This window comes from Nocardioides alcanivorans, from assembly GCF_021555175.1.
Lineage (GTDB): Bacteria > Actinomycetota > Actinomycetes > Propionibacteriales > Nocardioidaceae > Nocardioides > Nocardioides alcanivorans.
The window spans coordinates 1-44,667 of record NZ_JAKGRW010000018.1 but is presented as its reverse complement, the minus strand read 5'-3'; the positions used below and the strand labels follow the sequence as shown (position 1 = coordinate 44,667).

The window sequence follows — 44,667 nt, the reverse complement described above, 5'->3', positions numbered from 1 at the left end:
GCTCGACCAACGAACCGGGCTCGACCTCCGGGGTCAGTCCAGGAGCGAGGCGCCCTCCATGACGCCGAGCGGCTCGGCAGCGATGTCGCTGCGCCGCTGCATGCGGTCGAACGAGATCAGGTCGGCAGCCGAATAGGCCCGGGCCCGGGCGTCGGCCACGTCGTAGCCCACTGCTCGGACGGCGAGAACGCGTCCTCCCGCGGTGACCAACCCGTCCGGGCCCAGCGCCGTACCGGCGTGGATCACGTCGACGTCGTTGACCCCGTTGGCCGCGCCGACGCCTGTGATCAGGTCGCCCTTGGTCGACGACTCCGGATAGCCGGCGGAGGCCAGCACGACAGTGACCGAGGCGCCGTCTCGGAAGCGCGGAGGTTCGACCTTCTCGAGCGTGCCGGTCGCGGCGGCGTGCAGGAGCCCGCCGAGGCCGGAGTCGAGGAGCGCCAGCACTGGCTGGATGTCGGGATCGCCGAAGCGGCAGTTGAACTCGATGACCCGCGGGCCGGTCTTGGTGAGGGCGAGACCGACGTAGAGGCAGCCGACGTACGGTGCTCCCCGTTCGCCCATCTCGGCGAGGGTCGGGTTGACGACCTCCTCGATCACCTGCGCTGCGAGCCCGGGGTCGGCCCACGGCAGCGGCGAGTAGGACCCCATGCCCCCGGTGTTGGGCCCCTTGCCACCGTCGAAGATGCGCTTGAAGTCCTGCGCCGGCTGCAACGGGTACGCCGCGGCGCCGTCGCAGATGGCGAAGAGTGAGACCTCGGGGCCATCGAGGAACTCCTCGATCACGACGCGGCCGCAGGCCTCGGCGTGCGCGAGCGCCTCCGCTCGGTCGAGCGTCACCACGACGCCCTTGCCGGCGGCCAGCGCGTCGTCCTTCACGACGTGCGGTGCCCCGAACTCGTCGAGCGCCGCCTCGTACTCGGCGGTGGTGGTGCAGGTGCGCGATCCGGCGGTCGGCACCCCGGCCGCGGCCATGACCTCCTTGGAGAAGGCCTTCGAGCCCTCGAGCTGCGCAGCGGCTCGGCCCGGGCCGAAGACCGCGACGCCCGTCCTCTCCGCGATCACGTCGGCGATCCCGTTGACGAGCGGCGCCTCCGGTCCGACGACCACCAGGTCAACAGCGAGATCGGCAACCAGCGCCGCCACCGCGTCGGAGTCCATCGGATCGACGTCGTGCAGGGTGGCGAACGCACCGATACCGGGGTTGCCGGGGGCGACGTGCACCTCCGTCACGGTCTCGTCGCGGGACAAGGACAGGGCGAGGGCGTGTTCGCGGCCACCGGTGCCGATCACGAGAGTCTTCACGGGCGGTGAGTCTATCGGCGGCCATCCGTGGAGACGTGGCCCGAGTACTCGCCGTCGCTGACGAGGAGTGCGCTGCACCCACCCCGAGCGACTGGACGAGGCGCTCACGAACTCCGGGGGATCAGGCCGGATGGACGACGATGGTCTCCTCGCGACCGGGACCGACCCCGACGCCCCAGAACTTCGCGCCGCTCATCTCCTCGAGTGCCTTGACGTAGGCCTGGGCGTTGGCAGGCAGTTCATCGAACGAACGGCAGCCGGAGATGTCGCTCTTCCAACCGTCGAAGTATTCGTAGATCGGCGTGGCACGCTCGAACTCGGGCTGGGTCATCGGCATCTCGTCGTGGCGCACGCCGTCGACCTCGTAGGCCACGCACACCGGGATCCGCTCCCAGCTGTCGAGCACGTCGAGCTTGGTCAAGAAGAACTCGGTGAGGCCGTTGATGCGGGCCGCGTAGCGCGCGATCACGGCGTCGTACCAACCGCAACGACGGGTGCGCCCGGTGGAGACGCCGATCTCGCCGCCGATGCGCTGCAGGTCCTCGCCGTCCTGGTCGAAGAGCTCGGTCGGGAAGGGCCCCGACCCGACCCGGGTGGTGTAGGCCTTGATCACGCCGATCACCCGGTCGATGCGCGTGGGACCGACACCGGCTCCGGTGCAGACGCCGCCGGCGATGGGGCTGGAGGAGGTCACGAACGGGTAGGTGCCGTGGTCGACATCGAGCATCGTGGCCTGCGCACCCTCGAAGAGCACTGTCTTGCCCTCGTCGAGTGCGCGGTTGAGCAGCAGCGAGGTGTCGGCGACCATCGGACGCAGGCGCTCGGTGTAGGCCGTCAGCTCCTCGACCACCGCGTCGACCTCGATCGCCCGCCGGTTGTAGACCTTCGTGAGCACGTGGTTGCGGATGTCGAGGGCGGCCTCGATCTTGGAGCGCAGCACCTCTTCGTCGAAGAGGTCGGCGATGCGGACCCCGACCCGGTTGACCTTGTCGCCGTAGGCGGGGCCGATGCCTCGGCCGGTGGTGCCGATCTGGTTCTTGCCCAGGAACCGCTCGGAGACCTTGTCGATCGTCGAGTGGTAGGAGGCGATCACGTGCGCGTTGGCGCTGACCTTCAGGTCGGCCACCTCGACGCCGCGCTCGAGGAGACCGTCGAGCTCACGGAAGAGCGCCTCGGGCGAGACCACGACACCATTGGCGATGACACTGGTCGCACCGGGTGTGAGGATGCCGCTCGGCAACAGGTGCGTGGCGTACTTCTCGCCGTTGACCACGATCGTGTGGCCGGCGTTGTGGCCGCCGCTGGTGCGCACCACGTAGTCGATCGGACTGGACGTGGCGAGCTGGTCCGTCGCCTTGCCCTTGCCTTCATCGCCCCACTGGGCTCCAAGAACAACAACTGCGGGCATTTTTGCGGGTCACCCCTCAAGAAAACGAAACAGCCCCGGCGCAATACGCATCAGGGCTCTTGCGCGCCGACGTTACCACCTTGCCTCCCCTCCGCCCCGATCCTCGCTACCCGTGGCAGGCTCTGGTTGTGCAACCACTCCTCGTGATCACCAACCCCGACGCCGGCGGTCCGCCCGAAGAACTCGAGCGTGCGCTGGCAGTGCTCGAGGCCCGGGCCTCCGTCGAGGTCGCGGAGACCAGCAACCCGGGAGAGCTCGACAGCGTGCTCCACCGGGCCGGCAGCCGCACGATCGTCATCGCCGGTGGCGACGGCAGTCTCCACGCAGTGGTCGCCGCCCTGCACAAGCGCCGCGAGCTCGACCAGCAGGTCCTCGGCCTGGTGCCGTTGGGCACCGGCAACGACTTCGCCCGTGGCACCGGCATTCCGCTCGATCCGGCCGACGCCGCCGCGGTCGTGCTCTCCGGCGTCCCCACCCCGACCGACCTGCTGGTCGACGAGGTCGGCAACGTCGTGGTCAACCACGTGCACGTCGGCGCATCGGCGCAGGCCGGACACAACGGCGCCAAGGTGAAGTCGCTGCTGGGCAAGGTCGGCCTGGGCAAGCTGGGCTACCCCATCGGCGCACTCATCTCGGCCGTCAACCCCCAGGTCAGCCGACTGCGGGTCGAGGTCGACGGTGAGGTGATCAACGGGGTCGACCAACCCGTGCTGATGGTCTCGGTGGGCATCGGTCCCGACGTCGGTGGCGGCACCACCCTCACCCCCGATGCCGATCCGAGCGACGGCAAGGCCGACGTCATGGTCTCGCGCGCCGTCAGCCGGTTGGCGCAGCTCGGGTACGTCGCCCGGCTCGGTCGCGGGGAACACACCGAGCGCAACGACGTGGTCACGATCCGTGGACACCAGGTCACGGTGTCCGGCGAGAAGTTCTGGACCAGTGCCGACGGCGAGCTCGACGGGCCGGAGCGTCGGCGCACCTGGCGGGTCGAGCCGGGTGCCTACCAACTCCTCCGGCCGCGGCAGGGGCAGTAACCTTGGGGCCGATCGGGCGCTGGAAGCGGAGCGCCAGCACCACGACCTCCAGGAGTTCCCACCCATGGCCCGAAATCGCTCGCAGGTACCCACCGACTGGGTGACCCGGGCCGCCGACGAGGCGATCCGGCACGCCGGTGAGGGCAAGCCGGTGACCTGCGCGTCCGGGGCCTCGCCGAGTGGACCGGTGCACCTGGGCAACCTGCGCGAGTTCCTGACCGTGCACTTCGTGGCCGACGAGCTCCGCCGCCGCGGGGTGGAGGTGCGGCACCTGCACAGCTGGGACGACTACGACCGCTTCCGCAAGGTGCCGGCCGGCGTACCCGCGGAGTGGTCCGAGCACATCGGTCGCCCGCTCTCCTCCGTGCCCGACCCGTGGGAGTGCCACGCCTCGTGGGCCGAACACTTCAAGGCGCCGCTGCGTGAGGCCCTCGCGGAGATGGGCGTGGAGATGCAGGAGGTCTCCCAGACCGAGATGTACCGGGCCGGCACCTACCGTGAGCAGGTGTTGCTGGCGATCCGTGAGCGCGCGCAGGTCGAGACGATCCTGAGCCGTTACCGGACCAAGAAGGCCGAGGACGAGGCCGAAGCGGACCCCGCCGAGGACCTCTCCCGCTTCCCCTACAAGCCCTACTGCCGCAGCTGTGGTCGCGACACGGTCACGGTGACCTCCTACGACGACGCCACCACTGACCTCGCCTACACCTGCAACGCCTGTGGCGACTCCTACGTGACCAACGTGGCCACGCAGGACGAGGGCAAGCTGGTCTGGAAGGTCGACTGGCCGATGCGCTGGTCCTTCGAGGGTGTCGACTTCGAGCCGGGTGGCGCCGACCATGCCACCCCGGGCTCCTCCTACACCGTCGGCAAGGACGTCGTGAAGATCTTCGGCGCCACTGCACCGTCGTTCGTCGCCTACGGCTTCGTCGGCTTCGCGGGGATGCAGAAGATGTCGTCGTCCTCCGGTGGCGTGCCCACCGCTGCGGACGCGCTGCGCATCCTCGAACCAGCCATCCTGCGCTGGCTCTACGTGCGCCGGGCACCCAAGCAGACCTTCGACATCGACTTCGGCCCCGAGGTCGTGCGGCTCTACGACGAGTGGGACGCGCTGACCAAGAAGGCCGGCAACCCCGAGAAGCGCGACGTCGCCGTCCTCGCCTGGGAGCGCGCCTCGGCCACCGCCGCCGTACAGCTGCCGATCGCGAAGGTTCGGGTGCCGTTCCGGACCCTGTCGTCGGTCGCCGACGTGACCGCCGGCTCCGCGGCACTCATCTCACAGGTGGTCTCCCACGTCGGCTTCCCGCACGACGACGTCGCCGATCTCGAACCGCGGCTGGCCAAGGCGATGCAGTGGACCCACGAGTTCGTGCCCGCCGAGGACCGTACGACGGTCCGCGACTCCCCGGCCACCGAGCGGATCGCCGCGCTCACCGAGCAGGAGTCCGGCTGGATCCGACTGCTGCTCGACGGGCTCGCCGACCTCGGAGCGGAGCTCGACCAGGACGCCGTGACGACGCTGGTCTACGGCGTGCCCAAGCTTGCCCACGGCTTGAGCGTCGAGGACGCGCCCACCGACGAGGTGAAGGCCGACCAGAAGAGCTTCTTCAAACTGCTCTACAACCTGTTGGTCGATGCCGACCGTGGGCCCAGGCTGCCCACGCTGGTGGTGGCCCTGGGCACCGAGAAGGTCCGCAGCCTGCTCACCAACTGAGCCCGATCGCCAGGGGCCGGCGAGGCGCATGTGCCGGATTGCCGCCTCGTAGGAGGCGACCGCTGAACACTCGACGTACGGGTGCTCGATCTGGTAGGTGACCGCCGGCCGCCAACGTGGTCCGCAGGGGCGTCGACCGCAGGGGCTGCCCGCCCTCGTCGTCCCACACTTCGTGGTCCAGGTCCGGGGACGGCGTGGCCCCGGCGATGGTGAGCGTGCGCGTGGCCATGAGCCACCGCCCAGCGGTCGCTGCCTGCCCAGCGTCGAGACTGACCTGGGCAGTTGCAGCCTTCCCTCAACCGCACGTCGAGCAGCAAGCGGTCAGAGCAAGGTTTCTGCAGCCGTGGCGCTCGAGTCGCGCAGGAAGTCGGCGCAGCGCTCGGCCTCGTCGGTCTCGCCGATGGCCTTCGCAGCTGTCGCCAGCAGCGCCAGGCAGCGCAGGAAGCCGCGGTTGGGCTCGTGCTCCCACGGCACCGGGCCGTGGCCCTTCCAGCCGTTGCGCCGAAGGGCGTCGAGACTGCGGTGGTAGCCGACCCGGGCATAGGCATAGACGGTGACGTCGTCGGCATCCGCGTCGACGGCCTGCTGGGCCAGAGCGGCCCAGGCCGCTGGGGAGGCCGGGTGATCACGCACGACGTCGACCGGCGCCACCCCCGACTGCAGTTCCGTCGTCGCAACGTCGGCGGGCAGGTGGGTGGGCGGCGGTCCCGCCATCAGGTCAGGGAAGTTCATGGCCCCATTGTGCCCCGGCACCCACACGCCGGTGGTGGGGGTCAGCCGATGCTGGTCCCCGCCGAGCGGAGGTTCTCGCACGCCTCGACGATGCGCGCTGCCATACCGGCCTCGGCAGCCTTGCCCCACGCCCGCGGGTCGTAGGCCTTCTTGTCGCCGACCTCACCGTCGATCTTCAGCACGCCGTCGTAGTTGGCGAACATGTGTGCGGCGGCCGGACGAGTGAAGGCGTACTGCGTGTCGGTGTCGACATTCATCTTCACCACGCCGAAGTCGACTGCCGCCGCGATGTCCTCGGGCGAGGAACCCGAGCCGCCGTGGAAGACCAGGTCAAAGGGCTTGCTACCAGCCGCGAGGCCGAGTTCCTTGACGACCGCCTCCTGCGCCTGCTCGAGGATCTCGGGGCGCAGCTTGACATTGCCCGGCTTGTAGACGCCGTGCACGTTGCCGAAGGTCAGCGCGGTCATGTAGCGACCGCGCTCCCCCACACCGAGCGCGCGCACGGTGGCCAACGCGTCCTCGGGGGTGGTGTAGAGCTTCTCGTCGATCTCGGCGACGACGCCGTCCTCCTCACCACCGACCACGCCCACCTCGATCTCAAGCACGATGTTGGCGGCAGCGCAGGCGGCGAGCAGTTCTTCGGCGATCTGCAGGTTCTCCTCCAGCGGCACCGCGGATCCGTCCCACATGTGCGACTGGAAGAGCGGCGCCTCACCGCGCGCCACCCGCTCGGCGGAGATCGCCAGCAGCGGCCGCACGAAGGTGTCGAGCTTCTCCTTCGGGCAGTGGTCGGTGTGCAGCGCGATGTTGACCGGATAGTTCTTCGCAACCTCGGCTGCATAGGCGGCGAACGCCACCGAGCCGCTGATCATGTCCTTCACGGAGGGGCCGGAGAGATACTCAGCGCCGCCGGTCGAGACCTGGATGATGCCGTCCGAGCCCGCATCCGCGAAGCCGCGGAGCGCAGCGTTGAGCGTCTGCGACGAGGAGACATTGATGGCCGGGTAGGCAAACGACTTTGCCTTCGCCGCGTCCAGCATCTCTGCGTACTTCTCGGGCGTTGCGATGGGCATTTCTTCTCCTCAGGCAGGGCAGACAGCAGCCCCCACCCTAGATGAGTTGTCCCGACGGGAGGTGCTGGGCTCAGCCGCGCCAGGCAGCGTCACCGGAGAGATCGGCGTACTGCCGGACCCAGGAGTGCATCGCGATCGCACCAGCGGCAGAGGCGTTGATCGACCGGGTGGAGCCGAACTGTGCGATCGAGAAGGTGCCGTCGACCACCGACCGCGCTCGCTCCGAGAGGCCCGGACCCTCCTGGCCGAAGAGGAAGCAGACCTTCCGCGGCATCTCCATCGTCTCCAGGTGGGCCGAACCGGGCAGGTTGTCGATGCCGAGCAGGTGCACGTCACGCTCACGCAAATAGGTCGCGAGCTCCTCCGGCGTCGCGTGGTGCCGCAGGTGTTGGTACCGGTCGGTGACCATGGCGCCGCGCTTGTTCCAGCGACGGTTGCCGACGATGTGCACCTCCGCGGCCAGGAAGGCGTTGGCGGTGCGCACGATCGTGCCGATGTTGAAGTCGTGCTGCCAGTTCTCGATGGCCACGTGGAAGTCGTGCCGGCGGGTGTCGAGGTCGGCGATGATCGCCTCCATCGACCAGTAGCGGTAGCGGTCGACGACATTGCGGCGATCACCCGCGCTGAGCAGTTCCGGATCGAGCCGAGGATCGTCGGGCCAGGCCTCCGGGCCACCTGGCCAGGGACCGACCCCCACCTCGGCCGGCCCGTGCGGCATGGGGTCATAGGGCGCGCGCTGCTCCTCCACGGCCGGTCACGCTACCCGGCGCCCGGCACACGGCTACGCTCTGCCCGTGATCCCGGACCTCGCATACCCCATGCTGCTCGGCCTGAAATGGATGGACCCCGAGTGGCTCCTGGACCAGTTCGGTCAGGAGATGTTCTGGATCAGCCTCGCCATCATCTTCATCGAGTGCGGGCTGCTCTTCCCGATCCTTCCGGGTGATTCGCTCCTCTTCAGCGTGGGCCTCTTCATCCACCGCGCCGGGGCGGGCGAGGCAGGCATCGACGTCAACATCGCGCTGGCGTGCGTCCTCCTGGCCACGGCTGCGTTCCTGGGCAACGTGACCGGCTATGAGATCGGCCGTTTCCTCGGGCCGAAGATCTATCAACGCCGGGGGCGGTTCCTGAAGCAGGAGTACTTCACGAAGACGGAGCAGTTCTTCGACAAGCACGGCGCGAAGGCGCTGGTGCTGGGTCGCTTCGTGCCGATCGTGCGCACCTTCATCACCTTGGTGGCTGGCGTCGGCAAGATGAACCGCCGACACTTCTTCCTCTGGTCGCTCGTCGGCGCCGTGCTGTGGGCCGTGGGGATCACCCTGTTGGGCTACTTCCTCGGCGGTATCGAGTTCCTGCAGGACAACATCGAGGCGGCATTGCTGCTGATCGTGGCCATCTCGGTGCTACCGATGGTCATCGAGTGGTGGCGTCACCGCCGGGCCGCAGCAGCTGCGCCCGCCGAGGAGACCGACGCAGCCTGACCGGCCGCGGAGTCAGCGCTTCTCGGTGGCTACGAGTTGCCCGAAGGCGATGAGCCGGTTGTCGGTGTGGAAGAGCTCCGCGCATGTCGTGAGCGTGATCAGCCGCTGCCCCGGTTCCTGACGCGGTTGCACGCCACCTGCCTTCGGATTCGTCGGGAGCTTGTCGATGACCCAGGTGTCCTCGAACGTGACCTCGAGATCCTTCCCGCCGGTCGTCAGTTCATAGGTGAAGATCTTGTCGCGGGTCTCGACGACCACCTCGTCGCCGACCTTGAGCGACGGCATGCCTCGCAGGGGCTCACCGTTGGTCACCCGGTGCGCGGCCAGGGCGTAGTTGCCCTTCTTGCCCGGTTCAGCGCTCCCGTCGAAATGGCCGTAGCCCTTCGTGAGGACGGCCTCCGAGGTACCGCGGAGCACCGGGACGGCGTAGTCGTCGCCGAAGCGAGGAATCCGGATGATCGCCTCCACGTCGCCCTCGGGGAAGCTCACGGCGCCCTTGGCCCCAGGCTGCTCGCGCCACTCCTTCTCGACCTCTTCGATCAGTCGCTCGTGGGTGCGCTTGGCGACCCAGTTGGTGCCCCAGAACTGCCAGGCGAACCAACCGAGCATGCCGACCCCCGCCAGCACCAGCCCGACGCCCAGCCACCAGGTCCACGGTCGTCGCCGCCCCTTCTTCTCATCACCCACGGCCCCATAGTCTCAGGAGCATGGTTGGTCACGCGAAGCGTCTGGACGGCATCCCACCGACGATCTTCTCGGAGATGTCAGCGCTTGCCCTGCGCACCGGCTCGGTCAATCTCGGCCAAGGATTTCCCGACGTCGACGGGCCGCCGGGCGTGGTCGAGCAGGCCGTGGCCGCGCTGCGCGGCGGTCGCAACCAGTACGCGCCGGGACCCGGGGTGCCGGAGTTGCGCGCCGCGATCGCGCGTCACCAGGGCAGGCACTACGACCTCGACCTCGACCCCGACTCCGAGGTGGTGGTCACGACCGGTGCCACCGAGGGAGTCGCTGCTGCGGTCCTCGGGCTGGTCGACCCAGGTGACGAGGTCGTCCTGCTGGAGCCCTACTACGACTCCTACCCGGCGATGATCGCCTTCGCCGGCGGGGTACGCCGTCCCATCACCCTGCGTGCCCCCGACTTCCGCCTCGACGTGACCGCGCTGCAGGCCACGGTCACCGACCGCACCCGGGTGATCCTGCTCAACACGCCCCACAACCCGACCGGCACGGTGTTGACCCGCGAGGAGCTGCAAGCGGTCGCCGACCTGGCGATCGAGCGCGACCTGGTCGTGGTCACCGACGAGGTCTATGAACATCTCACCTTCGACGGCCACCGTCACGTGCCGTTGTGCACGCTGCCGGGCATGTGGGAGCGGACCGTCACGCTGTCGAGTGCCGGCAAGTCGTTCTCCCTCACCGGCTGGAAGGTCGGTTGGGCGACCGGCCCGGCTCAGCTGATGGAGGCGGTGCTGGGTGCGAAGCAGTGGCTCTCGTTCACCAGTGGGAGCCCCCTCCAGCCAGCGATCGCCCATGCCCTCGATGAGGAGTGGCACTTCTATGACGAGTTGGCGGCGTCGTTGCAGCAACGGCGTGACCAGCTGTGCGCCGGGCTGGGCGCCCTCGACGTCGACCTGCGTGTCCCCGAAGGCACCTACTTCGCCCTCACCGACGTGAGCCGGTTGGGGTGGCGCGACGGTCGCGATTTCTGCCTCGCGCTCCCGGAGCGGGCCGGAGTCGTCGCGATCCCGGCCCAGGGATTCTGCGACGACAGGGAAGCCGGTCAGCACCTGGTGCGGTGGGCCTTCTGCAAGGAAACCGACGTGATCGCCGAGGGGCTCCGCAGGCTCCACGCTGCCGATCTCCGCGCTTGAGGCTCCCGCTCTGCGCGAGCGGGCCTTCCCGACGGACCGGGGCGCGGCGTACGTTGCCAGCATGACCCGCATCGCGCGCACCGTCCTCGCCCAGTGGGCACCCACCATGGTTCAGCCCTGGGACGACCTCGTCGCCCAAGCCGGCGAGGGTGGCGTCACCGACCTCGTCAGGCTGCTCCGGCCCGTGTGCGCGGCAGCCAACGGGCTCACGCCTCTCCCGGTACCACCCGGCGAGGCGGTCGTGGCTGCCTCACACAGCGCGGTCGTGGAGTTCGCCGAGCAGTTCTGCGTCGACGTCTCCAGCATCGACGACGCCCAGCGTGCGCGGCTGCACGCAGCTGTCGGTGACGCGATGGGCGACGTGGTGGCGGCGACCTGGGTGGCCGACATGGTGCCCCGCGTCGCACACACGCTGGCGCGTCTCTTCCCGGACACGGAGGCACCTGCGGATGCCCCCGCCGGGAGTGAGGAGATCACCTGGCGCACCCGCGGCAACCTCGTTGGCGATGTCGTCAAACGGGTGACTCCCACCGTCGGCGCCCTGAAGGAGGTCGACCCGGTGACCACCGAGGTGGTCCGGCTCCGGGGCGCGGCGGCCCACAACTGTCGCCTCTGCAAGTCGCTGCGTGACACCACCGCGCTGGAGGCCGGTGCCGACAGCAGCGTGCTGGAACAACTGGCCACCGACCCGCGCGCCGCAGCAGCCCTCGACGCGCCGCACCGAGCCGCTGTCGCCCTCGTCGACGCAATCGTCTGGGCGCCGGCGCACCTGAGCGACGAGGTGATCGCAGACCTACGCCGCCACTACACCGCCGCGGAGCAGGTCGAGATGGTGCTCGATGTGGCCCGCAACGGGGTCAACAAGATCATGGTCGCGCTGGGGCGTGACGAGGCTCGGGTGGACGAAGGCGTGGAGTTCTATCACGTCGGTGACGACGGCATCCCCGTCTTCGCCGACGCCTGAGCGGTGATCTGCCGGTCGAGCCAGCCCCCGTTGGTCGAGCCTGTCGCCGTTGGCCGAACTGGTCTCCGTTGGTCGAGCTTGTCGAGACCAGCCACCGCGATCGCCCGCAACCGCAACACCGCCGCCTTCTCCCCAAGTCGACAAGAAACCCCGGATTCACACCTGCCACCTCGACCAACGGCAGGTCTCGACAGGCTCGACCAACGGGTGGGTCTCGACAGGCTCGACCAACGAGCGGCGGGGTCGGTGACCTCAGGCGCTGCCGAAACTCACTTCCGGGCGTACCATGCAGCGACGTGGGGCCGGGTCAGCAGGACCGCCGTGTAGACCGCTGCTCCGGTGAGCACCAGCATCATCGGGGCGCCGATCACCAGCGCAAGGGAGAAGACCGCGGTGGCGATGGCCGAGCCGAAGAGGGTCCAACGCGCCCAGTTGTGACGACGGTAGGCGAGGACGGCGAGCAGCATCGCCGAGAAGGCCCACACTGCGAGGAAGGCACTGACGCCGATCACCGTGCTCTTCAGCATCGACAGGCTGACGCCACTGTCCGAGAACCGCGCGTCCTCCTCGTAGAGCTCACGGAGGAGTGAGTCGTCGCTGGGGATCACCAGCAGCGCGGTGAGCGTGCTGACGAGCGCGAACCCGGTGAAGACCCAGACCATGATGCAAGCGGACAGCACCTCTCGCGGTCGGCGGGAGGGGTTGGTGGGGGCAGGCGTCGGCTCGGTGCCGTAGCCCGACCACGGTCGCGGACCGTCGGCCCCCTCGGCGCCAGCGCCGGCCTGCGGGTCGACCGTGGGCGTGGGCAGGGAACCCTGGCCACTGGATTCGTGACGCGGCGGCGCGACCGGACGCTCGGGCCACTGCGGGGCCGACGCCGATGCGCGAGCGGCCCGCTCCGGCGTACGACCGGCGAACCAGTCACGAGCTGGGCGGGTCCACAGCAGCACACCGCTGCGACGGCGACCATGGAGGCGGCGAAACCGCCGACGAGCAGGCCGCACAGGAAGAGCGGCACCGCCAGCACGCTGACCGCGATCCGCGCTTCCTTGTGCCGACGGAGCACGAAGGCGCCGAGCACCGCCATCGCGGCGGCGCAGGCGCCTGCGACCAGAGACGCACCGTGCATCACGTCGAGCAGCCGCTCGAAGGACATGCCCGTGCCGCTCAGCGGGGGCTCCGAGAGCATCCGCTGGAGTTCGTCGCGGGTGTCGATCGACCGCAGGTTGGCGACCGTGTCGTAGACCGACACCAGCACGATCACCGAGCCGACGAGGATCGCCCAGCCGGAGAGCGTGACCTGGGGCGGACGCGGCGCGGTGCGTTCACTCATGCCGGACAGTCTCTCAGCCCTCCTGAAACACCGAGGAGCCGGTGACGGAAACTGCGCCGAGCGTCTGGGACCGTTCGGGAGCGGGTGATTCCCGACGTACCACCCACCCGCCCATCAAATGGGGGACATTCGGCCCTCCCCAACCTGCGCCGGACAGGGAGACTGGAGCCCGGCGCTCCGTATGCAGCGCCCGGAGACAGGGACTCCCATGGAAGTAGAGAGAATCGGTGTCTACACCGTCCTCGGCATAGTGGGTCACGGCCGTTTCGGCCCGGTCTACAAGGCCGTGGATCCCGTCACGGGCGACGAGGTCGCCGTCAAGGTGCTCGACTGGCCGGAGGATTCCCGGCGGCGGGCACTCTTTCGCGACGAGGTCGTCAGGATGCCGGAGGTCGAGCACCCCAACGTCGTCAGGGTGCGGGACTTCATCGACACGCCTGAGCTCGCCATGCTCGTCACGGACTTCGTCCCGGCCGTCTCGCTGCGCCAGGTGATCGCGCAGACGGGGCCACTCGACATGCGCCAGGCCTTGGCCGTTCTGCACGGCACCCTCCAAGGTCTCGCTGCCGTCCACGCCGTCGGCATGGTGCACGGCGAGCTCACTCCCGACACCATCATCGTCGACGAGAGCGGCACCGGGCGCCTGATCGACTTCGGTCTCGCCGGACCAGCGAGGAAGCTCACCCGCCGCGACCTCTGGACCGGCTCCCTCGACTATCTCTCCCTGAGCAGGTCGCCGGCGACCACATCGACCAGCGCAGCGACATCCATGCGGCTGGCGCCGTGCTCTTCGAGTTGCTCACCGCGCAGACCCCTTCGCCAGACGGAGCCGACGCCGCCGTCGCCTCAGTGGACCCGCTCCGCGCGGCCCCAGCGCTGCCCACCGACTTCGCGGCCCTGTGCCACACCACCCTCGCCCCCGAGCCCGACGCCCGCCCTCCGGATGCCATCAGCTTGTTGGCGGCGGTCGAGCACAATGCGCTCGTGCGTTTCGGCCCCTCCTGGCTGACGCACACCGGGCTCCCGGAGCTGGTCACCGCCACGATGTCGACCCTCCCCTGGGGTTCTGGCCTCGTGGGCGGCGACGGGCCCGCCGGCAAGGAGCAGGACGGAGGCTCACCCGAGCGCGCTGCGTCCAGCAACAGCCCCCGCCGGCCGCGGAGCACTGCCGGACGACGGCGCACCCCAGGCAGCCTCCTCGCCTTCTTCACGTCCCGCCACGGCATGGCCGCCTCGGCGATTGCCGGCGTCACCTCCGTGGCAGCCGTCAGCGTCGGCATCCTCCTGCTCGCCGGGCGAGTGGACACCACCGCCATCCTCCGCCCGGTCAGCCCGACCTCTCCCCCAAGCACCCCGGACGCCACAGTGCAGTCCTTCGACCCGCCGATCACCCTCGACGGCAAGGGCCGAGGCACTGCCGTGGACCAGTTGGACGGCGACCTTCGGGAGTACCTCGCTGCCGAGGCCAGCTCCACCTACAGGGAGTGGCTGGGGGTGCACTGCGGCCTCGACGTGCACGACTCGTGGATCACCGTCGACAAGTGGGACCCAGCCGGCTTCGCCCACGGCAGCTACAACGGTTGCTCGACAGCGTCGGCCGTCTGGTGGAAGGACTCCAACGGCTGGCACGCCATGCCCTACCGCGCTCCCCTGCCCTGCGACGATCTCGAGGCGGCCCAGATCCCGGCAGACGTCCTGCCCGACGACTCAGCGGTGTGCCGGGAGCGGCGAGAGGTCTTCACCTACACCTTCGCAACGGGCTGAGCCCGCGCACGAAACGGCCCGGCACGATCGCTCGTGCCGGGCCGCTCATGACCATCTCGACCGCAGACCTCAGGCAGCGTGCAAACGCAACCCGTCACCGGCGTCGTTGACCTCGATGCTCACCGAGCCACCGTCGGTCACCTCGCCGCCGATCAACAGCTTCGCCAGCGGGTCTCCGATCGAGGTCTGGATCAGGCGCCGCAACGGGCGGGCGCCGTACGCCGGGTCGTAGCCCTTCTCGGCCAACCAGTCCTTGGCGTCCTCGGTGACCGTGATCGCGATCCGCCGCACCGCGAGCCGGTTCTCCAGCTGCGCCAGTTGCAGGTCGACGATGTGGGTCAACGCATCCTTGGAGAGCGCCTCGAACATGACGATCTCATCGAGACGGTTGAGGAACTCCGGCTTGAAGTGACCGCGCACGACACCCATCACGGACTCGTGCTTGAGCTCCGGCGCCATGGTCGGGTCGACCAGGAAGTGGGAGCCCAGGTTGCTGGTGAGGATCAGCAGCGTGTTGCGGAAGTCGACCGTGCGCCCCTGACCGTCGGTCAGTCGGCCGTCATCGAGCACCTGCAGCAGGATGTCGAAGACCTCCGGGTGCGCCTTCTCCACCTCGTCGAGCAGGACCACGCTGTAAGGACGACGGCGTACGGCCTCCGTCAGCTGACCACCCTCGTCGTAGCCGACGTAGCCGGGAGGGGCACCGACGAGCCGTGACACCGAGTGCTTCTCGCTGTATTCGCTCATGTCGATGCGCACCATCGCGCGCTCGTCGTCGAAGAGGAAGTCGGCCAGCGACTTCGCCAGCTCCGTCTTGCCGGTGCCGGTGGGACCGAGGAAGAGGAACGACCCGGTGGGGCGGTTCGGATCGGCCACACCCGCCCGGGAACGGCGTACGGCGTCGCTCACCGCGTTGACAGCAGCTTCCTGGCCGATCAGCCGCCGGCCGAGCTCGCCCTCCATCTCCAGCAACCGAGCGGTCTCGCCCTGGAGCATCCGGCCGGTGGGGATGCCGGTCCAGGCCTCGACGACGTCGGCGATCTGCTCCGCGCCGACCTGTTCGCCCACCAGGGGCTCGACCTCGGCCTTCTCGGCCTCGGCCACGGCCGCGATCTGCTTCTCGAGCTCGGGGATGCGGGCGTAGTTGATCTCGGAGGCCTCCTGCAGCTTGCCCTCACGGAGCAGCCGGTCGGCCTCGACGCGCAGCTGGTCGAGCTGCTTGCGCAGCTCACCCTCGCCCTCGAGGGTGCTCTTCTCCGCCTCCCAGCGGGCCTCGAGCGCGCGCAGTTCCTCCGCCTGGTCGGCCAGGTCGGCACGCAGTCGTTCGAGCCGTTCCCTGCTCGCCTCGTCGCTCTCCTTCTGGAGCGCGAACTCCTCCATCTTGAGGCGGTCGACCGAACGCCGGAGCTGGTCGATCTCCTCCGGGGACGACTCCCGCTCCATCCGCAACCGCGATGCCGCCTCGTCGATCAGGTCGATCGCCTTGTCGGGCAGCTGGCGGCCGGTGATGTAGCGGTCGCTGAGGGTGGCCGCGGCGACGAGTGCAGCATCGGTGATGCGCACGCCGTGGTGGGCCTCGTACTTCTCCTGGATGCCTCGCAGGATCTGGATCGTGTCCTCGACACTCGGCTCGCCGACGTACACCTGCTGGAAGCGGCGCTCCAGTGCCGGGTCCTTCTCGATGTTCTCGCGGTACTCGTCGAGCGTCGTGGCACCGATCATGTGCAGTTCGCCGCGAGCCAACATCGGCTTGAGCATGTTGCCGGCATCCATCGCGCCCTCGCTGCCGCCACCAGCGCCAACCACGGTGTGGAGCTCGTCGATGAACGTGATGACCTCGCCACCGGCGTCCTTGATCTCCTCGAGCACCGCCTTGAGCCGCTCCTCGAACTCGCCGCGGTACTTCGCACCAGCCACCATGGCGGCCAGGTCGAGGCTGAGTACGCGACGTCCCTTGAGGGAGTCGGGTACGTCGCCGGTCACCACGCGCTGGGCCAGGCCCTCGACGACGGCGGTCTTGCCGACGCCGGGCTCGCCGATGAGGACAGGGTTGTTCTTGGTGCGTCGCGACAGCACCTGGATGACACGGCGGATCTCGGCGTCACGGCCGATCACCGGGTCGAGGCGACCGTCCTCCGCAGCCTTCGTGAGGTCGATGGAGTACTTCTCGAGGCTCTCGTACGTCGACTCCGCGTCCTGGCTCGTGACCCTGCGGTTGCCGCGCACGGCGGTGAGTCCTTCGCGCAGGCCGGACTCGCTGAGCCCGACGTCGGTGAGCACCTTGCTGGCATTGCTCTCGACGCCCGCGAGCGCGATGAGCAGGTGCTCGGAGGCGACGTAGTCGTCCTTCATCGATGAGGCGAGTTCGAGGGCCGCGGCGAGCACCCGGGTGAGCGCCGCCGACGCGGCGGGGTGCTGGACCGTGGCACCGGTGGCACTCGGCAGGGCAGCGCGGGCCTTCTCCGCGCTCGCCAACACGGCCATGGGGTCGATGCCGGACTTCGCGATGAGATTGCGCGCCGTGCCTTCGGCGTCCTCGAGCAGGGCCACCAGTAGGTGGATCGGCTCCGTCTGGGTGTTGCCGCTGCGGGTAGCAGCCAGCTGCGCAGCCTCGATCGCCTCGCGGCTGCGGGTGGTGAACTTGTCGGCTCCGAACTGACTCACGTCCTCGGTCCCTCCTGACGCTGGGTGGACAAGCCAACCGGACATCCGGCGGGCTTGTCGAGACCCGACGGGCCTCACTGATCACAACATCAATAAAGTTGAGTCCATTCCACTCAACCCCAACTTTTCTCCCGAACCTTCACTCAGAACCGCCGAACCTTCACATCGGCCCCGGTCCGCAGACCCTGAGTGAAGGTTCGAGCCTTCTGAGTGAAGGTTCGCGGTCAGTCGAGGTCCTGCGGCGCCTGATGCTCGGGCAGGTCGGCGACATCGACGTCCTCCGGCATGAGGCAGGTGCGGCAGAAGTCCTCCCCGAACGGGGTGAGGTGGACACTGCGGCGCACCACCTTGGCCGACCGAACCGAGTGCATCGCCTCCAGCACATCGGGTTGCGCCTCCACCACCTGGTACTCCAGCGGGTCCTTGAGCTGCTCGCGGGAGAACCAGATCAGGCCCAGACGGAACAGGTTGTTGAGATACGCCGGCACCTGCTCGACGTAGCGCACCCCCGCCTGCGAACCGATCATGTTGAGCCCCGGCGCGATCAACGTGGAGCTGACCATGCCGATCGCGCCGCCGGTACGGATGTCGACGCTCGGCTGCGGCCCCCGGTTGAGCAGGAGCATCAGGATGCGGCCCTCGTCCGGCGCCATCTCGTCAAGGATCCGGGCGTACGCCGGATGGCCCTGCTCGTTGTTCCACACGTCGCGGGAGCGGGCCAGGAGGGCCTCTCCCTGCTCGCGCAGTGACTGCCTCTGGCGCTCCTGACGGAGCACGATCTGCTTGCCCTTCTGCTCCTCACGCTGATCGGCATTGCTGAGCGTGTGGCTCACCTGGATGACGGCCTCGGGCACCGGCACGCCATTGCTCACCGCCTTGGCCAGGTCGGCGATGACGCCGGACGCCGTGGCGAAACCCTGCGCGACCTCAACCGCGGTCTGGGGACTCGTGGCGGCCTTGAGCAGACGGCGGCTGGCCTTCACCCCGGCGACCGCGCCCCACTCCGCCGTACGCAACCAGGAGGTCGCGGCCAGGCGGACCAGGCCGGGAATGGCCTCCACTGCGGGATTGGGCTGGACAGGCTGCCGTTCGGGCAGCTGCTCGTCACTGGCGCTCACGGATTCCTCCTCATCATGCGCCTCCGACACGGAAGATCAGCTCGTGCAGGAAACCGCCGGCTGCACCCATGATGGCGCCGTGGGCGTAGAGCATCCACTCATCCTCCCTGATGGCCGAGCGCATCATCTCCACGAAGTCGCGGGGAGGCAGCTCCTTGGTACGCGCCGCGATCAGCACCCGGATCCGCTCCGACTGCTGCCGGCCGAACTCGACGTCCTTGAAGGGCGAGAGCGTGCGGCCGACCGCCTCGGTGGCGAACTCGTCCTTGATCCGATCGTAGGTGGCGACCCCGAGCGCGATCCGGGCTGCCCCGCGAGCCCGCCCTGCGGCCTTGTCGATCGCCGGCCCGAGCGCCGCCGCGAGCATCTGCCGAGTCCGGTCGCCGCGCGGACCGTCCATCAGGAAGTCGCCGATGCGCTCGAGGGTGATCACGTCGTCGGCGATGATCTGGGCATAGACCTCGGCTGCCTCGTCCTGGCGGCGCAGGAAGAGCCCGTGGAAGCGGATCCCCAGGATGCGCCGGGGCTCGGTGGGCTCGAAGATCAGCCACATGCCGACGGCGTTGGTGATCCAACCGATGATGACGCCGAGCACCGGCAGCACCCACCACATGTGGATCCAGTGGAAGAGCAGAGCAGCTGGGATGCCGAGCAGGAACCCGAAGATGAACCCGAGGTTCACCATCATGTTGAGTTCCTTCTGACCGATGTCCTTGAAGACCCGCACCACGAGCGACGGGTTCTTCCGGAAGTGGTCGATCACCATGATCTTGGGGTCGAGCAGCTGGTCGATGTGTACGCCGATCTCCGTCGTGACCGTGCCGACGACCGAAGGCAGCTGTGCTCGGACCCGCGCCACGATCGCCCGCTTGCCGGCCTCCGGCAGGTCCCGCCAGAAGGCGGGGTTGCTGCGCCGCATGACCTCGTCGACCAACTGAGGAATCTCCGGCTCGAACATCTTCACGATGTGCTCGCCGATCTTGTCCGGTTCGAGCTGCTGGTAGAACTCCGCGGGCGTGCCGAGCTTCGCGATCGCCTTGTCGACGGCGATGCTGCCCATCTTGGCTGCTCGAGCCGGCACGATGCCCTGCCAACCGATGCCGCCGATCATCACGCCGGGGATCTCCTGGACCTTGCGCGGCGCCAGTCGCGCCAGCTCGGCCATGCCCGGCACCCGGAAACCATGGAAGTTGATCGGATAGAAGAGCATGATCAGGCCGGTCCAGTTGATCAACCAACCGATGACCCCGGTGAAGAGCGGGATGGTGAGGATGGCGAACCATTCCCAGGTGCCATTGAGGTCCTGAAGGAACCAGTCGACGTCGGACAACCAATCGACGATCCGGTCGTACGTCGCACTCACCACCTCGATGCGGACGCCGCTGCCGACGCCGTGGGCCCCTCCCCCGCTGCGGTGAGGCTACCCAAGTAACTGGGTGTCCGAACAGCGTTTCACGCAGTGGCGGGTCACGGGGCACCCTCAGGCCGTGATTCCCCGGGTGATCACCTCGGCCGTGAACGTGATGAGCTCGGCAGGGTCGATGTGGCGAGCCCAGTTGTTGACCAGCGTGTCGGAGACGCCCATCAACCCCGAGAGCACGAAAGGGATCATCGCCGGGCCGTCGACGAGCTTGCGCCCCTCGATGCGCGCGGCCTCCACCACCGCACGCTCCAACTCTCGGTTGTACTGCTCGGCCGTCACCAGCACTTCACTCAACGAGGCGCGTTGGAACTGTTGATTGCCGACGGCCTCCCGCCAGACCGCGGTCATCCGTCCGACGCGCGACCACTGCCGAGCCGCCTCAGGGATCACGGCCTCGATCAGGGCCGCGACACCGTCGGTCCGCGGCAACTGCGCAACGAAATGGGCCGACTCGATCTGACTCTCGTTGAGCAGCGCCACGAAGATGTCGTGCTTGTCGGCGAAGTACTTGTAGATCAATCCGGTGCTGGTGCCGGCACGCTGCGCGACCGCCCGGATCGTCAACGCGCCGTAGCCTCCCTCGTCCAACAGGGCCGCCGCCGCATCGAGGGTGCCACGACGACGGGCCTCCGCATCGCCATGGATCGACTTGCGGTTCGTTTCGCTCACAGCCGCCACCGTACCCGCTCCGGAAGAAATGAACATTGTTCGTTCTCATATTGAACATTGTTCATTCTGTCGCTACAGTCCTCTCCCAACAGGCCGTGACGTCACCCGGCGGTCTGGTGACCTGCCGCCCCGAGCGGGGCGACAACGCAACTGGAGGTACCCCCACGATGAGTGGCCTCGCCACCCGAACCACCCTGACCCACCTGGACCGCCTGGAGGCGGAGAGCATCCACATCATGCGCGAGGCCGTCGCGCAGAGTGAGAACCCGGTGATGCTCTACTCCGTCGGCAAGGACAGCGCCGTGATGCTGCACCTGGCCCGCAAGGCGTTCTACCCGTCCCGGCTCCCCTTCCCACTGCTCCACGTCGACACGACGTGGAAGTTCAGTGCGATGTACGAGCTGCGTGACGAGACCGCAGCGGCCGCCGACCTGGACCTGCTCGTCCACCACAACCCGGATGCCGTGGCGCAGTCGATCAACCCGTTCACCCACGGCTCCGCGACCCACACCGACCTGTGGAAGACCGAGGGTCTCAAGCAGGCACTCGACCTGCACGGCTTCGATGCCGCATTCGGTGGCGGACGGCGCGACGAGGAGCGCTCCCGGGCCAAGGAGCGGGTCTTCTCGATCCGTTCTCCCGAACACCGGTGGGACCCGAAGCGTCAGCGCCCCGAGCTGTGGCGGGCCTACAACGTCCGCAAGGCGCCGGGCGAGAGCCTGCGGGTCTTCCCGCTCTCGAACTGGACCGAGCTCGACGTCTGGGAATACATCCGCCGCGAGGAGATCCCGATCGTCCCGCTCTACTTCGCCGCGCCCCGCCCCGTCGTCGAGCGCGACGGCACGCTGATCATGGTCGACGACGATCGGATGCCGCTTCGCCCCGGCGAGGAGCCCGAGATCAGGAGCGTCCGGTTCCGCACCCTCGGTTGCTACCCGCTCACCGGCGCCGTCGAGTCAACGGCGACGACCCTCACCGAGATCATCCAGGAAATGTTGTTGACCACCACCTCCGAGCGACAGGGGCGCGTGATCGACCACGACAGCACCGCCTCCATGGAGAAGAAGAAGCAGGAGGGCTACTTCTGATGAGCCGCGACCAGATTGCCGAAGACATCGAGCAGTACCTCGACAACCACCAGTCGAAGGACCTGCTGCGCTTCATCACCTGCGGCAGCGTCGACGACGGCAAGTCCACCCTGATCGGGCGCCTGCTCTACGAATCGAAGCTCGTCTTCGAAGACCAGCTCTCCGCACTCGAGGCCGACTCCCGCCGGGTCGGCACCCAGGGCGACGGTCTCGACTTCGCACTTCTCGTCGACGGCCTGGCCGCCGAGCGCGAGCAGGGCATCACCATCGACGTCGCCTACCGCTACTTCACCACCGACCGGCGCAAGTTCGTCGTCGCCGACACCCCCGGGCACGAGCAGTACACCCGCAACATGGTGACCGGCGCGTCCAACACCGACCTCGCAGTGATCCTGATCGACGCCCGCAAGGGGTGCTGACGCAGACTCGGCGCCACTCGTTCCTGGTGTCGCTGCTGGGCATCCGCCACGTCGTCCTCGCGGTCAACAAGCTCGACCTCGTCGACTACTCGCAGGAGGTCTTCGACGAGATCGTCGCCGACTACTCCCGCTTCGCCGAAGAGGTCGGGATCCGAGACTTCGTCGCGATCCCGATGTCCGCCTACCTGGGCGACAACCTCACCGAACGCAGCGTCAACACGCCCTGGTACGACGGGCCGACACTGATCGACCATCTCGAGAACGTCGAGGTCGACGACGCTTCGGCCAGCGGCCCGTTCCGGATGCCGGTGCAATGGGTGAACCGGCCCAACCTCGACTTCCGCGGCTTCTCCGGTCAGATCGCCGGTGGGTCGGTCCGCCCCGGGGACCGCCTCCGGGTGCTGCCCGGTGGTCACGAGTCGACCGTCGAGCGCATCGTGACGATGGACGGCGACCTCCCCGAGGCGATCGCCGGCCAGTCGGTGACGATCACCCTGGCCGATGAGATCGACGTCAGCCGCGGCGACGTGCTCGCCACCGCCGACGCCGCCCCCGGACTGGCCGACCAGTTCGAGGCTCACGTGGTGTGGATGGGTGAGGAGGAGATGCTGCCCGAGCGGCCGTACCTCTGCCAGATCGGCACCATGATCGTGCAGGCACGGATCACCCGGCCCAAGCACAAGGTCAACGTGAACACGCTCGAGAAGACTGCGACCAGCACCCTCGCGCTCAACGAGATCGGGCTGTGCAACATCAGCTTCGACCGGCCGGTGCCGTTCGACGCCTACGCCACGAACCGGGACATGGGTGGTTTCATCCTGATCGACCGGATCTCGGGCACCACCGTGGGCGCCGGAATGATCACGCACTCGCTGCGCCGCGCCGACAACATCCACTGGCAGTCGGTCGAGGTGCACGCCGAGGCGCGCGCCAGCCTCAACGGTCACCAGCCGCACGTCGTCTGGTTCACCGGCCTCTCCGGCTCGGGCAAGTCGACCATCGCCAACGACGTCGAGCGCCAGTTGCACGCGCTGGGTGCCCACACCTACCTCCTCGACGGCGACAACATCCGCCACGGACTGGGACGCGACCTCGGCTTCACGGACGCCGACCGGGTGGAGAACCTTCGCCGGGCCACCGAGGTGACTCGACTGATGGCGGACGCGGGCCTGATCGTGCTGGCGTCGTTCATCTCCCCTTCCGCGCGGAACGCGATGCGGCCCGGGAGCTGATCGGCGAGGCGCGGTTCACCGAGGTGTTCGTCGACACTCCGCTCGAGGTTGCCGAGCAGCGGGACCCGAAGGGTCTCTATGCAAAGGCCCGTCGCGGTGAACTCGCCAACTTCACCGGCATCGACTCTGCCTACGAGACCCCGACGGCTCCCACCCTGCGGATCGACACGACCACGACCTCGGCAACCGAGGCCAGTATCCAGATCGTGGAGTCGCTGCGGGCACGCGGCGTCATCGCCTGAGTCCCGCCGTACCCACTCGAAGGAGCAACTCCATGCCCACGCGCGAAGACATCTGTTCCATTCTCGATTCCTACATCGAACACCTGTCGGCCCACGACGTCGATGAACTGGGGGCCTTGTTCGCCGACGACGCGGTCAAGCACGAACCGCTCGGCGTGGCGTCCTACCACGGCCGCGACGAGATCCGGGCCTTCGACGTCAAGGCCGCCAGGGCCCCGTTCACGGCGGTGCGCAACTCACCGATCACCGTGTCGGGCAGGCATGCCGCCATGCAGGTGGCGGTGCGCCTCGAAGGGGTCGGCGAGTTCATCGCCACGGATCTCTTCGAGTTCGACGAGCAGGGCAAGATCACGTCGCTCAGCGTGCTGATCGACAGCGAGGCCCGCCCGTGATGAGTCACTCTGCGATGCTGGAAGGCAAGGTCGTCCTGATCTCGGGGGCGGGCCCCGGTCTGGGCCGCTCCTTGGCGCTGCGCAGCGCCGCCGCGGGGGCGCGGGTCATCCTCGCCGCTCGTACGGAGTCTCGACTCGTTGCCCTCGCCGACGAGGTCAAGGAGAACGGCGGGACGGCCGCGTGCATCCCCACCGACCTCACCGACGCAGCATCGGTGGCTGCGCTCGCCGAGCAGGCGATCTCCACTTTCGGCCGGGTCGACACGCTGGTGCAGAACGCCAATGCCCAGCCCCCGCAGATCGGCGTGCTCGAGGCTGACATGGACGACGTCCGCCAGGGCCTGGAGATCAACCTGCTGTCGGCGCTGAACCTCGTTCGGGAGCTGGCCCCGGAGCTGGAACGCAACGAGGGCTCCGTGGTGATGATCAACTCGATGGTGCTGCGCAACCAGCTGCCCGGCTTCGGCTCCTACCGGGTCATGAAGTCGGGCCTGCTCGCGCTGGCCCGGAGCCTGTCGGTCGAACTCGGCCCCCGAGGCGTCCGGGTCAACTCGGTCGCCCCCGGCTACATCTGGGCCGAGTCGGTGAAGAACTTCTTCGCCTGGCAGGCCAAGAAGCGGGGCGTCGACCCGAGCGTGGTCTACGCCGAGGTGGCCGCCGACACCGATCTGCGCCGGCTCCCCGAACCCGACGACATCGCGAACGCGGTCGTGTTCCTCGCGTCCGACTTGGCCCGCGCCATCACCGGCCAGTGCCTGGACGTGAACTGCGGGCACACCCACCACTGAATTCGAACCGACAAGGAATCGACCATGACACAGCACCCCGATGCCCTGGACACGATCGAGGAGTTCCAGGACGCCGCCCGGGCGAAGACCGGTCTCGACGACTTCGGCGACGACGACTACCTGGAGGGCCTGGCCGTCCTGCGCGACTCGTTCGAGCATGAGGCGGACCTGAGCGAGATCGGTCGACGGATCGCCCGCAAGATGATCATCGACGCTCTGTCGTCCCGACTGATCAGTGAGGCCGGGTTCAACCGCCATCCGGAGCACGTCGACGTCGCGATCGAACGCCCGATCTTCGTCTGCGGCATGACCCGCACCGGCACCACGGCGCTGCAGCGACTGCTCAGCGCAGATCCCGGCAACCAGGGCATCGAGATGTGGCTCGCCGACACGCCGCAGCCGCGTCCCCCGCGTGAGGAGTGGCCCGAGAACCCGGACTTCGCCCGCGCGGACGCCTTCTACCGTCGTACCCAGGAGAAGGCTGCTGACCTGATGAAGGTCCACTTCATGGGGGCTGAGGAGGTGGAGGAGTGCTGGCGACTGCTGCAGCAGTCGCTGCGCTCGGTCTCCTTCGAGACGACGGCCCACCTGCCGAGCTACTCCGAGTGGCTGGCCGGACAGGACTGGACCAGCACCTACGCCCGCTACAAGAAGAACCTCCAGCTGATCGGCCTCAACGACCCGGAGAAGCGCTGGGTGCTGAAGAACCCGAGCCACGTGTTCGCGATCGACGAGATCATGAGCATCTTTCCCGATGCGCTCATCGTCCGGACGTTCCGAGACCCGCAGACGTCGATGGCCTCGACCTTCAGCCTCTGCGACCAGAGCTCCTTCTCGATGTCGAAGGCGTTCGACCGGCCGACGATCGGACGCACGCAGCTGGACCTGTGGGCCCGGGGCAATGCCCACTTCCATGCCGCTCGCGAGCGCTACGACCCCGAGCAGTTCCTCGACGTCGACTACCGGGAGTTCGTGGCCGACCCCGTCGGCACGGTCGAGAAGCTGTATGCCGGCTTCTCGCTGCCGTTCTCCGATGCGGCGCGCGCCGCGGTGACCCAGGCACACGAAGCCAGCCTCGCCGAGCACCGCCGCCCCTCCCACCAGTATGCGCTGGAGGACTTCGGCGTGACCGCCGAGCAGGTCGCCGAGAAGTTCGACCTCACCTCCTGACTGCGGGATCGCTGAGACCCTGGTCTCGACAAGCTCGACCTCCGGAGTCGCTGATCGAGCTTGTCGAGATCACCCAGTCTCGACAGACTCGACCTCCGGAGTCGCTGATCGAGCTTGTCGAGATCACCCGGTCTCGACAGGCTCGACCTCCGGAATCACTGGTAGTTCCGGTCTCGACAGGCTCGACCTCCGGAATCGCTGATCGAGCTTGTCGAGATCACCCAGTCTCGACAGACTCGACCAACGGAATCGCTGATCGAGCTTGTCGAGATCACCCAGTCTCGACAAGCTCGATCTCCGGTGCCGGTAGGGTTTCGACGGTGGACGATGCGCTCATCACCAGTCTCTCGGCGGCTGTCGTGGCTGCACCCGACGACCTGACCTTGCGGCTTCATCTCGCCGATCTGCTGGTGCGGGCCGGCCGTGGCCCGGAGGCGGTCGCGCATCTGGCGGTCGCACTCGCGGCAGACCCCGAATCGGCGCAGGCACGGGCACTGATGGCAGCGGCATTGGGCGCTCCGGCAACCCCGAGCGCGCCTGCCGAGGCCGTGCCCGAGCCCCCGCAGCAGACGTCCGCTCCCGACGGCGTCGACTGGGCGAGCCTCGAGGCCGACCTGGGTGACGCCGTACCCCCGATGTTCGTCGACGGAAGCAGCACCGACGACGGCCCCTCCCCGACGCGTGGGAGGTCGAACGGAGCGGCATCACCCTGGCCGACGTCGGCGGCCTCGACGAGGTGAAGAAGCGCCTGGAGGCGAGCTTCCTGGCACCGCTGCGCAACCCCGAGCTGCGCCAGCTCTACGGCAAGTCGCTGCGCGGTGGCCTGCTGCTCTACGGCCCGCCCGGCTGCGGCAAGACCTACCTCGCCCGTGCCGTGGCCGGCGAGCTCGGCGCGGCCTTCCTGCACGTGTCGCTGGCCGACGTGCTCGACATGTACATCGGACAGAGCGAACGCAACGTCGCCGAACTCTTCCGCCAGGCACGCGACTCCGCGCCGTGCGTGCTCTTCCTCGACGAGCTCGACGCGATCGGCCAGAAGCGCTCGCTGACCCGCAACTCCGGCATGCGTACGACGGTCAACCAGCTCCTCACCGAGCTCGACGGCATCGGCTCCGACAACGACGGTGTCTTCGTGCTGGCCGCGACCAACCACCCGTGGGACGTCGACCCCGCGCTGCGGCGCCCGGGTCGGCTCGACCGCACCCTGCTCGTGCTCCCACCCGATCGCACAGCTCGCGAGGCGATCCTGCGCAGCCACTTCGCCAAACGTCCGGTGGAGCGCATCGACCTCGCCGGACTGGCCAAGCGCACCGACGGCCTCAGTGGCGCTGACCTGGCGCACTTGGTCGACTCGGCCGCCGAGATCGCGTTGATGGAATCGGTGCGCACCGGCAGCGCGCGGATGATCACGATGGCCGACGTGCAGACCGCGCTGCGCGACGTACGCCCCTCGATCGGACCGTGGATCGAGACCGCCCGCAACGTGGCGCTCTATGCCAACGAGTCGGGTGAGTACGACGAGCTCGCGAAGTTCATCCGCAAGCACGGCCGACGATGAACGAGATCGAGCGTGCCGATCACCTGCTCGACCTCGGCCGTGCGCCGGAGGCCGAACAGCTCGCACGTACGGCGCTCGCGAACGACCCGACGTCTGCTGACGCCTTCGTAGTGCTCGCCCGAGCGCTGAGAAGGCAGGACCGCCACCGCGAGGCAGTGACCGTCGCCCGCAGCGGACTGGTTCAGGACCCCGAATCACGGCAGTTGCTCCTGGAGCTGGTCGATTCGCTGACCGACTTGGCCAGCGACAGCAACCGCGTGCGGGCCCGGTTGCGGAGGGTGCTGGCGGAGGAGGCCCGCGAGTGTGCCTGGCGCCTGGTCACGGTGGAGCCGAACTGGTGGGTGAGTCATTACTCGATGGCGCGGGCGCTGCTGGCCGGCGACCGCCCTCGAGTGCGCGACGCGCTTGCGCGGGCGCGGATCGGGGTGCAGCTCGGGCCCAACGAGGCCGACACCCACAACCTGGTCGGTCTGTGTCTCGACAACCTCAACCAGCACGACGCGGCGCGGGCCTCCTACCAGGAGGCGTTGCGTCTCGATCCACAGCACGCGATGGCGATGAACAACCTGGCCACGCTCGACATCGGCTTCTTCCGGTTGCGCAACGCCGCACAGGGCTTCGGCAACGCCGTCGCCCTCGAGCCCGGTGAAGCGACGCTCCGCGAGAACCTACGGGTGCTGACGACCCGACTGGCGATGCGGTTGCTCGCCGTGAGCGTCGTCGGTGCCCTGCTGCTCGCGATCCTGCTGGGCACCGAGGCACCGTGGTGGGCCCGGGCCCTGCTGGGTTCGGGCATCGTTGCCGGCACCGGCTGGTTTGCCCTGCGCTCCCGCTCCTACCTGCCTCGCGGCATGACCTTGAGCATCGGCGCCCTGAATGCTGCCATCAGTTGGCGCGAGCGCGTCTGGCTGATGGCAACGGTCGTCGCGTTGGCGTGCTTGTGCGCAATGGCGTTCGCGCCCCGCGACATCGCCATCGACGCCGGCATGGGGATGGCCCTCATCGCACGGATGCTGTTGGTGGCGGCGATCGTCGCCGGACTGCTCCGCGCCTTGACCGGGCTCAAGCGGCGCTAGTCGTCACCCCGACAGGGTTCAACAGGCCGGGCACCACGCACAACGGGTGCACCTGCGAGGCTTGAGCTGCGTCAACCCGCGGGCGCCACGCACAACGGGTGCAGATGCGACGGTTGTGTACGACAGACCCACGACATGGATCACGCAGGGATCAGCGCAGTCCGGCGACCTCACCGGCGATCTGGAGCGCCAGGTGCCGTGACCCCGCGCGGGCGTAGGAGAGGTTGCCTCCCATGAACCACAACCCGTCGACGCCGGACGGGCGCCACACCGAGCGCAGCTCGCCCTCGGCGTCGAGACCCCACACCGGCCTGGCACCGGCGACGGCTTCCTCCCCAGCACCTCACGGGCGGTCTCGAGGATGCCGGTGTAGCCGGTGGCCAGCACGATCGCGTCGAACTCGACGCGGTCGCCGTCGCCGAAGACCACTGCCCCCGGCTCCAGTCGCTCGATGCCGGTGCCGTGCTTCACCCCGATGGTGCCGTCGATGATGAGCGGCGAACAACCGACGTCGATGTAGTAGCCGCCATTGCGCTCGAAGAACAACCTCGACATGCCCGTGTCGTCGGGCCCCATCGTCAGCCCGAAGCCAGCGGCACGCAACCCGTCGAGCAGGTCCTTGTCGCAGTCCGCGGCGAAGGCCGCGCCGGCCCGGAGCTTGTCGGTGGCCGCGGCCGTCGGCATCGACCAGCTGATCAGGTCGGCGATCTCCGTCGGCGGGCCGACCTCCGAATAGAGCACCATCATCTTCTTGACCACGGTGTCGCTGCTGATCACATAGCTCGGCGAGCGCTGCAGCATCGTCACCCGCGCGCCGTGCTCGGCCAGATCCTGGGCGATGTCGTGGCCGCTGTTGCCGGAGCCGACCACGAGGACCCTCTTGCCGGCGTACGCCGACCCGGTGGTGAAGGCGCTGCTGTGCACCACCTCGCCACCGAAGTCGTCGCGCCCCGCGAGTTCCGGCACGTGGGGCCGGTTTCCGCTCATCCCCGTCGCCATCACGACGTGGGCGGGGCGCAGCGTGCGGGTCTCCCCATCACGCGCGACCTGCAGCACCCAGCCGCCGTCGGCGTCGCGCGATGCCGACTCGACGCTGGCTCCGGTCCACACCGGGAGCTCGAGGATGTCGGAGTAGTGCTCGAGCCAGTCACCCATCCGGTCCTTGGGGATGAAGAGCGGCCACGTGCTCGGGAAGGGCAGGTAGGGCAGGTGATTGGCGCCGACCGGGTCATGGAGGACCAGCGAGCGATAGCGGTTGCGCCACCCGTCGCCGACCCGCGGCGCCTTCTCCACGATGAGTGTCGCGACGCCGAGGCGCGTGAGCCGGGCAGCCAGGGAGAGCCCGGAATGACCGGCGCCGATGATCACGACCGCTGGTTCGACGTCACGGAACTCGGCCGCCTGCGCCGAGCGTTCGGCCCACGTGGGTTCGGTGGCGATGCTGCCCTGCCAGCCGCCATCGGGACGTCGTGCACCGGTGCTCTCGGGGAGCGCTCGGAGACTCTCGAGCTGTGTGAAGACGATCTGGGCCCGCCACCCGTCCGACCCCGGCACGAGGTGGGCGACACCGCGGCCGTCGCCTCGCGTGCTGTTGAAGCCGAAGAGGAGCATCAGGCCCTGACCGTCCGGAGCGAGGCTGGGCGGCATCGCGTCGAGCAGTCCGACGGGACGCAACGTGAGGTCGCGGGCTGCGGCGACTGCCTTCTCGAGGCGGTCGCGATCAAACGTGCGCAGGTCCCAGGTCAGCGTGACCGCGTCGCGCCACCAGGTCTGGTCGCCGAAGACGTCGGCCGAGCTGGTGCCGTCCTCGCTGAGCAGCCCTGCGAAGGCGCGCAGCCAAGCGCTCGCCACCTCCGCGGGTTCGACGGCATCATGCTGAGCGACCAGACCGGACACGGCTCCTCCTTCGGGACGCGAAGACCGCGTCCGAGGAGATGTTGGCAGCGCCCCCGCTCATTCGGGAGGTGGCTCCCGTTGAGGTGGAGGCCGCGGTGGCGTCAACGCCCGCGACGCCACACCACGACCGACTGACCCGGATCGGGCGTGCGCAGCACCGGCAACTTGTTGTCGGGCCGGCTGACACGTCGGGTGGCACTCAGTGCCTGCGCAAGGGCTCCCCGCGTCGCCTCGAGCTCGTTCACCAGGTCATCGTTGCGTGCAGCGAGCGCCGCCACCTGGTTCTCCAACTCGACGATGCGGCGTACGCCCTCGATGCCGATGCCACTCGCGGTGAGCTCGGCGATCGAGCGGAGCTTCTCGACGTCACGGTGCGAATAGCGACGACCGCCGCCGCCCGTGCGCTGGGGAAGGATCAACCCCATCCGCTCGTAGGTGCGCAGCGTCTGCGGGTGGAGGCCGGCGAGTTGGGCGGCCACGCTGATCACGTAGACGCCGATGTCGGGGTCCGGGCGCTCCATCCGACTCAACTCCCTTCGAAGAGGTTGCTGCGCAACGGCTTTCCGGCCGCAGCCTCACGATAGGCCTCGACCGCGTTCCGGGTGGCGTCGTCGAGCACGGCCGGCACCTGCACCTCGACGGTGACCAGCAGGTCGCCGTTGGTGCCGTCGGCCCGCTTCGGCCCCTTGCCACGCACCCGGAAGGTGCGCCCGTTGGGGGTGCCTGCAGGGATCTTGAGGGTCACCGGTGCACCACCAAGGGTGGGCACCTTGATCTCGGCGCCGAGTGCGAGCTCGTCGAACCCGACTGGTACGTCGAGGGTGAGGTTGTCACCCTTGCGCGTGAAGAGCCGATGGGGCGTGACCTTGACCGTGACGAAGAGGTCACCGGCGGGGCCGCCGTTCTCGCCCGAGCCGCCCTTGCCGCGCAGCCGGATCTTCTGTCCGTCCTTCACCCCAGCCGGGATGCGCGCCTGGATGGAGCGGGCGGACTGGCCACGCCCGGAGCCGAAGCAGGTGGGGCACGGCTCGTCGTAGACCAGCTGCCGTCCACCACACGACGGGCAGGTCTCGTTGAGTGTGAAGGCACCGCCAGCGGAGGCCGCGACCATGCCGGAGCCCTCGCACTGCGGACAGATGTGGGGTTTGGTGCCGGGCTTGCCGCCGCTGCCGCCGCAGGTGCTGCAGGGCGAGTCGCTGGTCAGCCGCAAGCTGATCGTGACGCCGTCGAGCGCGTCGGTGAAGCTGATGGTGGCCGTGGTCTCGACGTCGTCGCCCTTGCGGGGGCGCCGAGCGCGCTGTCGTCCACCCCCGCCGAAGAGGTCGCCGAACATGTCGCCCAGTCCCCCACCGGCACCTGCACGGTCACGGAGGAGGTCGCTCAGGTCGAAGCCGCCCGCGCCACCCCCGAAGCCGCCCATGGGCATGCTGCGGATCTCGTCGTACTGCTTGCGCTTGTCGGGGTCGCCGACGACGTCGTAGGCCTCGGCGACGGACTTGAACTTCTCGTGCTTGGCCGTGTCACCGGGGTTGGAGTCGGGGTGGTTGGCGCGCGCCAGCTTCCGGTATGCCTTCTTGATCTCCTCGGCGCTTGCGTCCTTGGAGACCCCGAGCTCGGCGTAGTAGTCCTTGCCTGCCCAATCGGCCTTGCCGGCAGTCATGCGCGCACCTCCTTCTCCGTTGGTCGTTGCAGTTTCTGACTACGTACGGCGGTGCCCGAGCACCGCCGTACGGCTGCGGTCATCAGCCCGCGTCGGTTGCCGCGGAGCCGCCAGCGGGCTCGGCCACGAGCACCTGGGCGGCGCGCACGACCCGCTCGCCGAAGCGGTAGCCGGCGCGCACGATCACCTTGGCGGTGGTCACCTCGACCTCCGGGTCCTCACCGATGTGGGAGAGGGCGTCGTGGAGGTTGGGGTCGAAGGCGTCGCCCGGCTCGCCGAAGCGGATCAGGCCCTGGCTCGCCACGGCCTGCTGAAGCTGGTCGGCGACAGCACGGAAGCCCTCGTCGAGCTCGCCGTGCTCACGGGCACGGTCGATCGTGTCGAGCACCTCGATGATCGGGGAGAGCGCCTTGTGGGTCGCGTTCTCCTTGATCAGGTCCCGGTCACGTTCGACACGGCGCTTGTAGTTGAGGAACTCGGCCTGCAACCGCTGGAGGTCGGCCGTGCGCTCATCGAGCTCGGCCCTGGCCCGTGCGAGCGGGTCTGCCTGCTCCTCGGCATCGACGTGCGGGACTCCTCGACCAGGTCGACGTCGCCGGGCTCCAGCGGAGCCCCTCCTCGACCATGTCAGCGGCGCCGCTGGTGTCAGCGGACTCGCCGATGACCTCGGCGTCGGCCGAGGCGTCGTGGGACGCCCCGGCCGGCTCCTGCTCGTGAGAGCTCGTCACTTGTCGTCACCCTCGGTGGGTTCGTCCACGATCTCGGCGTCGACGACGTCGTCGTCGGCCTCACCGGTGCTCCCGGTGGTGCCACCCGCAGCGGCCTGGTCGGCCTCGGCGGCGGCGTACATCGCGGCACCCATCTTCTGGCTGGACTCACCGAGCTTGCTGACGCCGGCCTCGAGCTCGTCGGCGGTGGCCTCGACATTCTCCAAGGTGGCCTTCAGCGCGTCGAGGTCGGCCTGCACCTCGGTCTTCACCTCGTCGGGGATCTTGTCGCCGTTGTCGGTGAGGAACTTCTCGGTGGTGTAGACGAGGCTGTCGGCCTGGTTGCGGGCGTCGACGGCCTTGCGACGGTCGGCGTCCTCGGCGGCGTACTGCTCGGCCTCCTTGACCATGCGGTCGATGTCGTCCTTGCTCAGCGCCGAGCCGCCCGAGATGGTCATCGACTGCTCGCGGCCGGACGCGTGGTCCTTGGCGGAGACGTGGACGATGCCGTTGGCGTCGATGTCGAAGGTGACCTCGATCTTCGGCACGCCACGCGGAGCCGGCGGGAGACCGGTCAGCTCGAAGTTGCCGAGGGGCTGGTTCTGGGCCCACATCTGGCGCTCACCCTGGGCGACCTTGATCTCCACGGACGGCTGGTTGTCGTCAGCGGTGGTGAAGATCTCCGAGCGCTTGGTCGGGATCGTCGTGTTGCGCTCGATCAGGGTGGTCATCACACCGCCCTTGGTCTCGATGCCCAGGCTCAGCGGGGTCACGTCGAGGAGCAGCACGTCCTTGACCTCACCCTTGAGCACGCCGGCCTGCAGGGCCGCACCGAGCGCGACGACCTCGTCGGGGTTGACGCCCTTGTTGGGCTCCTTGCCGCCGAGCAGCTCCTTGACCAGGTCGGAGACGGCGGGCATACGGGTGGAACCACCCACGAGCACCACGTGATCGATGCCGGAGATCGGCACGCCGCCGTCCTTGAGCACGGCTTGGAACGGCGCCTTGGTGCGCTCGAGCAGGTCGGCGGTGAGCTTCTGGAACTCCGAGCGGGTCAGCTTCTCCTCGAAGTGGAGCGGACCGGACTCGCCGTGGGTGATGTAGGGCAGGTGGATCTGGGTCTCGCTGGAGGAGGAGAGCTCGATCTTCGCCTTCTCCGCGGCCTCCTGGAGACGCTGCTTGGCGATCTTGTCGGCGGCGAGGTCGACACCGTTGCCGGCCTTGAACTTGTCGACCATCCAGTCGACGATCCGGTTGTCCCAGTCGTCACCACCGAGGCTGTTGTCACCGGAGGTGGCCTTCACCTCGACGACACCCTCGCCGATCTCCAGCAGCGAGACGTCGAACGTGCCGCCACCGAGGTCGAAGACGAGGATGGTCTGGTCGTCGCCCTTGTCGAGGCCGTAGGCCAGCGCGGCAGCGGTGGGCTCGTTGACGATGCGCGAGACGTTGAGGCCCGCGATCTCACCGGCTTCCTTGGTGGCCTGGCGCTGGGCGTCGGAGAAGTAGGCGGGGACGGTGATGACCGCGTCGGTGACGGGCTCACCGAGGTAGGCCTCGGCGTCACGCTTCAGCTTCTGCAGCACGAAGGCGCTGATCTGCTGGGGCGTGAAGTCCTTGTCGTCGAGGTTCGTCTTCCAGTCGGTGCCCATGTGGCGCTTGACCGAACGGATGGTGCGGTCGACATTGGTGACCGCCTGTCGCTTGGCGACTTCGCCGACGAGGACCTCGCCGGACTTGGCGAAGGCGACCACCGACGGGGTGGTACGGGCGCCTTCTGCGTTTGCGATGACGGTGGGCTCTCCACCTTCGAGGACGGCCACCACCGAGTTGGTGGTGCCGAGGTCGATGCCGACTGCGCGGGCCATGGGATCTCCTACTCGTGTTCCTGCTCTGGTCTGGGGCGGCTGCGAGCACCCGTTTCCAAGTGTTCACGGCCGCGATGTGAACAGTCTGCCACAGTGGTGGTCGTTCCGTCACATTAGTTGAGTCACATCGACTCAGGTTATCTGATGGTTCCAACGACACTCTGGCTCGAAAGATTCCCGGATCCGAGAGGATTTCCGGCACCGGACGCTGTAGCGGACATGCGAGGGCTCACGCGCGGGTCAGGAGTCGCGCAGGACCCAAGCGCCAAATGCTTCAGCTCCGTCGACGACCGCCTCGAACCGAGGCGAGTGGAACACGTCGAACGAGTGCTGGCCACCGGGGAGCTCGGCATAGACCACCGTGTTTCCGACGGCTCGCAGGCGGACGACGAAGTGGCGGGCCCCTCGACGGTGCCCCACCCGTCCTTCGTCCCGTGGGCGATGAAGAGCGGCGGCGCCCCGCGCGGACGTATCCCTGGGGCTGGAGCTCCGAAGGCGGCCCCTCGGGCGCTTCCCGAACTGGCGGCCGTAGTAGCCGTAGAGCAGGATCGCGCCGGCGACCGTGGTGTCGACCGACTCGAATCCCGGCTGGAACATCGGATCGTTCGGAGTGAGCGCGCAGAGACCTGCCAGGTTTGCCCCGGCGGAGCTGCCGGACACGAACACCTTCGACGAGTCGGCGCCATATGCATGGCCGTGCTCACGGACCCAGGCGATGACCGACTTGGCGTCGATCTGATGGTCGGGGAACTGGACCTGGGGCGCAACCGGTAGTTGGCGCTGATGCACACCCACCCCTGACTCGCGAGCCTGGTCAACAGGGGTCGTGCCTCATGGCTCTTCTTGCCGCTGGTGAAGCCGCCACCGTGGAAATGGACCAGGACCGGCGCGTCCTGCGGGGCGTCGCGGCGTCGGTAGATGTCGAGCAGGTGCCTGCGCCCGGCGTCGCCATAGCTGACGTCGTTGATCCGCTCGACGTCGCGTCGCGATCTCACGAACGGCGCCAGCAGGATGCGACCCCAGGGGCGATGGCGCCGCAGTGGCGCCGAGACACGGGCCCGCCAGTCGGCCCCCAGGCCCTGCACCAGCGCCTGCTCGACTGCCCGGTCGGTCCGCACCCCCGCCAAGCCGCGACGGCCAGGCCGGCGATGGGTTGCGACCGCAACTCCGGCGGCGGCCCTGCCACTCGGCGAGTCCAGGTCGCCCTCGGCCGCGGCCAGCGCGGTCGAGGCCACGAGGTAGTAGATGGCCAGGAACGGCAGCTCGTTGATCAGCATCCCGAAGAGCCAGCTGACCCTCCCCACGAGCAACGGCCGGCGCGGAGCGACCACTGCGAAGAAGGTGCACCAGGCAGCGAGCGCCACCGTCACGAGATATCCCACCGGCGCAGTCATGGCGCCCTCTCTCATCGCCCGGAGCCTCTCGGCAGCGCCCGCAACCTTACGTATGCGGTCCGTCGAGCTCGGGTAGCGTCGTGCAGATGTTCGTTGATCCTGCGAGCCCCGAGGCGGTGGCCGCGTTCGTCCGCGCCTGCCGATTGGGCGTGGTGGCGACGGTCGACGACTCCGGGCGTCCCGAAGCGGCCCTCGTCGGCCTCGCGGCGCTGGACGACGGCACGCTGATCTTCGACGCGCCCCGAGCTTCGCGGAAGATCGCGAACATCGGCCACGACCCCCACGTCGCGGTCGTCGTCGGATGGAGCGACGACACCACCGTGCAGATCGAAGGTGTGGCCGCCGTCGCCCATGGTGAACTGCGTGGCGACTACGGACGCGCCTACAACGAGCAGTTTCCCGGCTCCCGTGCCCTCGACGACGACTTCGCGGTCGTCGCGATCCGCCCCACCTGGTTGCGGAGCTACACCGCCACCGCCGGCGCGCCCGACGTCACCGAGGCGCACTGGGCTCCGAGCACAGGTGGCAGGCTGGGCGCATGACGACTCCCGCCCTGACGATGAACGACGGACACCTCATCCCGCAGATCGGCTTCGGCACCTTCAAGATCGACCCGTTCGAGACCGCCGAGGTCGTCTCCCGCGCCCTGCAGGTCGGATACCGCCACATCGACACCGCGCAGATGTATGGCAACGAGCAGGGCGTCGGCGAAGCAGTGCGCACCTCCGGCATCTCGCGCGACGAGGTCTTCGTGACCACCAAGCTGAACAACCCGCACCACCGGCCCGACGACGTCCGTCGCAGCTTCGACGAGTCGCTCGCGACGATGGGCCTCGACCGCATCGACCTGTTCCTGATCCACTGGCCACTGCCCACGCAGTACGACGGCGACTACGTCTCGACCTGGCGCGCGATGACCGAGCTGGTCGCCGACGGCCGGGTCCGATCGGTGGGTGTCTCCAACTTCGAGCCCAATCACCTGGCGCGGATCATCGACGAGACGGGGATCGTCCCGGCGGTCAACCAGGTCGAGGTGCACCCCTACTTCGACAACACCGAGGTCCGCGCCGCCAACGCAGCGCGCGGCGTACTCACCGAGGCCTGGTCGCCGATCGCACGTGGCGCGGTGACGGGTGATCCGGTGGTCAAGGCGATCGCCGACCGGGTCGGGCGCAGCGAGACCCAGGTGGCCCTGCGCTGGCATCTCCAGCGCGGTGACATCGTCTTCCCGAAGACGATGTCACCGCGCTGGAAGATGGCGCGGTACCTGGCCCGACGTCGCCGCCACCGGATCGCCGCGCCGCGCCTGAAGCTCATTGACCACGCCGCGCGCGGTGCTGGCGCGACCTCGGCTGTCGAAGCCGAGTGCGCCTCGACTGGTGAAATCCCGTCTCTTCCGCCAGTGATGGAAGCTCGAGACCGATCTGGACAACTCGGTATCGCGCGTCGAGGTTTCGTGATCTCATCATCAGCCAGTGAATCGGTGAAGGCCATCGCGAGCGACTCGTCGAAAATGCCCGTGCAGATCAGCAATGTTGTTGTTCGTGATGAACACATCGTCATCTGCCGGAAGATGCACGCCTCTCGCCGACGCCCTGCTCGTTATAGCCATCTTGCGCGGTATCGATGTGGCGGTAGCTCGGTGCAGGGAAGCGGGCGACCTCGGCGACGACGGATTCGCAGGGCGAAGTCATCGTAAACCCGGCCTGCCACCTGCTCGGAGCCCAGTCTTTTCGGTGACGTCGGCGCCGCGCGTACTCCACTGACCAGCTGAGAACCGCGAAATCGTCGGCACAGGCTGCGTTGCTGGGCACGTCCGTAAGTGCAGTTCATGGGCGACGATACTGCATTGATGTCGGCTCGCTCCGTCCGACGACGACCATGTGGCCGATGTTCGCGATCTTCGCGAAGAAGCTCGGGCTGTACGTCAGCGTCAGCATTATCGGCGCTGCGGCGGCCGACGGACAGGTCGTCGACTATCACCGCACCACGCCCAATCGGCAGGCATGAACAAGCCCGGCACCTGCGGAATCAACAGACGATCTGCACGACACCTGTCGGCGGACCCGCGCCCGCCAGGGCGCGCCGAGAACTCCGGGCGACGGCCTGGTGCGCCTTCAGCGTGACCGCGCCGGCTATGAGTCAACTGCTCGGGATGGCGACTGGCTGCGTTCCACGCAACCATCTACCTCGTGGCCTCGACCGCTGGCCCTGGCTGGGCGACCTCGCCGAGGGTCAGGCCGCCGGTGTCGCGGCGCGCCGACACAACCGTACATCCAGGCAATCGAAGCAGGCGCTGGTGCAGGGCCTGAAGGCCCGTGTCGGCGCGTCGCCCCTGGAGTCACCTCCTGGCGCCGTTCATGGATCTGCGACGCGATCGAGCGGATCAACGACGTCAGCTGCTCTCGACTACCGCCGCGACGCCGCAGGTGCGATCGGTCGCCAGCGGCAAGGCGCCCGCCTGGTGACCGAAGGCGCCGTGATGGGTGCACTCAACCCCGGTTGCGCCCCCCGTCCCCGACCAAGTCGGTCATCGCCTGGGTCCATGGTACAGCCATACATAACCGTCATCGAAAACTCCGGCAGCTCCGCCGGGTCTAGTTCTCTGCGCGCTCACTCCGAACGATCCGATGTTCCAGCCGGGACCGGGTCGGTCGGTACCGCGCGATTCCGGCTGCCCCCCGACGACGCCGAGTGAGAGAGCGGGAGCGCTGTTTTTAAGAATTTCTCCTTCTTCGTCGCGAGACGGGCGCGAGGCCGCCGCTTCGTCGTCACCTGCAACCGACCAGCGCCAGTCCCCCGCTGACCCTTCCCGCCGGCGGTCGCCGGCGGTGGCGACGGCGCAGATCGCGACGCGTGTTTCATCAGTGCCAGAAAATCTGGATCCAGGCGCCAAATATCGTTGAGGCTGTCGTCGACGGCTTCAATATGTGACGGACGACCGCCTGTGATATTCACATCGCGGCAAGCGCAGGCGAGCAGGGCGTCCCATTGGCCGCGTCAGCGCATCGACGCCGCAGCTCGGTGGTGGCAGGAGAGTCGATTACCGTCATCGCTGCAGAGAAGGCGCCCGGCACCGCACCCCGTCGGTCGCCTTCGCCAGAACTCGGCAGACCTCGTCGCTGAAGTCGCCAAGCGTACCAATGTCGACCGCCATCCCGCCGGTCGGCCGCCACGCGCCGGCGGAAAAACATCGGCGACAAGGACTTCGCGCCCCAGCGGACGGCGCAGCTCGTGAAGCACGCCGGGCCCCCTCCGGCGTAGGCCGACCGGCGATCGCCGAATCTGCTGCTGTGGCATGACCCGCTAGCGACGAAGATCGCGAGGCCTCAACGTCTCGCGCATCTGCCCACCGCCGCGCTGGCTCCCGGCAACGACAGACCATCCTCGTCTTCGACCTCGATGGCGGCGTTCGGCCTCTCGCTGCTGGAAGATCGGCGAGTGTCGTCGAGGTGAAGACGTGACAACTCGTGACAGGACAACCGCAGATCGTCGGTGTCGACAGGAGTTCGGAGGCAGCAACTGTGTCGGCCGCCACCGACAAATCGCCAAACAGCGCAATCTCCAGGAGGCCGGGCCGGAAGCGCGGGGCGACGAGCGGTGCTCTCCCCGGCAGACAGCTTTTTGCCCTACATCGCCGCGATGTCCCGCTCCTTCGAGAGAGCGCGACCCGCTCAGTGTAGCCGCCGCCGACCTGCTCAGCATGCGCGTGACGTGCCGATCTCCGGCATTCGTGTGGCGCAGCTATGCCCGCGGCCTGGTAGGCTGCTCGGCGGCAAAAACGGCAAAGACGGCCGATGTCGCGCCATTGTGCGGCTGCAGGCCGGCGTAAACTGTGATCGAGAGATCAGGTCTCGACGTGACGCGCGGGGCATCAGGCCAGGGCGGTGACCGCCCTGATCAGCAGACGATCTTCACCGCGGCGGCTAACCAGCGATCGATGGTAAGAATTGAAGCGCCAGATGTAGAACCAGCCCTCGACAGCTCGAAGCGACCTACCGCTCCGTGGCGTGCCGCCGACGATACCAACGAGCATCGTCCATCCGCCGAAGCCCGTCCGGCCGCGAAGCGATCGACCGATCGAGCGTCGGCGCTGGTAGGGCTGCGGCTCGGCGGCGAGCCCGCCGCCGGCCGTCGGCGCCCGACCCGGCGCTCGTCTGCCGGCTCCTCGCCGACAACGGCGACAAGAGCGAACCGAGGTGCAGGCCGATCGCGCTGAATGTCGAGGCCACCGCCGGCGAGCCGGCTGGACGTCTTATCGATGCCGCGATCGCCACGCCGCCAGACGACTGCGCAGGCTGTGAATGCGATCGACGCCGGTGGAAGCGACGACGAAATGTCCTCACGAGCAGGCCGGGCGTCGACCTGCCTCGACGTACCGGTCCGCGCCAACGGCGCCGCGGTATGGTCGAGGAAGACTCCGCTGGAGCCGATGTCGAGTCCCACGCGTCGATGCCGAGGAAGACGGACCGACGCTCGCGCAGGCTGGCCGAGCTCGATGGCGCACGTGAGCAGCGGTGCGGGCCGTTCCTCAACTACAGCGCCGTCGACGTGACCAGTGAAGAACGCGACCGCAGGCGCTCTCCCTGATCATCGAAGGTCTTCGACACAGCGTACCCGGCGCAACGGCTCGACGAAGGGCGCTCCGTCGTGTCGGCCAGCTCGCGCGAGGCCGATGGCGACTGATCCGCTCGGCAGCCGAGGCGCCTGGCACTCCGCGATCGCCCTCTCCCACGTCAGTGAGTTAGGTCAGCCACCGCATTCGTGCCGGCTACCGCTCGGCGAGCGCGCCGCCCAGGTGCTCGTGGCCGCGGCTGATGACACAGCCTGCGAACCGCCGTACGCTGATCATACGACCCAGTAACGGAGAAGGAGATGCGCGGGCAGCAAGCGGCAGGCGCGTTCGCCGAGCTCGGGTCATCCAGGTTGCAAAACGCCAGTAAGAAGGCATGAAGCGGCGCGCGCCGACTCCAACGATCTGAAGGTTAAGTCCGCCAGCGGCAGACACCGACGATCGGCGACCCCGACAACTGAAGCGTACGACAGTGCGGCAGTATCCCATGAGTAGCGCGACTTCGCTCATTTTATTTCCCTCCGTGAACTGCGAATACCATTGAGCGCAGGCGTATGTTGGCCGGCGAAGGGAGTGAACGGCGGCAGCGTACCCCACAGGGCATTTGTGGCACGGCCGCTTCTTCGCCGACGCTCATTGGCATCTGTCAGCTGACCGCCCTGCCTGCGGCAGCTTCGCCAAACCCGCATCTGTCCGCAGTGCAGGCTATGTCACTGGCGGCTGCGCTCACGCCCTGCCCGATCGCCGTGGTGGACGGCGGCGTCTTACGGCTACTAAGCTTCAGAAAAACAATGGCCAGTCCGCCCGCTCCATCCAGGCAAACGGGTGAAAAACGGCAAACGTGCGCTGCACGGCGGCAACCGGTGACTCCGTCACGGTCAGGTCGCGCCCCATCGGCTCTTTTCCGCGCAGAAACAACCGCCTCGTACCAGTCGGGTTTTCGACGAGCTCGCACTCGGCGCCGAGCATGTGCCCCGCCGCTGGTGAGCCGGTGACCCTGATAAGCAGGCACTCGGGAGCGAAACAGCCATTTTATTTGTAGGCAGATGCCGGCCGTGCTCGACTGGCACTCACCCGGTGCGATCACCGGCCCCTAATCGCGGGCTGCGGCCGGAAAACCGCGGGCGGGACAAATGTGAGACGAGGGCTCGGCCGAGATCGGCGTCTCCCGGCTGTCAGCGTGGCCGCCCAGCTGCCGACTCCGCCGCAGCGCTGCGCGAGCGGATCGCGCTACAGCGCGCAGGCGGCGGCAAACGTGTTCACCGCCGGCATCGAGCGCCCGCTCGATCGCCAGCTCACCGGCTACATCGCCCGCATCGTCAGTTGGAGAAACCGAATTGGCGGCGCTCGCCCACGCGCGGCGACCGCAGTGAACGAGGCGACGCGGAGGCGCGCTGCGCAGGCACGCCGGTACCCGACCGGCAATCGGCCCGGCCCGACAAGTTGCCATTATTTACGCCGATCCCAGTCGGTCGTGTGTGGCGTCGCAGGCGATCCGGCCTCCCGCCTCAACAGGGGCCACCTCCCCGAGCAGGGCACTACTGCCAGCTCCGGACGAGGGGGTAAAATGGCCCGGCTCGTCATCAACATGTCGTGTCAGACGCCCGCGGCGTGGCGAGCGCTGACTGCGCGCCTCGCAGGCGGCAGGACGGCTGCTCGGCCGACGTCTTCGGCACGACCGAACGCCTGGTGGCTGGTCCGCGACGAGACCTGCACGACGACGACCGCCTCGAAGGCGTCGCCGCAGCCGCGACCCTCGCTCGGCTGGCTGCCGCCCCGGCCCGAACGTCGAAACTCTCGGCAACAGCACGCGAAGACGACAGCCGCGGTATCGCCCTTCATTGCCGAGTCTATCGAAATCTCGAAAGCGCTCCCCGAGAAGCTCTGGCCATCCCGATGGCAGCTGGCAAGGCATGCCGACCCGCAGCGCCGCGGCGCCGAACGGGCATCGGGGGGCACCGATAGAGGCACTACTCCCAGCTGCCGGCTCCACATAAACTTTCATCGTGGAGAGAACGGAGTCGGCGAGTGGCCGCTATCGCTCTCCCTCGGTCGCTAATCGCCTGCCTACGCCGCGCCGGCGCGTGGCCTTGGAACCGGATGGTGACAGCCGGCCTCCGCCCGGCCGTCCTCAGTGTGGACCGGAGCCGGCGTCGAGTCATGCGCGGCAAATGCACGCTGTCGCGTGGGAGACCCGCGCGCTACGCCCTCGTGAGTGAGCGATGCCGGAGGCCGCGGGGCGCCGGCAGTGGTGCACAGCAGCGCCTTCACCGAATCGGCATACACTGCCGTGGTCGACTTCCGGCAACGCAGCGGCACGACGTCGCCCAGGGCCAGCACAGCGCGACGATGCTGCGGCTTTCGCCAGCCGTGGTCCAGGTGTGATGTCAGCCCCCCCCCCTTCGGAGGTCGCGACAGATCGCCGACCTGATCAGCTGGTGCTGGCCGCCTTACAACTTCAGACCTTTCGCCCGGACCCCCGCGGCAGAATTCTCGGCGGAGTTACACAAACAGCCAGGCTGACGATGCAGAGCCAGCCCTACGAGCATGTCGAGGTTGTTCTTCAGCTGTGGCTCTCGACGGCCATCGAGGCACCGGCATCAGCGGCGGCAGTGTCCGGCGACGGCCACGTCAGTTCGGCCTGTCGTGGCCCGCCGGCATCCTCGAGACGGGAAGAGGCCGGCCGTGTGAAGACTCTCGGGCAGCTTGCGCTCGGTGTGGCCGTCCGGCGTGTGGCAGATTGTGCAGCGGCAACTCCCTTCTGCGCCCGCGCGAGTCACCGGCACACAACAAATCGTATTGAAAGATCGCCGATTGCGCTGTCCCTCGTGATCGTGGGTGCGGCGGCAACCGTCGCATCTGCACCGTTGCATGGCGCCCGCCCGAACGCGCAGCTCAAGAAAGTGCACTGCGCGGTGTAACGGTCAGGCGCTGATGATCCGGCGACGATCACCGCCACCAGCGGCACCATCCGTGCGATGGTGCTCTATGCCGGCGATCGATGGCGATGTCGCGCAGCTCGACCCCTGGCTACGCCAACACGCGACCGACCTGTCAGCCGAACGCGCCGCACCAACTGATGGCACTCAGGGGTAAGATTTCATGCGAAAGGTAGGCTAGAAACAGGCACAAGCCTTCGGTAAACTGGCGAGGCCGACACCACATGCCTCGAGTACTGTAAGATCGCAACAAATTGACGACGCGCTCATGTATCAGGTCAGTCCATACTAAAAAGCGAGTATCGCGCCGTCAGGGGCGACGACCGAAGCCCCTGTGCGGCAACCGGAAAATTGGCCGGGGTATTCCGCTCGCCATCGCGTCTGCGCTGAGTTCAGACCTGGCGCCCACCGCTGAGCCACTGCGTCGTGCTGGTTGAGTTATCGAGACGAACCGACCGGAGTTGTGAGTGTCGGCCTCGTTGGGCCCAACTGCAAGCGCGTCGCGCACTCGAGGGCGGTCGCCGGCCAGCAGCGCCCGCGCCATCGGTGTGGCTCACCCACCAGTCGGCTCCACCGTGACCGAGCGCCGGGTACTTCGCAGGCTCCCTTCCGCCAGCACCCTCCGCGCCGGAAGCCCCGCACGCGACGCGTCGCTGGCAAGTCGGTCAGCAATCGACCAGCTCAGGTCTGAACCGGTCCGCTGCGGCGGCTATTTCGGCCCCCCGGCAATCTGCCTTCTCAGCGCTCCGGGCAGCTTCCAGATCGGCGTCTCAGGTCGTTCGCGGCTTCCCTGCGTGCCTTCGGCGCCGGCGCACGGCCCGGAAGCAGGCGCTCCGATCTCGTTGTCGTCGGCCGGCAACTACTGAACTCGCGAGAGAAAGCTCGGCGGCTCCGTGGCATAAACACGTTACAGGCTGAGTCTCGATCCCGCAGTCTTGAGGCGCGCCCGTCGCGCAGCAATGCGCGCATCATGCGCACGTTCCATCAGCGCGATCTCGGCCGAAACGCCAGGTCAGGTCGATACGCCCCGGCGAGTCAGTAAGCTCCACCAGACGTTTGGCGAGTGTGCGCATGAAAACGGCATCACGAAAACGGCGTAACTGGTTTGTTTTTGG

36 protein-coding genes and 2 pseudogenes are annotated in these 44,667 nt (G+C 68.1%); 18 read left to right on the top strand and 20 right to left on the bottom strand.

What is annotated here, in order from left to right; translation table 11 throughout:
- Positions 1–33: 33 nt before the first annotated feature.
- Complete coding sequence (purD, locus tag L1066_RS10280) at positions 34–1,305, bottom strand: phosphoribosylamine--glycine ligase (protein ID WP_235736235.1); 1,272 nt, start codon at positions 1,303–1,305, stop codon at positions 34–36.
- 121 nt (positions 1,306–1,426) lie between these two features.
- On the bottom strand, positions 1,427–2,713 hold the full coding sequence (locus tag L1066_RS10275) for an adenylosuccinate synthase (protein WP_235736234.1): 1,287 nt from the start codon (positions 2,711–2,713) through the stop codon (positions 1,427–1,429).
- A gap of 128 nt (positions 2,714–2,841) precedes the next feature.
- On the opposite strand from L1066_RS10275, the gene L1066_RS10270 reads away from it, so the two are divergent.
- Complete coding sequence (locus tag L1066_RS10270; RefSeq protein WP_235736233.1) at positions 2,842–3,747, top strand: diacylglycerol/lipid kinase family protein; 906 nt, start codon at positions 2,842–2,844, stop codon at positions 3,745–3,747.
- Between the two features lie 64 nt (positions 3,748–3,811).
- Complete coding sequence (gene lysS, locus L1066_RS10265) at positions 3,812–5,458, top strand: lysine--tRNA ligase (RefSeq protein WP_235736232.1); 1,647 nt, start codon at positions 3,812–3,814, stop codon at positions 5,456–5,458.
- Between the two features lie 321 nt (positions 5,459–5,779).
- Here lysS and L1066_RS10260 read toward each other — a convergent pair whose 3' ends face one another.
- The 3 genes from L1066_RS10260 to L1066_RS10250 all read right to left on the bottom strand — a co-directional run bounded on the left by L1066_RS10260 (position 5,780) and on the right by L1066_RS10250 (position 7,981).
- Positions 5,780–6,190 (bottom strand): DUF3151 domain-containing protein, encoded by a 411-nt coding sequence (locus L1066_RS10260; RefSeq protein ID WP_235736231.1) that lies wholly within the window; start codon positions 6,188–6,190, stop codon positions 5,780–5,782.
- Between the two features lie 41 nt (positions 6,191–6,231).
- Positions 6,232–7,263 (bottom strand): class II fructose-bisphosphate aldolase, encoded by a 1,032-nt coding sequence (fbaA, locus tag L1066_RS10255; RefSeq protein WP_235736230.1) that lies wholly within the window; start codon positions 7,261–7,263, stop codon positions 6,232–6,234.
- Positions 7,264–7,333: 70 nt separating this feature from the next.
- Entirely contained in the window at positions 7,334–7,981 is a 648-nt protein-coding gene (locus L1066_RS10250; protein ID WP_235736237.1) for a TrmH family RNA methyltransferase, read from the bottom strand.
- Positions 7,982–8,057: 76 nt separating this feature from the next.
- Between L1066_RS10250 and L1066_RS10245 the strand changes: the two genes are divergently transcribed.
- Positions 8,058–8,744: a VTT domain-containing protein gene (locus L1066_RS10245; protein ID WP_235736229.1), complete on the top strand. Its 687-nt coding sequence runs from the start codon at positions 8,058–8,060 to the stop codon at positions 8,742–8,744.
- Between the two features lie 12 nt (positions 8,745–8,756).
- Here L1066_RS10245 and L1066_RS10240 read toward each other — a convergent pair whose 3' ends face one another.
- Entirely contained in the window at positions 8,757–9,431 is a 675-nt protein-coding gene (locus L1066_RS10240; RefSeq protein WP_235736228.1) for a class E sortase, read from the bottom strand.
- Between the two features lie 20 nt (positions 9,432–9,451).
- Here L1066_RS10240 and L1066_RS10235 point away from each other — a divergent pair, with 20 nt between their 5' ends.
- Both L1066_RS10235 and L1066_RS10230 read left to right on the top strand, forming a co-directional pair.
- Positions 9,452–10,615, top strand: coding sequence for a pyridoxal phosphate-dependent aminotransferase (locus L1066_RS10235; protein WP_235736227.1), 1,164 nt, complete (start codon positions 9,452–9,454; stop codon positions 10,613–10,615).
- 61 nt (positions 10,616–10,676) lie between these two features.
- Positions 10,677–11,579, top strand: a complete 903-nt coding sequence (locus tag L1066_RS10230) for a carboxymuconolactone decarboxylase family protein (protein WP_235736226.1) — start codon at positions 10,677–10,679, stop codon at positions 11,577–11,579.
- A 269-nt stretch (positions 11,580–11,848) separates the two neighbouring features.
- On the opposite strand, the gene L1066_RS10225 is transcribed toward L1066_RS10230, so the two are convergent.
- Both L1066_RS10225 and L1066_RS10220 read right to left on the bottom strand, forming a co-directional pair.
- Positions 11,849–12,241: a hypothetical protein gene (locus L1066_RS10225; protein WP_235736225.1), complete on the bottom strand. Its 393-nt coding sequence runs from the start codon at positions 12,239–12,241 to the stop codon at positions 11,849–11,851.
- Entirely contained in the window at positions 12,184–12,912 is a 729-nt protein-coding gene (locus L1066_RS10220) for a hypothetical protein (protein ID WP_235736224.1), read from the bottom strand. The genes L1066_RS10225 and L1066_RS10220 overlap by 58 nt, the downstream gene beginning before the upstream one ends.
- Positions 12,913–13,120: 208 nt before the next feature.
- Between L1066_RS10220 and L1066_RS10215 the strand changes: the two genes are divergently transcribed.
- Both L1066_RS10215 and L1066_RS10210 read left to right on the top strand, forming a co-directional pair.
- The gene (locus L1066_RS10215; RefSeq protein ID WP_235736223.1) at positions 13,121–13,921 is read left to right on the top strand and encodes a protein kinase domain-containing protein; all 801 of its coding nucleotides are present in this window, start codon (positions 13,121–13,123) and stop codon (positions 13,919–13,921) included.
- Positions 13,897–14,676: a hypothetical protein gene (locus L1066_RS10210; RefSeq protein ID WP_235736222.1), complete on the top strand. Its 780-nt coding sequence runs from the start codon at positions 13,897–13,899 to the stop codon at positions 14,674–14,676. The genes L1066_RS10215 and L1066_RS10210 overlap by 25 nt, the downstream gene beginning before the upstream one ends.
- Positions 14,677–14,745: 69 nt before the next feature.
- Here L1066_RS10210 and clpB read toward each other — a convergent pair whose 3' ends face one another.
- The 4 genes from clpB to L1066_RS10190 form a co-directional block, all read right to left on the bottom strand.
- Positions 14,746–17,340, bottom strand: coding sequence for an ATP-dependent chaperone ClpB (gene clpB / locus L1066_RS10205; protein ID WP_235736221.1), 2,595 nt, complete (start codon positions 17,338–17,340; stop codon positions 14,746–14,748).
- A gap of 224 nt (positions 17,341–17,564) precedes the next feature.
- Positions 17,565–18,458 carry an Abi-alpha family protein gene (locus tag L1066_RS10200; protein WP_235736220.1) on the bottom strand — a complete coding sequence of 298 codons (894 nt, stop codon included), beginning with the start codon at positions 18,456–18,458 and terminating at the stop codon, positions 17,565–17,567.
- A gap of 13 nt (positions 18,459–18,471) precedes the next feature.
- A complete protein-coding gene (locus L1066_RS10195; protein WP_235736219.1) occupies positions 18,472–19,821 on the bottom strand; it encodes a DUF445 domain-containing protein in 1,350 nt (449 codons plus the stop codon).
- Positions 19,822–19,938: 117 nt separating this feature from the next.
- The gene (locus tag L1066_RS10190) at positions 19,939–20,550 is read right to left on the bottom strand and encodes a TetR/AcrR family transcriptional regulator (protein ID WP_235736218.1); all 612 of its coding nucleotides are present in this window, start codon (positions 20,548–20,550) and stop codon (positions 19,939–19,941) included.
- 167 nt (positions 20,551–20,717) lie between these two features.
- On the opposite strand from L1066_RS10190, the gene cysD reads away from it, so the two are divergent.
- The 8 genes and pseudogenes from cysD to L1066_RS10140 all read left to right on the top strand — a co-directional run bounded on the left by cysD (position 20,718) and on the right by L1066_RS10140 (position 28,515).
- Positions 20,718–21,638 (top strand): sulfate adenylyltransferase subunit CysD, encoded by a 921-nt coding sequence (gene cysD, locus L1066_RS10185; RefSeq protein WP_235736217.1) that lies wholly within the window; start codon positions 20,718–20,720, stop codon positions 21,636–21,638.
- A pseudogene (gene cysN, locus L1066_RS25920) lies at positions 21,638–23,531 on the top strand (sulfate adenylyltransferase subunit CysN). Before cysD ends, cysN begins: the two are co-directional and overlap by 1 nt.
- Positions 23,532–23,563: 32 nt before the next feature.
- Complete coding sequence (locus L1066_RS10165) at positions 23,564–23,923, top strand: nuclear transport factor 2 family protein (RefSeq protein WP_235736215.1); 360 nt, start codon at positions 23,564–23,566, stop codon at positions 23,921–23,923.
- The gene (locus tag L1066_RS10160) at positions 23,923–24,711 is read left to right on the top strand and encodes an SDR family oxidoreductase (RefSeq protein WP_235736214.1); all 789 of its coding nucleotides are present in this window, start codon (positions 23,923–23,925) and stop codon (positions 24,709–24,711) included. The genes L1066_RS10165 and L1066_RS10160 overlap by 1 nt, the downstream gene beginning before the upstream one ends.
- 24 nt (positions 24,712–24,735) lie before the next feature.
- On the top strand, positions 24,736–25,881 hold the full coding sequence (locus L1066_RS10155; RefSeq protein WP_235736213.1) for a sulfotransferase family protein: 1,146 nt from the start codon (positions 24,736–24,738) through the stop codon (positions 25,879–25,881).
- A gap of 320 nt (positions 25,882–26,201) precedes the next feature.
- A complete protein-coding gene (locus L1066_RS10150) occupies positions 26,202–26,621 on the top strand; it encodes a tetratricopeptide repeat protein (RefSeq protein ID WP_235736212.1) in 420 nt (139 codons plus the stop codon).
- Positions 26,618–27,439 carry an ATP-binding protein gene (locus L1066_RS10145; protein WP_235736211.1) on the top strand — a complete coding sequence of 274 codons (822 nt, stop codon included), beginning with the start codon at positions 26,618–26,620 and terminating at the stop codon, positions 27,437–27,439. Before L1066_RS10150 ends, L1066_RS10145 begins: the two co-directional genes overlap by 4 nt.
- Entirely contained in the window at positions 27,436–28,515 is a 1,080-nt protein-coding gene (locus L1066_RS10140; RefSeq protein ID WP_235736210.1) for a tetratricopeptide repeat protein, read from the top strand. The genes L1066_RS10145 and L1066_RS10140 overlap by 4 nt, the downstream gene beginning before the upstream one ends.
- Before the next feature lie 18 nt (positions 28,516–28,533).
- Here L1066_RS10140 and L1066_RS10135 read toward each other — a convergent pair whose 3' ends face one another.
- The 6 genes and pseudogenes from L1066_RS10135 to L1066_RS28535 all read right to left on the bottom strand — a co-directional run bounded on the left by L1066_RS10135 (position 28,534) and on the right by L1066_RS28535 (position 35,923).
- On the bottom strand, positions 28,534–30,411 hold the full coding sequence (locus L1066_RS10135; RefSeq protein WP_235736209.1) for a flavin-containing monooxygenase: 1,878 nt from the start codon (positions 30,409–30,411) through the stop codon (positions 28,534–28,536).
- Positions 30,412–30,512: 101 nt separating this feature from the next.
- Positions 30,513–30,932, bottom strand: coding sequence for a heat shock protein transcriptional repressor HspR (locus L1066_RS10130; protein ID WP_235736208.1), 420 nt, complete (start codon positions 30,930–30,932; stop codon positions 30,513–30,515).
- A gap of 5 nt (positions 30,933–30,937) precedes the next feature.
- Positions 30,938–32,071, bottom strand: a complete 1,134-nt coding sequence (gene dnaJ, locus L1066_RS10125; RefSeq protein WP_235736207.1) for a molecular chaperone DnaJ — start codon at positions 32,069–32,071, stop codon at positions 30,938–30,940.
- An 82-nt stretch (positions 32,072–32,153) separates the two neighbouring features.
- On the bottom strand, positions 32,154–32,702 hold the full coding sequence (gene grpE, locus L1066_RS10120; RefSeq protein ID WP_235736236.1) for a nucleotide exchange factor GrpE: 549 nt from the start codon (positions 32,700–32,702) through the stop codon (positions 32,154–32,156).
- A gap of 93 nt (positions 32,703–32,795) precedes the next feature.
- Positions 32,796–34,646, bottom strand: coding sequence for a molecular chaperone DnaK (gene dnaK / locus L1066_RS10115; RefSeq protein ID WP_235736206.1), 1,851 nt, complete (start codon positions 34,644–34,646; stop codon positions 32,796–32,798).
- A 240-nt stretch (positions 34,647–34,886) separates the two neighbouring features.
- Positions 34,887–35,923, bottom strand: a pseudogene (locus L1066_RS28535) (alpha/beta hydrolase).
- A gap of 203 nt (positions 35,924–36,126) precedes the next feature.
- Between L1066_RS28535 and L1066_RS10105 the strand changes: the two are divergent.
- From L1066_RS10105 to L1066_RS10095, 3 genes are all read left to right on the top strand, one after another.
- A complete protein-coding gene (locus L1066_RS10105; protein ID WP_235736205.1) occupies positions 36,127–36,582 on the top strand; it encodes a pyridoxamine 5'-phosphate oxidase family protein in 456 nt (151 codons plus the stop codon).
- The gene (locus L1066_RS10100; RefSeq protein WP_235736204.1) at positions 36,579–37,739 is read left to right on the top strand and encodes an aldo/keto reductase; all 1,161 of its coding nucleotides are present in this window, start codon (positions 36,579–36,581) and stop codon (positions 37,737–37,739) included. The genes L1066_RS10105 and L1066_RS10100 overlap by 4 nt, the downstream gene beginning before the upstream one ends.
- Before the next feature lie 2,705 nt (positions 37,740–40,444).
- The gene (locus L1066_RS10095; protein ID WP_235736203.1) at positions 40,445–40,630 is read left to right on the top strand and encodes a hypothetical protein; all 186 of its coding nucleotides are present in this window, start codon (positions 40,445–40,447) and stop codon (positions 40,628–40,630) included.
- 763 nt (positions 40,631–41,393) lie between these two features.
- Here the strand turns inward: L1066_RS10095 and L1066_RS10090 are convergent.
- Together L1066_RS10090 and L1066_RS10085 are read right to left on the bottom strand one after the other, a co-directional pair.
- Entirely contained in the window at positions 41,394–41,582 is a 189-nt protein-coding gene (locus L1066_RS10090) for a hypothetical protein (RefSeq protein WP_235736202.1), read from the bottom strand.
- Between the two features lie 627 nt (positions 41,583–42,209).
- Positions 42,210–42,455: a hypothetical protein gene (locus L1066_RS10085; RefSeq protein WP_235736201.1), complete on the bottom strand. Its 246-nt coding sequence runs from the start codon at positions 42,453–42,455 to the stop codon at positions 42,210–42,212.
- Between the last annotated feature and the right edge of the window lie 2,212 nt (positions 42,456–44,667).

Coding starts and splice junctions, on each gene's coding strand:
- L1066_RS10275 (WP_235736234.1), bottom strand. CDS start 2,713: ATGCCCGCAGTTGTTGTTCTTGGAGCCCAGTGGGGCGATGAAGGCAAG.
- lysS (WP_235736232.1), top strand. CDS start 3,812: ATGGCCCGAAATCGCTCGCAGGTACCCACCGACTGGGTGACCCGGGCC.
- L1066_RS10260 (WP_235736231.1), bottom strand. CDS start 6,190: ATGAACTTCCCTGACCTGATGGCGGGACCGCCGCCCACCCACCTGCCC.
- fbaA (WP_235736230.1), bottom strand. CDS start 7,263: ATGCCCATCGCAACGCCCGAGAAGTACGCAGAGATGCTGGACGCGGCG.
- L1066_RS10250 (WP_235736237.1), bottom strand. CDS start 7,981: ATGCCGCACGGGCCGGCCGAGGTGGGGGTCGGTCCCTGGCCAGGTGGC.
- L1066_RS10235 (WP_235736227.1), top strand. CDS start 9,452: ATGGTTGGTCACGCGAAGCGTCTGGACGGCATCCCACCGACGATCTTC.
- L1066_RS10230 (WP_235736226.1), top strand. CDS start 10,677: ATGACCCGCATCGCGCGCACCGTCCTCGCCCAGTGGGCACCCACCATG.
- L1066_RS10225 (WP_235736225.1), bottom strand. CDS start 12,241: ATGGTCTGGGTCTTCACCGGGTTCGCGCTCGTCAGCACGCTCACCGCG.
- L1066_RS10220 (WP_235736224.1), bottom strand. CDS start 12,912: ATGAGTGAACGCACCGCGCCGCGTCCGCCCCAGGTCACGCTCTCCGGC.
- L1066_RS10215 (WP_235736223.1), top strand. CDS start 13,121: ATGGAAGTAGAGAGAATCGGTGTCTACACCGTCCTCGGCATAGTGGGT.
- cysD (WP_235736217.1), top strand. CDS start 20,718: ATGAGTGGCCTCGCCACCCGAACCACCCTGACCCACCTGGACCGCCTG.
- L1066_RS10165 (WP_235736215.1), top strand. CDS start 23,564: ATGCCCACGCGCGAAGACATCTGTTCCATTCTCGATTCCTACATCGAA.
- L1066_RS10160 (WP_235736214.1), top strand. CDS start 23,923: ATGAGTCACTCTGCGATGCTGGAAGGCAAGGTCGTCCTGATCTCGGGG.
- L1066_RS10155 (WP_235736213.1), top strand. CDS start 24,736: ATGACACAGCACCCCGATGCCCTGGACACGATCGAGGAGTTCCAGGAC.
- L1066_RS10140 (WP_235736210.1), top strand. CDS start 27,436: ATGAACGAGATCGAGCGTGCCGATCACCTGCTCGACCTCGGCCGTGCG.
- L1066_RS10130 (WP_235736208.1), bottom strand. CDS start 30,932: ATGGAGCGCCCGGACCCCGACATCGGCGTCTACGTGATCAGCGTGGCC.
- dnaJ (WP_235736207.1), bottom strand. CDS start 32,071: ATGACTGCCGGCAAGGCCGATTGGGCAGGCAAGGACTACTACGCCGAG.
- dnaK (WP_235736206.1), bottom strand. CDS start 34,646: ATGGCCCGCGCAGTCGGCATCGACCTCGGCACCACCAACTCGGTGGTG.
- L1066_RS10105 (WP_235736205.1), top strand. CDS start 36,127: ATGTTCGTTGATCCTGCGAGCCCCGAGGCGGTGGCCGCGTTCGTCCGC.
- L1066_RS10100 (WP_235736204.1), top strand. CDS start 36,579: ATGACGACTCCCGCCCTGACGATGAACGACGGACACCTCATCCCGCAG.
- L1066_RS10095 (WP_235736203.1), top strand. CDS start 40,445: ATGGTCGAGGAAGACTCCGCTGGAGCCGATGTCGAGTCCCACGCGTCG.
- L1066_RS10090 (WP_235736202.1), bottom strand. CDS start 41,582: ATGCTCGGCGCCGAGTGCGAGCTCGTCGAAAACCCGACTGGTACGAGG.
- L1066_RS10085 (WP_235736201.1), bottom strand. CDS start 42,455: ATGAAGGGCGATACCGCGGCTGTCGTCTTCGCGTGCTGTTGCCGAGAG.